This is a genomic window from Seinonella peptonophila (assembly GCF_900129355.1).
GTDB lineage: Bacteria > Bacillota > Bacilli > Thermoactinomycetales > Thermoactinomycetaceae > Seinonella > Seinonella peptonophila.
Window position 1 is genome coordinate 1 of record NZ_FQVL01000010.1, and the last position, 57,671, is coordinate 57,671.

Below are 57,671 nucleotides of genomic sequence, written 5' to 3' on the forward strand. Positions count from 1 at the left end.
TGCTTTGTGCATTTCTTTTCACCTCACTTTCCTTGATTTTCAATATACTTGCTTATTACGTCAATTGGGGCACCGCCTGTAGTTAGAAGACAAAAGCTTCTAGATCAAAAGTATTCCTTCCACAATTGCTTTCTGACGTGAGGAAATTCTTTTTTGATAAATGGTAACGCAAGCGGAACACTGAATGATTGTTACTATCTAATTTCATATGTATTACAGCCTTTCAATCAATTGAGACTGATTATATCATATAAAAATAGAAAATGGAAATATTATGAAAACAAATACCTCTAGACTATCGCCTAGCTGAAATTCATCACCCACTTAGCAAGCTGCTTGAAGTGGGAGTACTCTTTCAGAAAGACTGATAGATTACCATGGAATACCTCCTCATTTTGTTAAGATATCCCTCTTCAATAGAGTACCCTTTTTTAGTTGTTATTCAAAACAGTAAAAATTGCCTATCCTTAAAAAGGATGATCTTCGATAATATGATTGTAAAGCCAGGTCAAAGAAATGGCACCATTGTAGACATAATGGGATTTATAAAAGTTTGCAAATAAGTGATTATGTGATCAGTTGAATGAGTATATACAAAATAGACTGAATGCAAAGGAAGTGCTATAATCAATATTGATAATCATTATCAATATTGAAAGGGTAAGACATCCATGCATATTACATACTTACAGAATCATTTTAGACTCTACACAGCTCAAACATTTGATCAGAGTGATACAACAATTCAATTAAAAAAACATCCAAAGACCACGCTCATTCAAAATTTGGTGATCCAGGAATACTTATCGAATTATTTAGATGAATTGCAAAAAAACGTATATCGTACCAAAGATCGAACCACAGTCGGTTCACTCTTTACAAAAACATTTTCTCGATTACCTCTTGCTGCTTTTGTATCGATGAGTGCCTTTGATAAGAAAATGGTCTTTTCTTTAGCAAAATGCTATCTTATATCCCAATATGAAGGTGAAAATTGGGTGCCATTGTTTCGTTTAGAAGATGTAGAATGGGAACCCAGGCCCATAACTGGTACTGATTCCTGGCGGGATGATGCAATCAACAAAGTATTTAGTGAGTTGATTGATCCTATTTTAACAAAAGTTGCACAACTGACAAATGCACCAAGAAGGATGCTATGGGATAATTTTGCCGTTGTTTTAAAAGACTCTTACCAAAATAAATTACCGAACCCTATGAATAAACAAGCTTTCGAGGATTTTCGGTATATTTTTGAGGAAGTAATTCCGCATATATCAGGTATAAAGATAAAACCAAAGCGGACAAGTTGCTGTTTAGCTCATAATATAAGAAGAACGAATGCTACTATTAGAGAAAAATTAGAGGAGGCGAAAAAGGATACAGCCGTTAAAATTTTTTGTAGAGACTGCCCATTAACACGTAAAAAAGAAGAGAAAATAAAGGAAAGTCCAATTTAGAAAAATTTAAGCTTTATTTAATTTGCTGGTTAGAAGCAAGGATTAAAATGGGATAACTACTTGAAGCGTATGAAAGGGAGATTAGAAATGATTTCGCTTACAACAAGACGTTGGTTAATCTCATTACATTTGCTTTTTTCGGCAATATTGTTTGGCGTTACAATTGCTTACCTGGTCTTTAGTATAAATGCGCTCACTTCAAGAGACCAAGGAGAGCTTCTTTCTGACTATCAAAGTATGCATCTGCTTTCAGTTACAAGCGGTCGTTTCTCGATCATCGGTACATTGGTGACAGGTATCGTCCTGTCTGTCCTTACACATTGGGGTTTATTTCGATATTACTGGATTATTTTAAAGGAAATATTAAGTCTCTTCTCGCTTGTTATTGTTTTTGGCTTTATCCCACAATGGTCGTTGGATGCTATTATATTTGCTAAATCTGGAGGGATTCATAGTGCTACTTTGGTGATTCATCAGCAACAATTGTTAGTCAGCATTATTCTTCAGATCATCTCATTAACTACAATGATCCTCTTATCTGTTTTTAAGCCTCGGAAAAAAGCAAAAAAAAAAAATGAATCATAATTTATTCCATAAGAATTTAATTCAAAGATTATACTAGGGATGTTTTATTTTAGTGAATTTTTTTATTAATATATAGTTATTAACTATATTCGGAGGGTTGGGAATTGGAATCTAAACCATCAGTGCAAAAACTCCCTAGTATTCAACCAAAGGTACTTATGCAAGATTTGCAAAATAAATATGGTCACAAGCAAATGATTAAATTAAACTCAAATGAAAACCCCTATGGCTATTCATTAAATGTGATCGAGTCCATAAAGAATATCGATCATTTACATTTTTATCCTGAAGTGAATGATCCATTGCTATTTCAAAAGTTAGCAAATCTATTAGGAGTTCAAGTTCAACAAATTATTTTTGGAAATGGTTCAGATGAGCTTATCCAGATGGTGTGTCGAGCATTTTTACAACCTGGAGATGAATCAATTCTAGCAAAAGAAACCTTTCCTGGTTTTCTGACTGAAATCCAGATCGAAGGTGCTTTACCAATTCAAGTTCCCTTAAAAAATGGCGTTCACGATCTGAATCAAATGAAGCAGATGATTTCCCATAAAACTAAAATTATTTGGCTTTGCAATCCTAATAATCCTACTGGGACTATTTTTACTCATCAATCATTAGTAGACTTCTTAAATCAATTGCCAAAAAATATCTTAGTTGTGATCGATGAAGCTTATGCTGAATACGTACTAGATACAAATTACCCCAAATCATTAGCACTACTTTCAAACTATCCGCAGCTAATAGTGATTCGAACGTTCTCAAAAATTTATGGTTTAGCAGGGATACGTCTAGGATATGGAATTGCCCATCCAAAATTAATTCATGAATTACATAAAGTGCGTCCTCCATGTAATATTAATCGAATAGCCCAACAAGCTGCTATTGCTGCCCTTGCAGATCAGAAATTTGTTGATTATTGCAGAAACACAAACGAACAACAACGTAGGAGACTTTATGATCACTTAAATAAATGGAACTTACCCTATTATGTATCACATGGTAACTTTATTATGTTTGATATGAAATATCCTAGTAAAAAGGTGTATCAATTTTTATTAGAACATGGGATTATTGTACGTTATTTTCCAAATTACCCAACTCATATTCGGATGACAATTGGGACACCGAAACAAAACCAAGTTTTTATAAATATATTTTCACGGTTTTTAGAGTCCCATTAAGAGCATACTTTTTGCATACTTCAGTCACCTCTGCAATACTTTGAATTGAACACATCTTGATCTTTATATTTGCTTGAAATCATACTTTCATAAAAGTTTTTAAAGCCCCTTTCAAGGGGTTTTTTTATAAGATTTTTTAATTACTTAATAAACATTTAATCAATGGTTTAGTTTGGGATTAGTATTGCTCGATATGATGAAGCTGTATCATTCATCTACAGCTGAGTAGGAGGAGAGCAAATGAAAAAAAAGAAATGGATATCGTTTGGTTTAGTAGTGGGACTTGGTCTAGCTGCTATCTTGTTTAATGGATTTCAAGCTATAGGGTCTAGCAATTCGGGATATGAACAATATCAAGCTGCATGGAAGAAAACGCAAGCGGCCAAGAGCTACACAGGTAATTTACATGTTACGTTAAGTGATAATGGCAAAAAATCGGTAGATATTGTTTCTGAGATTCAGAATGATCAGACGAAAAATCTCTCATCTCGTCAGATGCAATTAACTCTTGGAGATAAGAAACATCTAATCCATTTCTACTCACAGCAAGATCATCAGTATGTACAAGACGCTAACGGTAAGATTTATGAGCTTAATCATCAGAAAAAATGGGGTCAATCAGATCATAAGTGGGCGAATGAGTCAGAAGGAAGTACCATTCGTGAAACCATTGTTGATACGTTATTTGGAAACATCAAGCAACAAGTACAAATCGAAGAACTGCAAAATGGTTCCAAGAAGGTTTCTTTAAGTTTAAATAACAAGCAAATCCCTGCTGTTATTCAAGCAATTGGTTCTTTTGCCATTAAAAAGGCAGGAGGTCATCAGGAGGTATTTGCTAAACATTCTATAAGCTCCGTAATACCAGGACTTGATGAAGAGATTAAAAAACAAAAGCCACAATTAACGCAAGATGTGAAGATACAGTCATTTCAGTTACAGTCAACAATCAATCGAAGCGAACTGATTGAAAGACAGCACGCTACTATAGTTGTAACAGGTAAAGATGTAATGAGTAAACAGCATCAACTTACGATAAATATTGAATTGAATCGTTCAAAAATAAATCAAACCACTCCAAAACAAGTTCCACTAAACGGAAAGAAAGTAGAAAAAATATCTTGGGGACGTTCGTAATCAAAATAAATAAGCCAGATAGTTTTCTAGACTATCTGGCTTAATAAAGGAGATGAGCTGGTGGGCGAGATTGTGTTAGATGTACAAAATGTAACGAAACAACATAAAAATCACCGAGGAATCTTTCATATTAACCTTACGCTGCATAAGGGGGATGTTTTTGGATTGATGGGTCCAAATGGGGCAGGAAAATCTACTTTATTTAAAATTTTGGTGGGTCTTATTAAGGCTGATCAAGGAAAGATTCGGTTTTTTGGACATTCCCTTGATACAGCATTTGAACAAGCAATGAAAAAAGTGGGTTGTCTCATTGAAAAAAGTGTTGCATATGAGCATTTAAGTGCGCTACAAAATTTGCAATTGGCAGCCCGATTTTATGCAGATATTCATCCTAAAGACATAGAGGAAGCCTTAAAAACAGTTGGCTTATACGAGGTGAGAAAAGAAAAAGTGAGTGATTTTTCGGCTGGAATGAAACAGCGAATAGCGCTTGCAAATGCACTAATATCCAATCCAGTATTCGTTATTTTAGACGAACCTATCACCAATCTTGATCTTGATGGGATGATAGAGGTACGAAATATTATCCATCATCTATCAACAGAAAAGGGAATCACTTTTTTAATTTCAAGTCATTCAGCAAATGAAATGGAGAAAATCTGTAATCGAGTTGGTGTGCTTTTCAAGGGAGAATTGCTGAAAATAGGAGATATTGATGAGTTGACAGAAAGGCAATCATTAGAAGAGTTTTATTTAAATTGTGTCCAAACGAATGGAGTGAAGGATCATGAATAGGTGGCAAGCAAGTCTAACAAATGAGCTGCAAATCTTGCTGTATCGACGAAAAATTATGCTTTTATTCTTATTAATCAGCTTGCTACCTGTCGTTTTCACGCTTATAAGTAATGCGATTGGCTCTATAATAGACCTCCACACCATTACCCTAAGTTTTGTCATGCCTTTCTTATTGCCATGCTATATTTTTATGATTGCTACGGAACTGTTTGTAAGTGAAATCGAAACAGGAACAATAAAATTGGCACTCACAAGACCCATTGCTCGTTGGAAAATATATACGTCAAAAATCATTGTTGCAAGTATTGTTATTTTTGCGCTGTTGCTTACAATCTGGTTCATGTCATTCTTGATGAATCTATTTGGGTATAATACCTGGAGTGCGAAGGGCTTGATTGAGGAATTGGTCATCTATGTCGTTACGTTTTTTCCTATGTTTGTTCTATTTATGCTATCTGTTTGGATTGGGCAAATGGTTCACTCTATTACAGGAAGTATGGTGATTTCATTATTGCTCTATGCATTGTTTAAAGTTGTACCGATTTTCATTCCTTTATTAGGAAATTTTTTATTTACGAATTATATGGATTGGTATACATTGTGGGTAAATAACCCTTTACCTTGGAGCCAATTATTCTCGATTGCTTCTATGTTTTTAGCGAGTGGAGCTATATTTGGAGTTGTGGGCTTGTTTTTATTTGAACAAAAAGAAATCAATTAGGTGATAGAATTGTCCATTCGTTTACGTTTGATTCTTTCTTATTTAGCAATGCTTGTGATTCCAATCATCTTATTTATCATCTCCATGTCTCTAATGGTGGGAATTTTTATGGGTGGTTATCAAGAGTTTCGTAAACAGATGGATTGGCCAAATAAAAATGCTCATCGAGTTCCAATAAATATGGAATGGAAAAATGAAACCATCATCGAAGTAAAAACACTTGCCACTTATATGCCGCAAAAATTTAATGATAAGCATTTTCTTAATCAATTGGAACAACGATTACAGGTACAGCATTTGGGGATTATGATTTTAAAAGATCAACGGATTCAGCATATTTCATCCTCATTAAAGAACGCAAAATTAATAAAAGCTTTAAAAAACCAAGGAAATATAATGAGTGGCATCATAAAGCTGCAAAAGCTAAACTATTCCTATCAACAAATTGTTACTGGTAATCTGCATTTATTCATTGTGAAAGATCAAAATGTTTTTAGTCGTTTTGTAGATAACTTTTTTTGGTATATTCCTCTTTCTTTATTGATGGCTTTAGCTTTAACAAATGGATTACTCACTTATTTTGTTTCGCGAAGCATAATTCGACCCCTTGACACTTTGAAAAAAGCTACTGAAGAGATTATAAAAGGAAACTTAGATTTTAAAATTAAACCATTACGTAATGATGAACTTGGGAAGTTAAGCCAAGCATTTGAGGAGATGCGTAAAAGATTAAAAGAACTAATCGAAATACAACAACATTATGAAGAAAATCGAAAGGAGTTAGTGTCGAATATCTCTCATGACTTGATGACTCCACTTACTGCAATTAAAGGATATGTAGAAGGAATTCGAGATGGTGTAGCAGATTCTCCTGAGAAATTAGAGAAATATCTCGCAATTATTGAGCAAAAAGCGAATGATATGAACGAACTGATTGATGAGCTTTTCCTCTTTTCAAAGCTTGATTTAAAACGAGTTCCTTTTAACTTAGAAAAGCTATCATTGAATCTTTACTTAAAAAGATGTGTAGAAGAGTTACAGTATGATTATCATGGTCGATCACTTGAGATTGTTTTTCAGCCATTTGATGAATCGGTTTTTGTAAACGTTGATCGGGAAAAATTAAAAAGAGTTATGATGAATATTGTAGGGAATAGCTTGAAATATATGGATAAAGAAATGGCCACCATAGAGATTTTCACACAGCTGACAGAAGACTGGATCACCATATGTATACGAGATAATGGACCTGGTATCTCGTCTGAAGCTTTGCCACATATATTTGATCGATTTTACCGAGCTGATTCATCACGTTCTGCTACTCAAGGTGGAAGCGGACTTGGTCTAGCCATTGCAAAACAGTTAGTTGAGGGGCATGGGGGAGAGATATGGGCAGAGAGTGGATTGAAAAATGGTACACAGATCTGCTTGAAGCTACCACGAATTCAAGAAGTGTAGGTGAATCATGAAGAAAATTCTAATTGTTGAAGATGAGCCTAGCATCGCCGAATTACAAAAGGATTATTTAGAGTTGAGTGGTTTTGATGTTGATTTAATCGATTCGGGTAAAAAAGGGCTTGATCAAGCGCTGCACGAAACTTATGACTTATTAATACTAGATGTGATGTTACCTGAGATAAACGGATTTGAAATATGTAAACGAGTGCGTGAAGAGAAAGATATTCCCATATTGATGGTATCTGCCAAAAAAGAAGATATCGATAAAATAAGAGGTTTAGGATTAGGAGCGGATGATTACATTAGTAAACCGTTTAGCCCAAGTGAATTGGTCGCTAGGGTAAAAGCTCATTTAACTCGATATGAACGATTGAGTGCCAAATCTACTCAAACGAATAAGCAAATTCAAATACGAGGTATTCAAATTGATCAGGCATCACGTAGAGTTTATGTAAATAAACACGAAGTTGTTATGACGATGAAGGAATTTGATTTATTACTATTTTTTGCCAGGAACCCCAATCAAGTATTTAGTAGGGACCATTTATTTGAACGAATTTGGGGGTTTGATTCGATGGGAGATCCGGTAACTGTGACCGTTCATATACGTAAATTGCGTGAAAAAATAGAGCAAGATCCTTCGAATCCACAGTATATTGAGACGGTCTGGGGCGCTGGATATCGATTCACAGTATAAGCGATTTTTTATCGCTATTTGAAGAAGTACACTTTTGCTCGATTCTACTAGTTAGATGTTAGCCGTAATCAATAAACAGTCTAGGGATCTGTTTATTGGTTTTTAGAATCTGATGTACTCACTCATGAATCGAATTGAAAGGGAAAATAATCATCAAATAATTTTCAAATATACCTTTACAGGAATATTCCCGATGTGGTATATTTGAATTAAGCAAGAGACAAAAACACCAAGAGTGGAGCGATGTAAAATGAATCAAAAACAAGTAAAGACTGTTGTAAAGAAAGAGGGACTGTCTCTCATTGTAGAGAGAGAGTTTGACGCACCTCGTGAGCTTGTCTGGGAAGCGTGGACAAGTCCAGAGCATGTTGCCAAATGGTGGGGTTATGGAGGTGTCCCATTATATAAGTGTGAAATTGATTTGCGCGAAGGCGGTTCGTATCGGTATGTACAAAAAGGGGAAGATGGTTCGGAATTTCCGACGATTGGCAAATACCTTGAAGTTGTCAAACCTGAGCGCTTACGGTATTCAATGATTTTGGATATTGCTCCATTTAATGAACATGAATCAATTGTAATGGATTCTTTTGAACAGCTATCAAATGGAAAGACTAGGTTAACAATGAGAACAAATTATCCAACTATTGAAGTGTTAGAAGCTTCAGTTGCATCCGGTGCTGAGCAAGGTGCAATTGCTTCAATGGAACGTCTCTCTGAATATATTTCGAATATGTAAACCAAACAATTAATAAAAAAAGAGCTACTAACACAGGAGGAGTTTGATCAAATGAATCCAGAAGTTACTTCTTTTATTGAAAAATTGGATCAGCCGTGGAAAGTAGAAATTTGTAACCAGCTTCGAGAAATGGTTCATACATCAATTCCTGAAGTAGAGGAAAGAATTCAGTATAAAAAACCTCATTTTCTTAAAAACGGGCAATATGCAGCAGTGATCTCGCCTTCTAAAGATGCAATTGCGTTTATGATTATGAATGCCACCAATCTTACGGTTCCCAAAGAATTTTCAGGTCCTCCTGAACGAAAATGGTTAAAGATACGTAAAGGTGATACACCTGACTATCATATGCTTGCTACGCTTTTGGTTCAGGCGTCCAGCTCATTATAGACTTTTTGATCGGAAGGGGGGGAAGAAATGAATACAACAACATTTCGTGCTCTTGCCGAACCTAACCGATTACAGATTGTTGAACTACTCAGACGTGGTCCATTAACGGTTGGTGAAATTGCCGATCGCCTTCAGATCCGTCAGCCACAGGCATCCAAACATTTAAAGGTTTTAAGCGAGGCAGGAATTGTAACCGTTCGACCTGATGCGAACCGACGGATTTATCAACTACGGGCAGAGACACTTCAGGAAGTCGATGAATGGTTAGAACCATTTCGTGAGTTATGGGAAGAACGATTTGATCGACTTGAAGATTATTTGAAAGTGTTGCAAAAGGCAAGGCAAGGAGAATCAAGCTTTCATACGAAGGATAAGTGAATGGATTACAAATATTTCGTTGTTCTGCTTTTACAATAAAGATGTAGCACATTGTGAATGTTGTTTTGTATGCTCTTTACGATAAAACTAGATTTATTCAATGTAATTATGCTTGAACTACTACCACCAACAGAGGTGGTAGATTCCTGCGAACACCAGACCAACGTCCAGTTATCTTAGCAGGCTCTACCCGCCGTCCCAGCGGTGAAAACAAAGTATGCTCTGCTATGCTCCCTACTTTCGCTTGGTTTTCGCAACTTCGGTGAGCTGGGTGGTTGAAGATTTTACGTTACTGACCCTTTCCAGCAACAACCCCATATCTTCAGTTTTCAAATAGCTACAACTATTCTGACAAAAAAAGTGGTTCTAAGCATCCCCGCAAAAGGGATACCGAACCACGTCCCATTCACCTCACCGCTTGGAGAAGCGGGAGTACTCTTGGACGAATTTGGATAGATCGAACAAGAAGATCGGTTGAATCATCGATCTTCTTGTTTTTTTAGATTCGACTGCTATACGTAGGGTATAATAAATTTAGAAGAGATTCGCTTTACCTATTTAAGATTGATTGAAATTGTTACTAAAAGAATCCATACCATCGCAACTGTCGAGATGAAAAATAAGGTCTGTTTTGTAGCCACCCAATACATAGCGTTTTTCTGATTACACAGGTTGGAGGGGTTTGTATGATTAGCAAAAGAGAACTCAAAAATAGGGTTGATCGCGTTGTAGACTTGTATCAAAATTTCGACCATTTATTAAACAAGTTACCAATTGAGCTTCCAAATGGCGCTAAGGGAAAAATTAAGGAAATAATATTTAACAATAAAGAAATTAATAAAGTGATTAATGGACTGAAGGAGAGAAGACCTCCGCGTTTTATTATGATTGGCAGAACCGGTGTAGGAAAAAGTAGCTTAATTAACGCCATTTTTGGGCAATATGTCGCCATAACGAGCCCTGTGAAAATAGGTACAACGCAGCACATGAGCTATAGCTATGAATCGGATGGTGAGGTTTTATTTGAGGTCATTGATACAAGGGGCATAGCAGAATCATTCACAGAAGAAAAAATAAGAACAGCCGAGGAAGATTTAAAAACAGCTATTAAAGAATTTGAACCGGATGCAGTATTATTTCTTTCGAACGCTACAGAAAGATCAAAAATGGATCAAGATCTATCATTTATTAAAAATACTTGTAAAGATATGGGCGATCATATTCCATTGGTTACAATACTCACTCATGTTGACGATTTATATCCGTCGAGAATAAAAGAAGCAAAAGAGTATTCAAACGAAAAGATTAAAAACATTGGTGATTCAAAAAAACAAATGATAAATCTTCTAAATGATTTTGAAATAAATGGCTCGGTTGTAATACCTGTCTCATCGTATATTGAATGGGATCAAGAGAATCCACAAGATTTAGAGAGAAGTGAGCGCGAAAAATTAAACATCCAATTTGATGGGAGATACAATATCGATGAACTATTAGACTTTCTAGAGAATAATATTGATTTTAATGCAGCTATTCATCTGATGATGATAACAAGAATAGAAAAGGCAATAGGAAAAATATCAGCACTCATTATAAAATCTTTTGCTTCTGTAAGTGCAGTTGTTGCGGTGACTCCTGTGCCATTTAGCGATATCTTTATTTTATTGCCGATTCAATTCTTCTTAATAACCATTATCTCTTACCTAAGTGGTGCTGATACAGATAAAGATAGTGTGAAGGATTTTCTGATTGGCATTGGCGGGGCTGGTATCTTAGGTTATGCTTTAAGATTTGTTGCACAACAAGGGGCAAAAATGATTAATATTGTTCCGGGGGTGGGAAGTACCATAAGTGCTGGGATTGCTTACTCAGGAACATATGCAATCGGAAAAGCCGCCGAAGCCTTTTATATAGACAAGAAGAGTTTTCCAGAGTTGAAGAATCTTATGAAAAGAGCCAAGAAGGAAGGAGAAGAAATCTATCATAAAAAAGAGTAGAGTGGGATCGATTCATCAAAATGAAGAGATGGAAAAAATAGGATTTTACCAAGGATCATTTAACGATCCTTGGGGTTCTTTTTTTAATAAGAATCAGTCGAATGTCCTTTTTGTTCTGCTTCCTGAACGGCTTGCTCTTTTTTATCCAGTTTGTGTTGGTATCTGTAGCTTTTTAACCCTTCTGCCACCTGACGACCATAATCAGGGTCGCATTTTGTAAATAGCTCAATCATCCGTTCTTGAATCTGTGGGCGGCAAACTGCAAGATCTGTAACTAGATTATGAATTAAATCTGTTCGTTCCACGTCATCAAAAGAGCGATAGGTATCACCAGCTTGCTCAAAATCATTTGTTCTTTCAATACTTTCTCGGACTAATTTTCCTGCTATGTGTGGGGTGTAGTCTGGGTATTGCTTTGGTGCTTCTTTTAGTCCATTCATAGATGAAGGTTCATAATTAACATGTGGATTTTGTCCTGGTGCTTGGTCAACATAAAAAGCCATTTGCCCATCTCGTTGATTAGTCGATACATGTTTTTTCGGTGCATTGATTGGTAATTGTAGATAATTTGCACCTACACGATAGCGCTGTGTGTCGGAGTAGGAGAAAGTTCTACCCTGTAACATTTTATCATCTGAAAAGTCTAATCCATCAACCAATACGCCTGTGCCAAAAGCGGCTTGTTCTACTTCTGCAAAGTAATTTTCCGGATTTTTATTGAGTACCATTCGACCGATTGGTAACCAAGGAAATTGATCTTTTGGCCATATTTTCGTGTCGTCTAAAGGGTCAAAATCAAGCTCAGGATGCTCATCATCGCTCATAATCTGAACCAGTAGTTCCCACTCAGGATATTCACCTTTTTTAATCGCCTCATATAAATCTTGTGTAGCATGGTTAAAATTTTTTGTTTGAATGGCTGCTGCTTCTTGTGAAGTTAGATTTTTAATTCCTTGTTTGGGTTCCCAGTGGTATTTGACCAATACAGCTTTTCCCTCTTTATTCAGCCATTTGTATGTATTGACACCAGAACCTTGCATTTGTCGGTAGTTGGCAGGAATACCCCAAGGAGAATAAACAAAGGTAACCATATGAATGGTTTCTGGTGAATTACTACAAAAATCAAAGAATCTTTCGGGGTGTTGGATATTGGTAACTGGATCAGGTTTGAAAGCATGAATCATATCGGGAAACTTGATTGCATCACGAATAAAAAAGATTTTTAGGTTGTTGCCTACTAAATCCCAGTTTCCATCTTCAGTGTAAAATTTGACTGCAAAACCACGTGGATCTCTCAATGTCTCTGGCGAGTGTCCACCATGAATAACAGAAGAAAAGCGTACAAATACAGGTGTTTGCTTCCCTGCTTCTTGAAAGAGCTTTGCCCTTGTATATTTATCGATTGGCTCATTGCCCGCTTTTCCATATGCTTCAAAGTATCCATGTGCCCCTGCTCCTCGTGCATGAACAACACGTTCTGGGATACGCTCCCGATCGAAGTGTGAAATTTTCTCGATAAAATGGTAATTCTCTAAGGTCGCCGGACCGCGGTTCCCGACTGTACGTAAATTCTGATTATATGTAACAGGATGTCCTTGTCTTGTCGTAAGAGTTTGCTGATCCTCACCCTCTGCTAATCGATGGTCTAATGCATCTCCCGCACCTGTTGATGCGTTACCATTTTCCAGTGCCTTATCGTTGTCCATAATAGCCTCCTTGAAAAAGCTTGTAATATCTCCATTTTTTGATAAAGTGGTTTTTTTTATACGAAACTGATGAAAACCCAATTGAAAAAAAGAAGGAGAAGAGGAATAAATAGATGCTCTATGGAGGGTGGATTGTGAATATAGTGTGTTTTCGGAAATCCGGTTAAAAGAATTTGTTAATATAGGAAAGTGGAGATCAATATCATAATTTGAAGAGGTGATATTAATGAATGATTTTAACATGATACTCAGAACTGATGAGGAGCTTCAGAAGAACATTGTGGGTAAATTAGAACCACACAATGCGCAGATTACACTTGTGGAGTATGATCATCAATGGCCAGAGCTATTTAATTTTGAGGCAAAGCGAATTCATTCCATACTTGGTCAAAAGGCGGTACGTATTGAACATGTTGGCTCTACTTCTGTGCCTGGATTATGTGCGAAGCCAATCATAGATATAGTGCTTGTTGTGAAAGATTCTACTGATGAGCAGTCTTATATACCCGCATTGGAAAAGGAAGGTTATACCCTTAGAGTTAGAGAACCTGAATGGTTTGAGCATCGTTTGTTGAAGGGATCTAATATTGACATAAATCTTCATGTATTTAGTGATGGTGTATCTGAGGTCGACCGAATGGTAAAGTTTCGCGATTGGTTGCGTACACATCAGGCAGATCGTGATCAATACGCTCGTGTTAAACGTAAGCTAGCAAAACGAGTTTGGAGGCATGTACAACATTATGCGGATGCTAAAACATCTGCGATCCAGGAGATTATGGAACGGGCGAATGGAGTCAAGTAACCTAGCATGTAAGATTCGTAGATCTTCTTTAAGAAGATACCTTTTATATATAAAATTGTTATTTACAATACCGTGTTACTATTAAAATGATGGTTCGTCAAGCAGGTGCAGCTAGATGAAATCATCATTTCTAGAGTTCCCGATGCTGGAATCAATGATGGAGAAGCAATTTTTTATCTAGAAGATGTCGTATTAGTTAGATGTAATATAATAGATGAGAGAAGAAGGTTATTAAATCATTATCCTCAGAAAATCAAATTAATTCGCTGAAAAATGGAATCATCCGTTTTGATAGATTAGCAGATGCTTATTCATTCCCCTTCTCCTATGTGGACAATTCACAGGAGAAGGGGGAATTTGATGTTGACTGATATATTGTTACATGAAATCAAGCTAGTCAAAAACCAAGGTTTTTCCAGTTTCAATCAATGTTTTTGTATTTGATAAGATCATAGGCCATCCTTTTTGACTTCCTGCATAAGAAGGATCGTCTTCTTTCAACTGATCATGAATAAGTAACAGCTTTGTAGATTGACCAACTTGCTCTAACTCATATGTGATACGAGATTCATATTTCTCGGTATCAGGATTATAGGCTTTACCAGTAAAGTGGGTGAAGCTTAATTTCTTGTTTGGCTCATAAGCCAACACGGTTCCATAGACATGTGTAGTACGTTCGCCTTCTGCGCCTGGTCCTACATAAACAAGCGGTTCGCCAACCTTGAATGATGACTCAATGATACTTCCATAATAAAGCTGTTTTGTAAACTCAGGATCGATTAAAGCTTTCCATACTTGTTCCAAAGTACCATCAATATAAAATTCGAATTGTAAATTTTTCATAGTTAGTCTCCTTTACTTATTTGGTATCTGTAATATAGCATTCTATTACTGACAATCGCTGTCAGTGATTTATAATATTATGTGAGGAAATAGAAAAAATATGCTGGAAGTATAATGGGAGAGGGATTATCCTATGTCCAAAGCAGATACGATGCTGTCTATTTTATGGTTGCTCCGATCAAGAAAACGAATGACAGCACAACAGTTAGCTGAAGAACTAGAGATTCATATACGAACTGTGTATCGATATATCAATTCATTATGCGCCAGTGGAGCGCCGATTATTGCAGATTCTGGACCAAACGGGGGCTATCAGATTTTGGATCATTTTATCGATAGTCCATTATTGTTTAATATGGAGGAACAGAAAGCGCTCGTTCACGCTTCGATTTTTGCAAAAGAGGCAGGATACCCATTTACAGATGCACTAGAACAAGCAATCGGAAAGCTCAAGCGCTATACAAATGAAAGGCAACGTGATCAGATTGAACTTCATGGAAAAGGCTTGTCTGTTATATATCCATCAAGTACAGATCGACTAAAAGAATTTCTTCAAATCTTAGAACAAGCAGTCGCACAAGGTCGTTCGTTGGAGATGGCATATGATCGCGGTAGGAACAACGTACCTATCATTCGTGTTTTTGATCCGTATGGAATTATCCATTGGAAAGGTCACTGGTATACAGTGGGTATGTGCCACTACCGAAAGGCGTTACGAAGTTTTCGAGTAGATCGGATGAAACAGTTGAAATGGACCGAGCAATGTTTTGAACGACCAAGCTCGTTTTCGGCAAGAGATTTTTTATTGAAGAATTTACTTCCTGATTCTCTCCAATCAGATCAGCTAGTAACAGTGCGAATTCAAGGGCAAGAACGGCTTTTAAATGAACTATGTCAACATTGGTTATTTGGTCATGCATTGATAGAGCGAGATGATCAAGAAGCAATATTTAGGTTAGGGCTTCCTTCTTTAGAATCATATGTACCTTATTTTCTGCTTCCTTATGGAAGAGCGCTCAAGATTCTTGAACCAGACTTACTGATCGAAAAAATGGTTGAGGTTAGCACGGGGATTGCGACCCATTACAAATCGATGAAAGATGAAAAGAATTTAATTCATAAAGAGTCGATCCAGCATTGAAAATGAGCACCTGTTAAGAGAAGAATGATTTCCCTTTCTTAACAGGTGCCTTTTTTCGTGTTTTTTTGGTTGATATTGGAAAGTAATCGATTGCTCTCTATTAAAATAATAAGTTTGTATTTGCTTACATGGACAAATCACATAGCAGTTCCTTACTCTAATGAACATTCATTGGAAGGAAGGTTGAAATGATCCATACTGCTTCTGGTAATCGTTTAATTAGTTATTTTTCTTCTGTTAGTCGTTTCATGACTCGCATTAAATGTTGACTTACTTCCGGACTGCGTCGGCCCATCCCACACGAGCAAGCAAGATCTACTTTGTGGTCTCGTATTGACTCTATCGTATTACGAATCTCCTTCAGATCATCAAAGCTGCATTTTTCATGGACAATCCCAGCAATAAACCTCGTTTCGGAAGGCAAATGAATCTCTTTTAAAGGCTGATAAAAATTTTCTTCTTTTTTTGGTGGAATTTCTCCTTCAGCAAGTGGAAAATGAACATACCTTAGAGAATGAGTTTGAGGCCAGTTTTGGATAAGTTGATTTGTAAAACTAGCAAGAATTTCTAAAGTTGGTGGATGAATGAGAGATTTATTATTTAAGTCGCCATAACATAAATGAATACCAATAGAGGCAGGGTATTCAAAACGTTTTACTAATCCAATCACACTATTTAAAGCATGATCAATCATCTCAGGTGATTGATAGAGTAGACCAAGTTCAGCTGGACATTCCAGTTGGATGACCACATCATCATCTGCTTGTTTTAGGATTTCGTTCATTTCATATGCTAGACGTTCATTGAAAGAATCGTAATAGCGAAAAATTTGATTTGGTTCAAGCATATGTAGAGCAATTGCCATTCCGGTTGGCGTTCCCACTTGAAATTGAAGTTTGGGGAATTGGTGTTGTTCGCGAAGTTGTTGAAACAGAGGGTAGCTGGTACGAAAGTAATCATGATAGTGAAAATTTAAATGTTGAACCATTTCCTGAGGTGAAACTTTTGGTTTTACTTTATAGAGGGAATCATAATCAATTGGAAAACCATTTTCACCATATTGCCCATCTTTCACAATTTCCCAACGTTCTTGGTCGGCAATACAGGAGTCAATGGCTGCCATGGCCCAGCCTTGTCGGCTTCCTAGAGGATATTGCTCACTTTTTTCACCAACCTCACCATCTGGTAAGCTAAATAATGTATTTCCTAGAATATTTATAGCTTGACGCATCGCTTCTTCTTCGTTTTCAAATGGTAAACTTCCAACTAATAGAGCCTTTCGTTCCAACATCATGATCCTCCTCCAATTTCTCTGTCTAAATACATCAATTTAGTACTAAGAAGTAGATTTGCTATTAATATTAGCATGAATAAATACTGACAGTAAATTTAAACGTTCATTCTTTTCGAATGGGCTTGGGCATTCGAGTGAGTATATTTCCAAGCTGAATATCAATTACTTAATGAGCTATATATTTACTTTTACAATAATTCGCATGAGTGCTATGATAATGATAAAAGCTTCATTTTACCTATTGAGGTTTATAATGACAAAAGGAGGAGGAAGATGAAATATCTTATGCGTCTTGTAGTCTTTCTACTCGTCTTTCTCACAATCATCCCTGCTATGTCTAAAGCTGAGGAGAAAATAGATTTAGTTTTAAAGTTTTCACCCAAAGAATCTACCTTGATTGCGAGTACAGTAGCAGTTGCAGGAAACCCACTTGAAGAGACGAAGCAATTAGTTCCAAAACCATATGGTGGAAAGAAAACATTAGAGTATTGGATTAATGGAAATCCAGGTCAGCCGATTCAAGCAGATCAAAATACAACTGAGTTTCGGTTGCCTCCCCCTAAAATGGAGGATATTCCTGAAAAGTCCAATCCACCAATGATTGTGAAGTTAAAACTAACTGCTGAAAATGCACCACCTATTGAAAAAGAAGTTGAAGTCATGGATGAACCAAAGACAAAATTGACTGTAAATACTGAAATAGTAGGCCAAGACCTAAAATTAAAATACAAGCCAGAAGATCATTTTGCACGCTTGATTGAATCATCAAGCACCTTGTTCGTCCTGACTGATCCAAAAACTGCACAAGGTGCTGGTAAACAAACAGTTGAAGCATCGGGCGATCATTCCGAATTTAAACAAGCCACTCTCAAACTACCTGATTCATTGGATTCTCTAAAGTTGACTGGATATTTTACAGGAAGTCGCGATTGTATTCAAATAAGAGGAGATTTGTGTGATTATCAAAAGGATAAAGTGGTGCTCATTTGGGCAACTGCTGTTTTAGATGTAAAGAAACCAGCCCCAGCCCCTATTCCTAAACCTACACCGACTCCAACTCCATCGCCTACTCCAAAACAAGTATCGATTGATGTGAAACCAAATATAAAATCCGATGGCGGACTTACCGTAGATGCATCCATTAAAGATCATAAAGTAGCGAAAGGAAAATGGAAAGTTACCCTTAATGGAAAGACAGATGAGTTTGATGAAGATATCAACATTTCTCATCCATATGAGAAAGAGAAGCTAAAAGTAGGCAAACAGCCCTTGATTGTTGAATTTACTGGAGAAGCAGATGGAGCAGCAGTAGTAGGGAAACAGGAAATGGAAGTAAATATTCCATCCCCATCTCCAGAGCAAGCACAGATTGAAATTCAACCAAACTTTACTGATGAAGCTAAGTTGATCATAGATGCGAACTTAAAGGATTATAAAGAAGCAAAGGGTAAGTGGAAAGTTACCCTTGATGGAAAGACAGATGAGTTTGATGAAGATCGTAACATTTCTCATCCATATGAAAAAGGAAAATTAAAAGTAGGAAAGCTGCCCTTGATTGTTGAATTTTCTGGAGAAGCAGATGGAAAAGCAGTGACTGCTAAACAGGAGATGGAAATAGAGGTCAAACCCTCAAATGTAACAATTGAGCTTCAACATCAATGGGTGCAACAAAAACTGAAGCTAACAGCAAGTTTAAAAGATGTAAAATCAGCAGATGGGGAATGGATAGCAACGATCGGAGAGAAGACGGAGACAAAGAAAAACAAAGAAGCATCCTTTAGTCAAGAGATTGATACTCAACAGCTAAAACAACCACAAGAAATTGCCATTCATTATCAAGGAAAGACTTTGAATGATACTGTCGAAGGCAAGTATGAAGGAAGATTATTTCTATTAGAAGTTAGCCATTTGATCAATAAAAATGGAGATTTGGAAGTAAATGCAAAGCTACCTAGTGAGCTGATTTCTAAACTGAACGAGCCTACGGGGAACATGGGATGGAAGCTTACTCTTAATCAATTGGTTAAACAAGTAAAGGATGATCAAGGAACACTGCATGTAACGATCCCAAAAAGTGAGTTTTCTTTACAAGAGAAGATGACTTTGACCATACAATATAACAACAAACTAGATGGAAAAGAGATGATCGGAGTCGGTCAACAAATCATTCCACCTTCTAATAATCCTAAAGAAGATGCGATAAAAACTACCAATCCAAACAGAAATGAAAATCCAAAACCTGGGGCTCCGATCATAGGCGGACCGTTACCAAAAACGGCAACTTCATATCCTGTAGGTATGGTTTATGGGTTACTCTTGTTGATTGTATCCATGTATATATTTAGGTTTCACAAACAAGCATCTGGCAAAGATGATAATCCGTGATGAAAATTGAGGTTTAAATGAATCAATCAGTGTGTTTCAGAGAGATGAAGCACACTGATTTTAAACTTGAGGGAAACCGATAAGATTTCCAATCAAGAATGGTAGATACCATAATAGAATTGCCCAAATCCAGGAGATTGGTCTAGAAAAGCCGAGAACCTTTTGATAACCCCATGCAGATAGTATCCAATTCCAGATAGTAAAGATGGTGATTGAACCCAACACGTAAGCTAGATGTGAAGGCGATACATGAAATAGTGATTGAAACGAATAGGAAACCAACTGTTCCCCACGCTCAAAAAAATGGGTAAGGGCCTTTAATACACTAGCAAGGACAGGGATTGCTTGAAGATAGATACTCAATGATAAGACTTGTTTGTATGATACTGCCTTTTTTGAGATTTTAGAAATGCCATATAGGATACTTGTCATGACTAATAAAGAAACTAAATACGATATGAGGTCAACCATTAATGAACCTATTGGCATATAGGTATACGAAATTGACACAGGGGTAGAGTTACCTGGAATCCACTCCGTTGTTTTGATACGTGTACCAAAGAATATTGCAAGGGAATGAAGAACACAAATGATGAACAAAGGCATCCAGAGCGTTGGTTGTTCATATAGCCTAGAAAGTTCAGTTTGTGGTCTCCAAATCATTCCGAGTAATGAAGGCTTTTTCATTGTTATCCTCTCTCCTATGTATGATAAAAGCTACCCTTCTATTTTTGTATGAAATATAAAAGAAAATCAAGAACCTAGGCATCTTTTCATGTTTTCAAGGAATTGATTCCATTTTAATACGTAGCAATAGTATACTTTAATCTTTATTTGCTTAGAGCATAGGTGATAAGATTGAATAAACAAATGATTATTGTAGCTGGGTTGTACGGTTCTGGTAAAAGTACCTTTCGAGAGTTATTGCATCCTACAGGTATTATTTTAGATGCTGATGAAATCAGTAAAAAATTAAATTCTAAATATACAATGAGGTTGCTAAGGATTTTTTTGGCTAGGCGTGAAATGAATCGAACTTTGAAAAACACATTGAACAGAAATTTAGATTTTCTAATTGAGTATACATTGGTTTTCCAAAAACCATTACGAAAAATGAAACTAGCAAAGAAGAAAGGGTATCAAATTTCCCTGCATTTCATAAGTCTTAACAGTCCAAGTCATCATATTCAAAATGTTGCTAAAAGGGTTCGATATGGTGGTCATTCCATTCCAAAACTATTTATTCGCTTTGGCTATCCACTATGTTATTTTCATTTTTTAAAAGCATTAAAATATGCTAATACAGTTACAGTTTGGGGAAATTCAGGGGAATTCAAAAAAATAATGGAAATTAGAGATAACAAAATTATATATATAAATGAACCGTTGCCAAGTAAGTTGAAAAACTTAAAATCTAAAATTCAAAAATCGATAGAAAAAGAACGTTCATTTTTAAACATGCCAAATATTAAGAAAAAAATAAAGACCAATCAAATCGTTCGATCGTAAAAGGTGATGATATGGATGCAGGCAAGTTAGTTCCAAAATTTAATATCCATCTAATGAAGAGGATTACATCAACTGCTTTGGTGTCAATTGCCGGTACAATAGCGATTAGTGAATGTATAATTTGGAAAGCGTTAACCCCAAAAAGAAAACCTCTTATAAAAGATATAGACTTACCATTTTACGAAAATATTACAATTGAAAATACTGATGGTGATCGTCGAAATCAGAAGTTTAAACTCCAAGGCTGGCTCGTAAGACCCCAAAAAGAATCCAAAGGATTAGTGATATTTACTCATGGTTATTCAGGTAATCGAATTAGTAATCCTACAGTAAGAGGATTACTAAAAGAGTTTCATTTAAGAGGCTATACTTGCCTACTATATGATTCGAGGAGATGTGGGGAATCAGAAGGGAAAAAGATTACAGGAGGTGTATTTGAGCCAAATGATTTATTGGCGGTTACAAGGGATGCTCTTTATAAATATGGTTTTAAGGGACATCCAATCTTCTATTATGGATACTCGTTTGGAGGAGCTACTTCAATTGTAACGGCTTTAAAAGCCAAACAGGAATTTGGTCAAGATTTTCAAATATGTGGCGTGATCGCTGATTCAAGTTTTTCAGATATGAAAACATATATTCAGGATTATGTTCCCCACTTAGCAGCGCAAAAAATATCAGGGGGACATTTCATTGCTAAAGGGTTGTTACCAGTCATTATGGGCATGGCGAAATTAAAAAAAATAGATCCGGAATCTCCTCTTAAAGCGGTTCAATCATTGGACTTTCCTCCTCTTTTCTTAGTTCATTCGAAGCATGATTATGCGATACCCGCTTCGGAGAGTGTGAAATTATGGCAAAACTATCATGGTAAAGGACCTGTCATGCTTTGGCTGACCGATGCACAAGGACATGTGAAATCCTATCTTCAATCTCCAGAAGTGTATATTTCGAATGTGTTTCATTTTACAAATATAGGATCGAAACGGCTGCGATCATCTTTATTTCAAGCTTCATCTAAAGGAAAAGAGGAGTTAATTTTTGAGAAGATCATTTATAAAGATAATCAATCCAGGGAAATAGAATAAATCTATTTTAGGAATAAATAAAAATAAAGTAGACAAAACCTATTCCACAAATGATTGTAACTATATAGATAAAACTTAATAAGAAAAGCGTTTTTATACGATTTTGTTCGTATGTAGCGTTATGTTTACTTTTTTGTGATTTACCCAAAAAAATGGTCAAATATAAAGTAAGTGCTAATAATAAACCAAGAATGATAATAGCGATTGTAAACATATCTAATCCTCCTTTGAAGATTGGATGTATGGAGTAGTATATCCCTCAACCTGGATATAGATTATATCAATCTTTATCAGTATAAGGGAAGCGTTTAAGATCATAACAAATCCTACAAACAAGATATTTATTTAAAGAGTAGATCGATTTTTGCTTTAAATCATGTAGATCTTTCAATCTTGTTTGATTAGAAAATAAAGAGGGAAAGCTTTTCGTGATCAAATCAAATTGTATGATAGGAGGATAAAATGAAGAACGATGACAATTTACATATCGGAAATGAATTTAATTTTGGAGATAATGATGGAATCATTGCGATTCCTCAAGATGATTCTCGAGTCTATATAACAAAAATATATGGTGGACAATCCATTCAGAATATAGTGAATGAAAAGAGCTCGCAACATTCGCATTTTCGAGCTCATCATTATCTATTTGAAGCAGCAATCCAGTTCGTGTTGCCTCAGGAAATGATAGCACCTATTATGAGTCGATTGAATCAATTATTACTTCTTTGTGATCAGATGTATGTTTTAAGCCGTACAAAATATAGATTGAATATTGACTCAGTTGTTCAAATGATTAAAAGAGAAAATCAATCTATTACTCGTGAAGAGTTTGATCATGCAGTAGAAAATTGGGTCCAACTGATTAAACAGATGATCAAAAACGATCATAATTGTATACAAATTCAAAACAGAATTAACGACTTACGCAATCGTTTTGTCCAATCTGATCAGAATATACAAATGAAAGAACTATTTTTAGCTCTTTGTATACAAACGTTAGATGAATCATTTGAAGCTGTGCAAAGAGAGATCAGAAGACACACTTTTTTTGACCCAATATTTTCTAAAAATCTATTGCATTCGTTAGCAACGAAAGTAGAGAAGAGAAGCCAAGAGTTTCAGTTAAGATACTCGGAACTAGAAGAGATTCAGAAGAAACTGAATCAGAATCATTCAGGAAAGTACATTCTATTGACTGGTAGAAGAGAAACAGGAAAGACTTTTTTAATCAATAAGCTGATTCATTCATCATATTGGGATGAACAGCGTACAGTTGCACCTTGGCTGCCACAAGTTGTTTTTCAAAGTGGAGTTGGAAATGTAAAGATGTTTATTCAATCATTGCTCGAGCAATTGAATATGTTAATCATCGATCAAATAAAATGGGTGCCTGATGATGAAATGTTTGCAGAAGATGTTGATGTGATGGTAAGGTATGAAGCGGAGTTGAGGGCGGCTCTTCAAGAAGTAGTCAATGAAAGAGGAAAAATCATAGTCGTGATAGATGGACTTGATGAAGTCTCTCCATATAAAGAGGATTTCCGTTTTTTACCTACTAATTTGCCGGAAGGTGTCACTTTTCTAGTATCAGCTTGTAAAAATAGTGCAGCTGAACAATGGTTATTAAGGCATCATGAGTATTGTGTTGAGCATCTTTCGCCTGTTTCTCATCTCCACAGAGATCAAGTTGCGCAACTGTTGGAGATCTCATTTACAGATCGAGTTGGTCAGGCATTTGTTGACAAAGTAATGCAAAAGACCGCCGGTATTGCACTGCTGGTATTTCCGATTGCGAGAGATCTACAAAGACTAGAAAAAAAATATTCTAAAGTAGAGGTATACGATAAAAAAGGCTTCTTTGAACGATTGGCAGAGAAGTGGAGAATAAAGGGAGCTCCTAAGGAAGTCATTCCGATTCTAAGCAGAGTTCACCAATTGCTTGCAATTTTTCAACCAATAGCTCTGCTTGATTTCGATATGATCAAGCTATTTTTACGGGTATGTGGAGATCAGTTACCCGATGTGAAGCGATATTTAGATCAGCTTCATGAGCAGCTAGAAGGAGATGTTTTACGCGAGGGGGTAAAACTGTATGTGGAAGCATACGCTGATTTTGTAAGACAGAAGTTTTATGGTTTAGATATGGAAGAATGTTTTCAATATGTGATTCGATGGTTATTAGAAATGCTTAAACCAAAATATCTGAATCGTCGTTTTGGTAAGGAAAAAATGCTAGGTATCTTAACAAACTTCCTAGAATTTTGGATGGATAAAAATCGGTTAAAGAAGGAATGGTATGCTGAAGAAATTGGTGATGAGCTAATAAAGCAATTGGGTCATCAGAATGCGGATCTTCTTTTTCAAATTGCCAAATATAATAATACTCGGGGAATAGATGGTTATCGTTCTGGGTTTCGTTTCAAATGTATTGTTCATTCAGCGTTGCTTAGGCATACAAATGCAATGCGGCTGTTAGGAGTAATTCTTATAGCAAATCGAAAGATAGAGGAAGGACGAATTTGGCTGTCTCGAGCTGCTAATGCAGGCGATATTTCATCAATGATTTTTTTAGGGAGTCATTATATTGATCATCCACCAGTAGATCAAAGAAAAGGAAAAGAGTGGTTAGAACGAGCGATTCAGAAAGGTTCATCGAAAGGAATGGTTGAACTGGGAACTCGCTTGTTAAAAGGTAATGGTTTGCCAAAAGATCTAAGGAATGGGCTTTGTTGGATTGAACAAGCAGCAAATTTAGGTTCGATTGAAGCAATGATGATGTTGATTTTGAATGGGGACGAATTGAGAGAAATAGGATTTTATATTGATCAAGAATACTGGTTTAAAAAGGGATGCGATGCAGGAAATATTCAAGCAATTTATCTGTACGCTAAGTATTTGCTTGAGCAGAAGAGGGATATCGAAGAGGGCGAGCGTTTGTTAATGCAAGCCGCTGATTCCGGTTACCAAAATGCGATGTTGGATCTCGCAAAACGTTATCTTACAGGTGACTTGCTCAAACGCAATCCTGAAAAAGGGAAAAAATATATCTATCGAGCTGCAAAAAAGGGTTATCCTCAGGCTATTTTAGAATTAGCTATCTGCTTGCTTGACGGACAAGGTTTGCCACAACAGAAAGAAGAGGGTCAGAACTGGTTAAATCTTGCAGTTGAGGAACTCAAGTATCAACCAGCAATTGTTGAGCTGGGTATCCGTCTTTTGGATGGTCGAGGATATTCACAGGACTTACGTAGAGGGCGCAAACTGCTTAAACAATCATTTGAAGATCCGAAGGCAAAATTTGAAATAGGATCTCGGATGTTAGATGGAAGAGGGTTTCAGAGAAATGTAAAATTAGGACGGCGCTATCTGAAGAAGACGCATGGTAGGAATAGGCGTTATCCACGTGCTTTGTGTGAAGTGGGTGTGCGTTATCTAGATGGTGATGGTTTAGATGTAAATCAATCGATGGGGAGATACTGGTTAGATAAAGGAATCACAAGCGGTCACCAAAGATCTATGTTAGAAATGGGTGTACGTCTTCTGGAAGGTGAAGGGCTACCGCAAAATATTGAAAATGGAAGAAAACTGATACTAAGGGCAGCAAAATTGGGGAATCTTACTGCAATGCTTGAGTTAGGTATTCGGTTATTGGATGGTAATGGCTTTGAACAAGATATAGTAAATGGAGAGAAATGGATTCATAAGACAGCTTTACGTGGCTTTGATGCAGGCAAACTTGAATTAGGTGTTCGTTTGTTAGATGGAAATGGATTAATGGAGAATATTGAAGAAGGTAGAAAATGGCTGATTGAAACAGCCGAGAAAGGTGACCTCCATGCCATGCTAGAATGTGGAGAACGATATTTAGAAGGGAATAAGTTTCCACTAGATATGAAAGAAGGCAGGAAATGGTTGGAACGAGCAAATAGAATCTGCCACGACTTAAATTCATTAGTTTAAAAATTGTTATATCGGGAAAATTTTCATTTATACCACTATTAGGGAGATGGGGAAATGGAAGAAAAAAAGTATGATAATAAAAACGTTTTTCATTTTGCAAAGGAAAACAAAGGTATCATCAGTATTGGTCAAGATGAATCTGTACATTTTATAACGATGAATAAAATGTCTAATACAGAGAATGAGTTGTTACTAGAAAAGATAAGCGAATTAATTCAATGGGCACAGCAAACAAATGAGCTGTCAGAAGAGCAAAAGGAGGATATTATTGACTTAGGTGAGACAGTTTCGGATCAAATAGAAGCAGGAAAACCAAAATCTGGGGTTATCAAACAATTAAATGCACGTTTAGGAGATGTTCGCCATTTACTTGCAGGAGGTCAATTGGGTGCAGGATTAGTCAGTATGGTCATGGATTTATTACAATCTTTTTTAAAAGGTTGATAAACCTCAGATTTCAGAAGGGAAAAAAGTTACGGGAGGTGTATTTGAGTCAAATGATTTATTAGCGGTTACAGGAGATGCCCTCTATAAATATTGTTTTAAGGGACATCCAATTTTCTATTATGGATACTCGTTGGGAGGAGCCACTTCAAAGTAACAGCTTTAAAAGCCAAACAGGAATTTGGTTAAGATTTTCAAATAGGTGGAGTGATTGCTGATTCAAGTTTTTCATATATGAAGACATAGAGTTGATCTTGAGGGCTAAAGGATACCCATTTCATTTAGTCTTTTAGTGATTCTGGTTGTTATTAAATGTATATAGCATTCAGAAATACGCTTATCGATATTTGCTTATTCAGGAATTGGTTCAAATATAATACCCTTTGGTGTTCTTATCTTCATATATCCATTGAGGTATGCACCCTCATATACTCCCCATCTCTGATCGCCCGGAGTTTACCACAAATCATTCTTCGATTGATGATTTTAAATTCCTTACGAGCCATAAAGGCTTCAAATTAACTAGAAGATTCTCTTTCAAATTCATTCTCTTGTAAACTGACCAACAATTTCAACTTCCACTGGAGTCCGAGAACAAAGAATAATTTGCCTCTTTGGAGTTATCACAGGTTTGAGTTATCGAATTGAATAAAATTTGTTTTTGTTTCAAGTTAGGAAATTTTGTTGTCAGTGATCAAAAACAGCCCAAGTCAAAATTTCATGTTTAGCTTTTCTCACTTTGGGGGATTGTTATATGACTGGATTATGTCATACCCCGACAATTTCTCTTATAGCCTATCTTTGGAGGTGATATTTGTCGGGGATCCGAGAGGTGCCACTACTACCTATTTTCGAATGGTTGTCAAGACACCGGAAGGTGAATCATGGATCTGACCAAGATGGTCACTGTCGAGTCATGCTCCGAGTCCAACTGCCCCAACCACACGGGGGGCTGTCTGTCCTGCGGTTGCAACTGCCCGCCCAGGGGCAACTCGTGTGCCTGCTGCGGCGCCAGTGACTAAGTAGCTTTCTGCAACATTCAAGATGCTGTAGAAAAGACAAGTGTGTGAAAAACGGGTTCACCACGAGTGGTCGTAAGACCCTGTGAATAAATGAATTGCGGAAACACCCGCGAGGGAATCCCGTGCCCTCAGTGATCGCGAAAACTGCCGCGATCAACTCGATTCTACTATCTTAATATTTAGAATAAAAAATTATTATAAATATATCGAAGTATTCCCTTGATTGTGTATCGGCTGATATCCGCTAGATGGATGGTGATGGTTTAGATGCAAATCAACCATTGGATATAAAACTTATGGTTTAGTCCCATTGGAGAATTTAGTTACCATTCTTCTAATGAGACTTATTTTTTTATTAAAATGGTAAAATGAAATGAAAGAGCTTATGTATGATTTTCCTCTTCCTGTGTTTAATTCACTCACTTTAATTATCCTTAAATATCAATTTGCACTAGTTGATATGTAGAAGAATTTATATGCGTTTTATTCGGAATATAAATACTAATTAGAATAATTGGCGTATGTGGTTAGGTGATTTATACTGAGTATGTGATACTAGTATTGGAGGTGAAAAATGTTGCCTGCCAACATTTCTACATTTATGAAACGACGGATTAACCGACTTGCTTACGGTCATATTCGTAAAAACGGTTTCACGCCATTTCCTAAAAATATATTTACAGAATGGAAGACAACAATTGATTGTGGTATTGATGAGTTGAAAAGTATGCATTCTATTCTACGGTATTTTAGTTGGCTGATTATTCCGTTTTATGCAATGAAGTTAAAATGGAATCTTGCTATCTTCGTACTCTTAGCTATCTTCTCTTTTGCAGTAATGGATACGATTTCGTCAGCAGTGTTGGTTTTGATTTCGTCCTATATCGGGACATTGCTGTTGATTAGTATTGCTATCAAAGGTTACCAACTAGTTTTACGTTCCATGACCAATGGTTATCGTTTATATAAAAGCCAGCTATTACAAATGCTTAATACTTTAATTGATTTGGTCAATCAGGAACCGAATTTGCGCTCATATTATATTAGTGAGGGGAAGGAAGATCCTGAATGGTTCCATATTAACCTGTATACAACTACAGAATATGGTGTAAATGGAATTGATGCAAATTATTTAGAATCAAAGTTTAACAAGAGAATAAACCAGTTTACTAACCACCGAGAATTTATCTATTTTCAAATTAAGGTTACAGGGGAGAATTTGCAGAAAGCTGGTTCATGGGGAGAGGATACCGCTTCTTCTATAGATATTCCAATCAGTGAGTTATCTGAAAAAGAGCGAACCAAGCAAATCGAAAAAGCATTGAAGGAATTGGATGAAATGGTTGGGCTACAACCAGTCAAAGATTATATTTATGAATTAAAAGATTGGGTTGCTTTACAAAATGAGCGTAGTAAAATTGGACAGCCGATTTCCAAACAGAGTATGCACTTGATCTTCACAGGTAACCCAGGGACAGGAAAAACAACAATTGCACGTATTGTGGCAAAGACGCTTCATTCCTTGGGAGTAGTATCCAAAGGGCATTTGGTAGAAGTGACGCGTGAAGATTTGGTTGCTGAGTATATTGGTCAAACGGCACCAAAGACGAAAAAAGTGATTGAGAGGGCAGTGGGTGGCATTCTATTTATTGATGAAGCATATGCTTTGTCCAGAGGAGCCGAGTTTGATTTTGGACGAGAAGCAATTGATACATTAGTAAAAGGAATGGAAGAATATCGTTCAGATTTGGTTGTGATCTTAGCAGGATATACAAAAGAGATGAATGAGTTTTTGAAAATGAATAGTGGTTTAAAATCCCGTTTTCCAAACCAAATTGAATTTCCAGACTATACGCCGGATGAATTGTTTCAACTTGCCTTACAGCAATTAAAACAAGAACAGTTGAAGTTGCACGGTGAGGCAGAAAAAGCGTTGTATGACGTACTTCGAAGCAAACAGATTGCAGGTCGAAATGATGATGGAAATGGACGTTTAGTGCGCAATATCATACAGCAAGCCGTAAGAAAGCAATCCAAACGATTAAAGCAACTTGAACATTATTCAGAAGATGAACTCACTATGCTTCGTGCGGAAGATTTTAATCCTACAGTTGTCGATACTAAGCCGTTTCAGCTAGAAGAAGCATTTTCTACGATCGTGGGAAATGAAGAAGTGAAACAGCACATTCGTTCACTTGTTGCTCAGATACGTATTCAAAAAATGCGTGAAGAGCAAGGTTTAAGTAAAGGATGGAGTCAATCGTTACATATGGTTTTTAAAGGGAACCCAGGTACAGGCAAAACCACCTTTGCACGCGTTTTGGCAAAAGTAATGAAAGAAGTTGGCATCTTAAAGTCAGGTCAATTGATAGAGACAGATCGTAGTGGGCTAGTTGCAGGCTATATTGGCCAGACAGCAGTAAAGGTAAACGAAATAATAAAGGAAGCGTTGGGTGGCATTCTATTTATTGATGAAGCTTATTCTTTGATTCCAAAAGGAGAAGGTGATTTTGGTCGAGAGGCGATCGATACGTTGGTAAAAGGAATGGAAGATCACAGAGAAAATCTAATTGTTGTTTTGGCTGGTTATGATCAAGATATGGATCAATTTTTTGCTGTAAATCCAGGACTTCAATCCCGATTTCCACACGTGTTCCATTTCCAAAATTACAGTGCAGAGGAATTGTTTCAGATTCTAGTCATTCAGACAGAAGCAGAAAATTATCGCTTACATAACGATTGTCGAGCTGCTTTATGGCCAATCCTTGAAAAAGAAGCTGCTAACCCCAGTTCAAGTAATGGTCGCTTTGTTCGCAATCTATTTGAACAAGCGGTTCGTAATAAAGCTTTGCGATTACAAGAACTAAGTAGATTGGAGAAAGATGATTTAATCTTACTAAAACCGGAAGATTTTATATCCTAAATGAACTGTAGATAAATGAAGCAAGTAGTAGCGTTAGGGGATATTTAACAAAATAACATTTATGGTTTCGCTAAGGTTATGAAAAAACTCAGGGTCTTCAAGATCCCTGGGTTTCTTTTATTTAACTATAGCATTATATGAGTAAATAGTAGATTTGAGAGACTTTTTGTAATATTGGAGAGGGATGGAGTATTATTAGATTAGTAATATGAAACCAAGACTTTTTAGAATGAATGGAGGTAAGATATGTCTGAACCTCAAAAGCAGATAAAAAAAGAACTTGGACCTGTGATTGGTTTATCAATAGGTATTGGATTTGGGGTGAGTTTTGGAGCTGCAATCGGTCTTCTCATGGAGAATTTATTGCAAGGTTTATTAATAGGTATTGGATTTGGATTAGCCTTTGGCTTATCAATGGGAGCTGCATATACTATGAGGAAATCAAAGAAAAAGTAGTGAGATATCAATATGTTGGTCATTCATTAGAGTTTAACTATAATAAGTCGATTGAACTTATATGTTCTATTCTAACTGATTGCTCCTTTAGATATCGATCTGTATTGATCAATAAGCCTAAAGAACCTTTTATTATGTAATTGAGTGAGTATCTACCTTGATGACGTGTACATATAGTCTCCATACTGTTGTAAGAGTCGCCAATCTAAAAAGTACATGTAAAAAGAAGTTCTACATGTACTTTTAAAATCTTTCCTTCTTATTAAAAATAACGTACTCAACTGTTTTTTTTATTCTACTTGAGTGAGTATCTCTTTCATGTTAACGGATTCTATCGCTTCTATGGGGGAATCATATGTTTTCCAATTTTCCGTGCTCATTAGAACGCTCTTTGGTTGTGAACGAAGACCACTTACGACCAGCTCAATTCCACGATCTTGAAATTGATCCCGTATTTTTGTCATCACAGTAACCCCAGTAGTATCTAGATATGGCACATGATCCATCATCAAAATCACTTTTTGGTGTTCAGGGTGAGCCTGTATCGAATTCATCAATTGCTTGACAGATCCAAAATAGACAGGTCCCTCTAAGGAATAGATCCCGATATCTGAAGGCGTTTTGTCCAATTCAATAGACCGAATGTGACATTTGCCCATCCGAATCATAAAGATCAGCATAGATAATATGATCCCAGCTAACACACCAATGGTTAAATCAGCGAGTACAGTTAATAAAAAGGTAACACAGAGTACAAGTGAATCACTGGTTTTCATTTGTAATAATTGTTGGAATTTTTTTCGTTCACTCATTTTCCATGCGACAACCATGAGAATGGGGGCCATACTGGCGAGGGGTACATGAACAGCAAAGGGTGCGAAAAAGAGCAGAGTACAAAGTACAAATAAGCTATGGATCATGGATGACAAAGGGGAGATTGCGCCGCTTCGAATATTGGTTGCTGTTCGCGCAATCGCACCAGTTGCTGGAATTCCTCCAAAAAAAGGCGTTACAACGTTGGCAATTCCTTGCCCGATCAGCTCGCGATTACTGTGATGCTTATCTCCACTCATCTCATCAGCGACATGAGCGGACAATAGTGATTCTATACCACCCAAAAAAGCGATTAACATAGCGGGAACCAACAAATTGATTACGTTATCTATTGAAATGGGAAGCCATGTAAAAGAGGGGAGAGAACTGGGGAAACCACCGAATAGTGAGCCAATTGTGCTGACCTTTCCGGGATAAAAAAGATAAGCAACTGATGCTGATAAGACAAGACCGATAATGGGTGCGGGTAGCTTTGGCCAAAAATGTTGAAGAAGCAAAATTACAGTCAGACAGATACAAGCTGTTAGAAGACTCCATATATCAAATGTATGGGCATGATTGATCATGATTAATAATTTTGTTACAAAAGACTGCCCTTGTTTCTGAATATCGAGACCAAGAAAAGCACTAATTTGTCCAAAGAAGATAATCACTGCAATTCCTGCTGTAAAACCAATTGTAACGGGTCTAGGAATAAATTGTATCCATGTTCCTAAACGAAACAACCCCATCATAATGAGAATCACACCTGCAAGACAACCTGCTATCAAAAGTTGCTGATATCCATATTGCATAACAATCCCAAATAGCATAGGGACAAAAGCGCCTGTAGGTCCTACTACTTGAAATCGTGATCCACCAAAAAGTGCGGCTAGAAAACCAGCAACAATGGTCGTATAGATGCCATATTCTGGTTTTACACCTGAGGCAATTGCAAATGCCATGGCCAAGGGGATTGCTACAATCCCAACAATTACTCCTGCGAGCAGATCACGCTGTAAAGAGGACCATGAATATTTACGAAAACGCTGATTTGTAAACATTTTTTCTCTCATCGCCATCCTTTTCTCAAAAATATTTGACATTAAGGAACATATTGATTCTACTTTTTTTACCAAATGGGGCATTCGGCCCATGCTTTCCGCAATAATCATTTTACTATACTAGTATTTATTTCTCAAATATTTCCGACAAAAAACAAAACAATAAGCAATACGCATAACTAGTTGAATTTTGTTTTGTATCAAAGGGATATTTAGTTATATTTTGTTAAATCAACTAAAAAAACGTGGTTTTTCATAGGCAATTACTATAAAATGACTCATGGGCTTTTCGAGCAAAAATAGGTAGATATGTATCAATTTCATCAATCATTCTTCCAAGTAGAAATAATCTAATAAAAGGTGGTATCATGAGTCGATCTAAATGGTTATTTTACAAAGGGCTTTTTGGTTTAATGGGTCTAGCTTTGATTATTTTTGTTTCGGCTTTAGGGCTAAAGGTATATAATTATTTTACAGGAGATAATATTGATGTTGTGAAAGAAACCAAGCAATTCATCAATCCCCAAAGTCCTGCTTCTTACAAAAATGAACCCAAGCAACAAGATGAACACTCTTCACAAATTGAATCACCAGAACAAAAGTCAATTTCCCCCTCGAAAGAGCTGAAAGAAAATTCTGTAGTGAAAAAGCCAGCATCATCGCGTTTAAACACACCTCAACAAAATACAAATGAAAAAGAAAAAAATATCGAACAAAAACAAACGAATCAGGTAGATAAATCATCAGATCAAGAGAAAGTTTCAACTATTTCCCAAAAATTCCCTGGTCGTGAATACTTTAAATTGAATGCTAAAAATGAATATGTGACTCAATTAGGGCAATTATTGGTTAACGCTGGTTATGGAAAATATTATCAAGAGGGTCCTAATTCTACATTTACACAAGCCGATCAAAAAAATTGTCAATCTTTTCAAGTTGCCCAAGGTTGGGTTGGTAAAGACGCAGATGGATACCCAGGACCTGAAACATGGAATCGATTGGTTAAGATTTGGAATCAAAAACATTAGGTTTATCGTTTCATCCTAATGTTTTATATAAAAAATAATCGATATATTACGAATATACAGTTTATACAAGTGTTTACCTTAAAATATGTTTTCCTGTGACTGATCCATTATCTTATTATTTCGTGGAAAAAAACCTGTAGTATTGGATAGCATTGCGGATTGATTAATGCATCGAATTACAGAACCAAACACTTTATCTGGACAGACTACTATACGTTTCTATCAGGAAGGAGAATATAGAAGGGGTTTTCAACTAGGTCACTTTCTAGGTAATGGATTTGAACTACTACCACCTACAGAGGTGGTAGATTCCTGCGAACACCAGACCAACGTCCAGTTATCTTAGCAGGCTCTACCCGCCGTCCCAGCGGTGAAAACAAAGTATGCTCTGCTATGCTCCCTACTTTCGCTTGGTTTTCGCAACTTCGGTGAGCTGGGTGGTTGAAGATTTTACGTTACTGACCCTTTCCAGCAACAACCCCATATCTTCAGTTTTCAAAGAGCTACAACTATTCTAACAAAGAAAGTGGTTCTAAGCATCCCCGCAAAAGGGATACCGAACCACGTCCCATTCACCTCACCGCTTGTAGAAGCGGGAGTACTCTTGGACGAATTTGGATAGACGCTATTTAGAAAATCAAACTCGTATACAAGGTGCATTAAGTGGAGTAATTGAACCTCCTCATTATCATATTATTCGTGGAAATAATGGAAAGGTGAGGTGATTTATACAATCTGAACATAATGAGTGTATTTTCTTGAACGTTGACTCGGCTTTCTTATCAGTAGATTATGGTAAGATGATGGTCTACTTTTAAAAGTAAATTCCATTGTGCTGATCTTAGCTAGTTCTTAGCTTTTATACTTTCAATGGGTCAATAGAAGGGAGTATGTACGCAGATGAGATCACAATTAAAATACTGGAACAGTGTAGCAAATGAAAAGGAATTTACGACAGATTTCCAGAATGAGCTATTCTCCAAGTATGTAAATAAAGATGGGTATATATTGGATTATGGCTGTGGGTATGGGAGAACATTACTTGATTTAAATGAACGAAAATTTACGAATTTATATGGAGTAGATTTTTCAGAAGCGATGATAAAGCGGGCAAAATCGCATGGTATGCCTATTCAATTTGATACAGTTGAGAGTGGAAAAATCCCATTTTCAGATAACTTTTTTGATGCAGTTTTACTACTGGCTGTTCTCACATGTGTATATCAGGATCAAGAACAGAATGATATTTTAAATGAAATAAAACGTGTATTAAAACCTGAAGGAATTCTCTATATTAATGATTTTCTACTTAATGATGATCAACGAAACAAAAAAAGATATGAACAATATAGTGATAAATATTCGACTTACGGTGTTTTTGAATTATCAGATGGAGCAATTTTGCGCCATCATAGTGAGAATCGAGTGGGAAAATTGACAAGAGACTTTGAAGAGTTAAAGTATGAAAAGATAAGGTTTTTTACAATGAATGGTAACCGTTCTAATGGATTTGTATATGTGGGTAGGAATAAAAAAGAAGATAGGATCTGATTTGGTTCATATCCCATAGTAGATGGGAGTTCCCAAGAATCCCTCACCACAAGCGCCAGCTAGGTGGCGGGAGTGTTCAATTCATCCATCCAGTATGCTTCACGAATATTGATTTGTTGTCGTAACTTTCTTAGCAATTCTAATGTTATGCTTCCTTTCTCATATAAAGATTGACATTCATCCCGTTCTGCTTGGAATGCTTTATCCTGTAATTTTCGTTCCAAACGAAATTTTTTAGTGGAAGCAGATTGTGGGATGGAATCATTTAGTTTTGTTAGAGTTTTGTTGAACTCTCCAATAATTAGAAAGACAATACTCTTATTCTCTGGTGTTACTTCATCTTTCAATGCTTGAATTGCAACCTTTGCCAATTTCTTTTTTAATTCGTTTGTTTTTGTTTGATTATTGAAGAAACGCTTTTGCTTTTTGAAGCGAAAAAATAGAAGGAGCTTGTAAAAAATTCTTTTTAAAATTGTGCCTAGATAAAGGGTTTGAAATCTAAATCGGTTGGTGACAGCCATTTCCAATCGTCGAATGGAAAGTTGAATGAGATAAGCAGTTTCACGATCGATTTTTTTACTTTTAAATAAAGAAGTAATAAAGTGCGACTGGGCTTCTAATGCTTTCAATCGCAGATCATTCTTTTTTTGTTTTATTTCATTTGACTCTCTAGCAGGAATCCCATATTTTAACTCATTCATCTCATGACTATAGGTTGTAATTAATCTTAGGGAAGCTAGATGATTTTCTTCGTTTGTTAATTCTTGTAAAGTCCGAATGGCAGCTTCCTTCATCCTAATTAAGGCTCTTTTCTCCATCTTTTCAATTTCTTTTTTCTCTATATAGTCTTCCGATTTTGCCATAATAGGTAATAGCAAAGTAGCCAAGATTAATGTAAATAATATAACACCAGCAGCAATAAAGATAATAAGTTCTCTTCCTGGAAACGGCATACCATTTGCTAAACTTAACGGAATTGAAAATGCTCCAGCCAAAGTAATGGCTCCTCTAATGCCAGAGATTGTTAAAATGCCAACTGATTTCAATGTGGGGGTGGCAATTCGCTTTATCTTTAATTTCCATCCAATCCACCATACCGTTGAGATCCAGACAAAACGTAGAAATATAAGTGCAATCGTAATCATAAGAATATATCGAACTACAACATAGTTATTAAAATGAGGATTGGAAAAAATCTCATTCATCACATGGGGGATCTGTAATCCTAGCAAAACAAAAACGAGTCCATTTAAAATATATAAAACAACCGTCCAAGTACTTTTTGAAACAATTTGTAATCCAATTTTAGGTGTTCTTTCTCGATCTTTTTCAATTGCATGAACAATTCCAGCGGATACGACAGCTAAAATACCAGAACAGTGCATTTGCTCTATGGCAATATAGATGAAAAAAGGAGTAAGAATCTGAATGAGCATATGTATTGTGACGTCTTCCATCCCTAATCGTCGGATGAAGACTCGCAATCGAATAATCAAGATAGCAAGAATAATTCCCCCTAGGAAACCACCTAATGCAATTACGATAAAACTAACACTTGCATGCCATAATGAAAAAGCTCCAGTTACTGCTGCTGAAACAGCAAACTTAAATGCTACAAGCCCTGATGCATCATTCATCAATCCTTCCCCTTCAAGTAAATGCATCAACTTTTGAGGGATGTTCACTCGGCTTGAAATAGCGCTTACAGCTACAATGTCTGTTGGGGATAAGATTGCAGCGAGTGCAAAAGCTGCTGGTAACGAAATCAATGGTACGATCAGATGAATCAAATGTCCGATTACAAGTACAGTAAGAAATACCAAACCTAAAGCAAGCGATAAGATAGGGATTCGTAAATTCCATAACTCCCGTCTAGAAACATTTCGACCATCATGAAATAACAAAGGTGCAATAAATAAAACCAAAAACAACTCAGTCTCCAGTGAAACATGGATGTTTAGAGGCAGTAAAGCGATCACTACACCTAATATAATTTGAATAATAGGAACGGGAACAAATGGAAGCCAGTGATTCAAGATGCTTGAAACCCCAATTATTGACAATAGCAATAATATTATTAAGAATAACTCCATCAGAAAGGCACCCTTTTAAACCATATCATTTAGCTTTTTCTTACCTATTATGCAAAATTTCGTTCTCTACAGCTTACCAACAAGAATTCCATTGAAATGAGTCTTATGAACATCTAGCAGTTTCCTGTAGATAGGTTATAAATTGATTAATAGGATACCTATCAAGATCGTACTAATACCTAATATTTGATTCCAAATGATCCTTTCTTTCCAAACTATTATTCCCCAAATCATAGTAACTATGGCAAATAATGAAGTGATCGTAACGACAACAGAAGTATTTGCAGTAGTGATTCCTAAGTTATAACTAATGAGAGCAATCACATCGAAAATGCCAACTAAAGAGATCCAGCCTATATCAGCTAGTTGAGGTCTTTTAGGTTTTTGTTTGAAAACCCGTAGAATGAGTGGTAGTGCAATAATAGATTGAGCTCGACCAATCCAGACTGTACTAAAAGCGCCCATTTGACTTGTTGGGAATTTTAGCCCAAAGAATGCTACTCCTAGTAAAATGGATGCTAAAATGGCCCACATGATTCCTTTTCGTGAACTTTTTGACGAAGGTTCTTCTGTTAATTTAAGAGAAGCGATGATAACTCCAATAATTGTCAGAATAATCCCGATAAGTGTAATGATAGACGGAGTTTCGCCAAATATAATAGCTAAGATTACCGTAATGGCAGCAAAACTTGAAGCGATGGGAGCAACAATGGATACTTTGCCTATGGCAAGCCCTTGATAGAGACAAAGGATTCCCAGAAGATCAATTCCCATAAATATCATAGCTAGCATGACCATATATCCATGATTCATAATAGAATGCCACTCATCACTACTAAAGAGGTAAATGCTTAGTACAGCTAGACCAACCGCTTGCATATAAATCAAAGTGGTATAACTCCCAATTCTTCGACTAGATAAACCAGCTAGAAAATCGGCTGTTCCAAAAGCAAAAGCAGAGAGTAATCCATATAATAAACCACTGATGACCATCGTTTTCACATCCTGTTTCATTCAATTTCATATAGTACGAATTCAAAATAAATGGCTAAATTTTTTAGGAGAGTTTTTTCTTTGCTGAGATTCCCAATTTTTTAAGTAACTGAATCGCCAATTCTTTTTCTTGTTGATTTAAACCGTCCATGGCTTCATTTAAAGCAGCAAACTGCTGAGGTAAGATCTCTTTCATCAACTTGAGACCGGCAGGGGTAAGATTTGCAAGGATCATTCGCCGATCCTTATGATCTGGTTTACGGGTGATATAGCCCTTTTTCTCCAGTTTATCTATTACATATGTGATACTGGCATTTGCTAATAGGATTTTTTTACCAATTGCCTGAAGCGAAAAAGCTCCCTTACTATAAAGCAGTTCCAACACAGAAAATTCGGATAGACTCAAACCATGCCGTTTTGCATCTAGTTGAGAGTGTTCCATTACACTTTTATATGCACGTGATAAAACAATAAATAGCTTGAGTGTAGTGTCATCATTCAACGATAGTCCTCCTTCCTTCAAATATTTCAATCCTGTAATATTTGAATTTGAAATTAATGATATGAGAGATCATTTAAAATGTCAATATGAAATGATTTGCTTAATTGCCCATCTAATAGAATAATATTGTTTTAATTTATAATTAGATAAGTCGGAAGAGAGTGAAACATATATAATTGAATATAGGCAATACCAAAAAACTAAAGGAGGATTATATGGAGAAAGAACAGCGAAAACAAGGGTTACAACGTGGACTAAAACAGCGTCATGTAACTTTAATGTCATTGGGTGCCGCTATTGGTGTAGGTTTATTTTTAGGTTCTGCTTCTGCAATTAAGCTGGCTGGTCCATCGATTATGATTAGCTACTTATTAGGAGGATTCGCCTTATTTTTTATTATGCGAGCCCTTGGCGAAATGGCGATTGAAAATCCAGTGGCGGGTTCTTTTAGTCGCTATGCTCATCAGCATCTTGGCTCATGGGCGGGATATATTACCGGATGGAATTATTGGTTTATGTGGGTTGTAACTTGTATGGGGGAAGTGACAGCGGTTGGTACTTATATGGACTTTTGGATTCCAGGTGTACCGAGTTGGATTTGGGCATTGATTTCTTTACTTGTTATTACGGCCATTAATTTTATTGCTGTACGGGCTTATGGTGAGTTGGAATTTTGGTTTGCGCTAATTAAAGTTGTCACGATCCTTCTGATGATTATTGTAGGTTTTGGTATTATTATTTTTGGGTTAGGAAATGGTGGTATAGCCACGGGGATAAGTAATCTATGGAATCATGGTGGTTTTTTTGCAAATGGTTATAAAGGAATTCTTATGTCTTTACAGATGGTGATGTTTGCCTATTTGGGAATAGAGATGATTGGTCTTACAGCAGGAGAAGTAGAGCAACCGGAGAAAACATTATCTCGAGCCATTGATAATGTTTTCTGGCGTATTCTTATCTTTTATGTAGGTGCATTGTTTGTCATTATGTCTATTTATCCTTGGACTGAGATTGGAACCAAAGGAAGTCCTTTTGTCACAACTTTTGCTCATGTTGGTATTCCAGCAGCTGCTGGTATTATTAACTTTGTAGTACTGACAGCAGCTCTATCCTCTTGTAATAGTGGTATCTTTAGTACGGGTCGAATGTTATTTAACTTAGCTTCACAAGGGGATGCCCCAAGTAATTGGAAACAGATCAATCAATCGGGAGTACCAGGAAAAGCTATTTTAATCTCGGGTCTTGCTTTGTTAGCAGGGGTAGGACTTAACTATTGGATGCCGAAAGAGGCTTTTAAAATTATTACGAGTGTTGCCACATTTGGTGCTATTTGGACGTGGGCGATTATTCTGCTTTCTCAACTACGCTATCGCAAGGGCCTCACAAAGGATCAACAGGAAAAATTAAAATATAAGATGCCTTGGTATCCATATAGTAATTATTTCACGCTACTTTTTTTATTAATGGTAGTAGGGGTGATGATGTATTTTCCAGATACACGAATTTCTGTGATCGTTGGACCCATTTTTTATGGTATACTTACGATTATTTATTATGGACGGGGTTTACACAAAAGAGATCAGGAAAGGTATCCATCAAAATCTCATTCTGCTTAACAATGATGATAAATGTAGTTGCTATTTACAGATTGATCGAGATTTCCAGAAGAAGATAAGCAGTTAATAGCAACAAGGGCAAAATATCAATAAAATCCTTCTCATTTATATCGTTCTTCTGTTGTTCTTTCATTTATTGTAAGTGATTGATTGGTTACTATTTTGCTACGTAGAAATATATCTAATAATTTCCCGCACATTAATTTTGCTAATGGATTATCTTTAAGTAAAGATGCCAGTAAGGGAAGAGAAGGATTTTTTTCAGGAAATTGAATCCCTGATAGACATGGCTGAATAGAGGCGGGTATGTATTTATCCTCACGATATATTCCTTTTCCATTGTGTACAATAAACATGATTCGAGGATGCTTTGAATTATTAATCCCAAAAATACAGTCATTTTTTTTAAGTTCGTCATTTAACATTTTTGTAATTTTTTTGTTATTGCTCTTTATAAAATCAGAAGTTACTGCAATTCCACCATCTTGGGCTCTTTGTTTTGACCGCTCAATATTTAAATCAAGATCATCTAAATAGACTATGTAAAGGTTTGTAATAAAGCCGTTGTTTCGAGCAACTTCTAAAGAGTTTATGGGAATGGAACAACTTTCAAATAAAAATGATTTTCTCATTCGTATATACTCATTGCGTTTATTTGTGATCATATTTAGAGAATCTGCCCTTCTCTGTGCCTCTTGAAATGAAAGATTTCGATCTAATTCCCTTTGCTCTTTTTGAAATTGTTGAATCAATTTATCGGGAATAAATATTTCTCCAAACCGATCTCCGAAAATATTTTCAATCATTTCAATTATTGTTGTTTTACCTGAATTGGATGGCCCGATAAATACTGAAAGCACAGGAGAAGTATTTTCCAAGTTGGTTTCTTTATCCTTGATCACTATTCATCCCTCTTTTCAAATGAGATCGAAATAAACATATCCATCTTTTAGAGGAGGAAGATACATAGGTGGAAATTTGTTTCGATAATGAAATTTGTGCTTGTCGATTCAATTCAATCTTCATTTAAATCCTCCTTCCAAGTGCATTGTCTCTGTTCTTACATATGCTAAGATAATGTTAGGTTGTGGTAATCCTTGCTTGGTAGAAGGAGAGTAGGAACAAGCAAGTTCATGACTTATGTCTTGAAGCAACCGGTTTGTTGTTTACTTTAAGGAGACCGGAGTGAAGTGTACCATTTGTGGAAAAGATCCGTGTGAAGGTACTGATGCGTGTATCGTACGTGACGTGTATCAGGATGCGGCGAAAGCCGATCTAGACGATTTAGACGATCTAGACGATTGATAAAAGGAGCGAGCATTGGTCCATTTGCAGCGATGATGCTGTAGGATCAATGCTTGCTCCTTTAGATGAATTAATCTTTTTCATAAAGATTATATACAGTAGCTCCATCACCATCCATTACATAGCCGTTTTGTTGATCTTGAACACAGATAGCATAAGCATAATTGGAAACTTCTTTGTTGAAGTCAACTAGGTCTTTTAATTTATCTTCAAATAAGACTATTTTTTGATCTGATACATCTTTTGTCGCCTCAGGTGTATGATTGGTATAAAGACGTGGAGATGAGTGATCTCCTAAAAAAGAGACTTCATAAATGTGTGAAGTAGATATAAATTCTTTTGGATTCTCTTGGGGACTTTCTGAGATGTTAATACGGCTTTGATCCTTTAGCATCATTTCACCTGAGCTTAGTAGCGCAAAGTCTTGGTCGGTTAGATTTTTACAATCAACCTCAGCAACTCGATCTGACAATTGCTCAGGCGGTGAAGAATTTTTTTGTACTGAAGAAACAGATGAAGACTTATCTAATTGTTCGGATTGCAGGGAATTTGTGATTCCATACACACCGAATCCACCTAAAGCTAAACTTGCTAGAGCCGCTAAAGTGGTCATATTACTCCTTTTTCTATTGGCCATGAAGTGTGCCAGTTTCCCTCTTTTTGCTAATTTGCTATTCAATATTTTTCCACCCCTTTCTATTATATAATAGTATAAATATAGATATATTGCTTAAATATTTGCAGAACAATGGAATGATAATATATAAAATATGAATCTCTTTTATACTCCAACTGAGTACTTGCTATTTGAAGCTAGAACGAATATTAACAAATGTTTATCCGCACAGTAAATTTGAGTTTCTGTTGTAGAAGGATGACAATCGTAATCTTATTTCTATCCAAATTCGTCCAAGAGTACTCCCGCTTCTACAAGCGGTGAGGTGAATGGGACGTGGTTCGGTATCCCTTTTGCGGGGATGCTTAGAACCACTTTTTTTGTTAGAATAGTTGTAGCTCTTTGAAAACTGAAGATATGGGGTTGTTGCTGAAAAGGGTCAGTAACGTAAAATCTTCAACCACCCAGCTCACCGAAGTTGCGAAAACCAAGCGAAAGTAGGGAGCATAGCAGAGCATACTTTGTTTTCACCGCTGGGACGGCGGGTAGAGCCTGCTAAGATAACTGGACGTTGGTCTGGTGTTCGCAGGAATCTACCACCTCTGTTGGTGGTAGTAGTTCAAATAGTAGAGTATGTATCTTTTACAGAAGTAGAATCTTTTCACTTTTAATTTTCCAATAACATTTTTTCTAGATAAATTAAGTTGGATATCTATTGATATTATAACAAAATAGTACCACTGAACAGAAAGAGTCAAATGAAACCGGTCGGATCATACATGAGTGCCCGTAAAAAGAGGAGGGGATTTTGAAATTTCTCTTTTTGAATTTAGAAATGAGTAATATATGGAGACAATTCGCTACCCATATTATTTGTCAGTACAATGATTAATAAAATTTTTTTAGAATATACCTTTACAGGAATATTCCTAGTATGGTATATTAAATGTACAGTCATCAAAGAGCTAAGAGAAATGTTCAAATCATAAGTTCTTTCAGTTGTTTTAACTAGTGACTCAGCAATATTAAGACAAAAAAATATGGTAGAGTGTAGGATCAAAAAATTTTCACTTGAATATTCCTTTAGTGGAATATTCATTGCTAGAAGGTCTATAAGTTCATTAATTTTTTCATTAAAAATATAGGGGATGATGTGAAGTGAAGAAGAAATTCAGTTTAATTTTACGAATCGTGTTAGGAATCATTTTCGTTCTTTGTGGTATTATGGGGATTTTAAATGTTTTTTTTGAGTTTGCACCTGCTGCCCAATATACTAACCCAATTGCAAATCAATTTATAACAGGTATGACAAATACGAAATATCTCCCAATACTTATCAATTTCATCAATCTAGTCGTTGGGATATCGTTATTAGTTAATCGATTTGTTCCTTTGGCATTAATTCTCTCTACTCCATTTTCTGTAAATATTGTCCTTTTTCATCTCTTTCTCGATATCCAAACAATTCCTCCTGCTCTGGTAATCGCTGTGATAAATACTTATCTGCTTTTTGTTTACATTGATCAATATAAATCATTATTAAGAGCAAAAAGTTCATGATTATTTTTTAAAGTGATGATAGATGATGATGAACTAGAATAAGACTCAACAATTGAACATAGCAGTTATGCAGATCTAAGCAAGAGACGAACCTCATTTTTATCATTTCATATGAGGTTCGTTTTTGTTTAACGGATAGTAGGAATAGCAACAAGAGCTATCATTTGATCGACGATCATAGTAGAGGTAAGGGTTGATGAGCTCAAGAAACTCAATTACAGATCGCGATTTCTAGTAAAAATAACTAGATATTATTAAATAATAGTATAAAAACATTTGACAAATAGTAAATTTATTAGATATTATGAAAAAAATTAAGAAGTAAATTTGGTAATGTGTATTTGAAAACTGAATAAAAAGACAGGCTGAATCAGACTCAGACAGGGGAAAGAAAAATTGAGAACAATCAACCTAACTAAATTTGTGGATGCCTCAGAATTTAACCGCTTTCATTTTCAAATTTTGCTTTGGTGTTTTGTGATTATAACGTTTGATGGTTTTGACTTAGTAATCTATGGATCTGTATTGCCTAGGTTGATGGAGGTATGGCATTTAACTCCCATTCAATCTGGAGTTATTGGCAGTTATGCATTAGTTGGTATGATGTTAGGAGCCCTAATCTGTGGTCCAATTGCAGATAGGCTTGGTCGAAGAAATGTTGCTCTATTAGCAACGGTTATTTTTAGCCTCGCCTCAGCAGCTACGAGTTTTGTGGATGATCCTACGGAATTTGGTATCTTACGTTTTTTAACTGGTGTTGGTCTAGGTGGAAGTCTACCAAATGTAATTGCTTTGATGACAGAGTATTCACCTAGAAAAATACGAAATACTGTTGTTGCCATTATGTCAACCGGCTATGCAGTTGGTGGCGTATTGGCGGCTGGTCTAAGTATTAGATTATTACCTACGCATGGATGGGAATCACTTTTTTTAATTGGTGCCTTTCCGCTGTTGATTGTCCCTTTTATGTATAAGTTCATGCCTGAATCGCTTAGCTATCACTTGAAAAAGGAGAATCGCCAACAAGTAGAGGGAACTTTGACTAAACTGAACCCTACTTTTTCCGCTCAAGCTGATGATAAGTATGTCCTAGATGATAAGAAAAATGATGGAAAGAGCAAAACAACTTTTTCTGTGATACGTCTATTTCAGCATGGACAAGCTTTTGGGACATTTATGATTTGGATTGTTATTTTTATGAGTCTTTTAATGATCTATGGGTTAAATACTTGGTTACCCAAGCTTATGTTAGCTGCCGGATATCCATTTGGTTCCAGTCTCTTATTTTTGCTATTTCTTAACTTTGGTGCGATTATTGGTGCAGTTTTAGGTGGATGGATTGCGGATCGTTGGAAAGTTCAATGGTTGCTCGTGTTCTATTATTTAATCGCCGCATTAACGCTATCTTTGCTTGGATTAAAGACGAATATGTTTCTTTTATATGTTCTGGTTGTTTTGGCAGGCGCTACCACTATCGGCTCGCAAATGATCTCAAATATATTTACAGTTCAATACTATGCGCCTGAAATTCGTGCTACAGGGATTGGTTGGGCATTAGGCATTGGTCGACTTGGGGGTATTGTGGGGCCATCTTTTGGCGGCTACTTATTATCACTCAAGCTTTCTTTTTACTTAAATTTTATCTTTTTTGCCATACCAGGTTTAATTGCTGCAATCGCACTTCTTTTAATTAGATATGAAAATCGCTAATAATGGAGGAATGAGAAGTGTTACATCCGCTATCTGCTACCTATCTGGCTGATCCTTATGCTACACATGAAAAGTTGCGTACCGAACAACCCGTCTTTTTTGATACAGAATTAAACATGTGGTTGATTACTCGTCGACAAGAGATAGAAACAGTTTTTAAAGATAGCAAAACATTTAGCAATGCATTGACAACCGCTCCCATCTTTCAACTATGTCCACACGCTGGACAAATTCTAAGTCAATTATCGGGGGGGTCTATGGTTTCACTTGATCCACCAGATCATACAAGAGTTCGAAAGGCGATCGCTTCGGTATTTCCGATGACTTTAGCCCAAGCAGAAGAATATGAACCAATTATTCGCACTGCTGTAGACAAGTTAACTAAGAATTTAGCCACGAAAAGCAATGTTGATTTAGTACCTGAATTTACTTGGGAATTACCTATCATCGTAATATTAGCGTTGTTAAATGTACCAAAAGAAGATGTAAAACAGATAAAGAAATGGGCAGATGGAAGATTGGCAATCACATGGGGGAATGCACCTGAGGAAGATCAAGTCAAAGCTGCATATGGAATGGTTTATTTCTGGGAATATTGTCTTCAATTAGTGGGAAAACGTGTAAAAGAGCCAGGAACTGATCTAGTGAGTAAGTTGCTTAACTATCGGCAGGGTAGAGATGAAATCGTCACCATCCATGAAATCGCTAGTATGATCTTTAGCCTTTTGATTGCTGGTCATGAAACAACGTCTAATCTTATTTCTAATGGTGTGTATCGATTATTACAAAAGAACGCGTGGAATCAATTGGTTAATGACCCAGAAAAAATCTCAAAGGCGATTGAGGAAATCTTACGTTTTGATTCGCCGGTTGTTTGCTGGCAAAGATATACCGCCAAAGAAGCAACAATCGGTGATGTAACGATTCCTAAGGGTGAACGAGTGCTGCTATTGTTAGGATCTGCCAATCGTGATGAGACAAAGTTTGAGAATCCTAATGAATTTGATCTAGAAAGAGAGAATGCGCATGAGCACCTTTCCTTTGGTAAAGGTCGACATTTCTGCATCGGTGCCTCATTAGCACGTTTAGAAGCAAAAATTGCATTGAAAGCTCTATTAACAACATTTCCGAAAATGAGATTAGCAGATTCATTTCAACCAACTTATGTTCCAAACGTAGCTTTTCGCATGCTACAGTCTCTACCTGTTATCCTAGCAGATGAATAAAGATAAAGTTATATTAGTACTTCAAGATGTGATTAAAACTGTGAATAGACCATTAGTTCAGACAATATTTTCGAGCTGATCAGGTCTTTTTTTTTATTTTTTCAACCAATTACATTTAAGTAAGTAATGAATTCTATAGTCACAGCATTTTGGATCATTCGCGTATTTATTTTAAGTTCGTATATTTTAAGGATTGTAGTAAATATGAAAAGGGTATTATCTAAATTGGAAAGCCATTTGTTGAAGGGAGGAATTTATGTGAATAAAGTCATCGTCCTGATCGATGAAAATTTAATTGGAGACAAAAGTGAAGAGCTCGTTACAGAGTGTCGTATTTAAGATTTTGATGAAAAAATTATATAGAACATATGTATCTCGCAACTCATCATATATGCAACGATCCCGGAATAAATAAAAGTGAATCGAGGTATGGGGGTAATTAACACAGCTTTTTAGAATAGTTTAGGATAAATTCATATTATAGCGCAATCACCCCGACTCTCTTTGTATGAGGCGGGGTGATTTTCTGCAAATAATCATAAAATCATACATTCACAATCCTAGTAACTTCCTTCAATAAAGCCAGGTTCACTGGTATAGCTATTGTTAGAAGAGCCAGGGTTTACAACAGTAAAGTTGTTACTGTTGGTAGAGTTGGTTTCAATTGTATAGGTTCTTCCATTATTACTACTAACCTTATAATTAGTTCCATTGTAATCATAACTGATATAGCTAGAATGATTGTTCATGTTTACATAGAAGCTCGACTGATATTTGTTTGAAGATGGTTTCGTAGATGGTAAGGGTTTGGAGTTACCCTTTTTTGATGGTTGTGAAAGCGCAACAGTTTTCGTCTTTTGTTGATGTTTTGGGAGCTGAGTTGTTTTTATTTTTGTGCTAGTTTTTGCTAAATTCGGTTTCTTCTTTTGTTTGTATTTTTTTGTTACAGTTTTCGTTGAGATCAATTTAGCGGATGCGAAAGCTTCATTAATCGCTACTCTTTTCTTATATGTAGAGATGGAAGGCTTTTTTACAAGACTTGACTGTGATTGAATCAACTTAGTCGATTTCAACCCAACTGTTTTTTCCTTTGTATCTGGAGTAAACCAGATAAATGTGCCAAGAACACTGACTAAAACAATTACAGCTACACCATAAAAATACGGCAACTTGAATCTTTTTGGATCTTGAATGGGTAAAAAATTTGGGGGATGATTCCTCCTAGTTAAATTTTGATGGGTCTTTTGGTTCATAGGCAAAACCTCTCTTTTTTAGAAAAATTACTTACCAGAGTCTGATCATAACATATATTTCTTATTTCAAACTTATCAATATCAAAATAGTTAACATTTTGGAAAAACCGTCGACTTATAGAAACTGGGGAGTACTCTTGGATCATTAGTTGAACTACTACCACCTACAGAGGTGGTAGATTCCAGCGAACACCAGACCAACGTCCAGTTATCTTAGCAGGCTCTACCCGCCGTCCCAGCGGTGAAAACAAAGTATGCTCTGCTATGCTCCCAACTTTCGCTTGGTTTTCGCAACTTCGGTGAGCTGGGTGGTTGAAGATTTTACGTTACTGACCCTTTTCAGCAACAACCCCATATCTTCAGTTTTCAAAGAGCTACAACTATTCTAACAAAAAAAGTGGTTCTAAGCATCCCCGCAAAAGGGATACCGAACCACGTCCCATTCACCTCACCGCTTATAGAAGCGGGAGTACTCTTGGACGAATTTGGATAGAAGAGCGAATATTCAAACCAAACTATAGGACAAATGTTTATTTAGAAAACAATTGCAAAAGAAATCGCTTTCAATTATAATCAACCTTATAAACGATTGTCCTATTTGCAAACAAATGTTTAATAGAAAGTGGTGAAACTGATTGAATAAAGAGAGTCAAATTTTGCATTATATCCGCTTAAATCCGTATATTTCACAACAAGAACTAGCGGAGAAAGTAGGGTTGTCCCGTTCAGCCACTGCCAACTATATTTCAAATTTAATGAAACGAGGTGAAATTAAGGGACGAGCCTATGTACTGAGAGAGAGCTCAACAGTTGCTTGTATCGGTACAATGAACTTTGATTTAAAGGCGTATGCACAAGAAGAGCTTCATTTAGGAACAGCCAATCCTGTTCATTTTACGCAAGCAACAGGTGGAGTGGGCCGTAATGTTGCCGAAAATCTGGCACGTCTTGGTTTACAGTCAGTGTTGATTTCATGCGTTGGAAACGATAAAGAAGGTTTATGGCTTTTGGAAGAGACCCGAAAAAGTGGTGTAGATATCAGTCAAGTTAAAATTTTGCCAGATGAACGAACAGGTACTTATACTGCATTGTTAAATTTAGAAGGGGATTTATTTATCTCATTAGCCAATCTTGATATCTGTGAAGAGATTGGGATTAAGATGATTGATGAACGATGGTCACATGTAGCTGCAGCTGATGCAGTCTGTTTAGATACCAATTTATCGGCAGCGTCATTGGCATATGTTATTCAACGCTGTCACAAAGAGCATTTGCTCCTCTATGTTGATCCAGTTTCCTTATCAGATGCAAAAAAATTACCTGCAGATCTTACCGGAATCGATACGATTTTCCCTAATCGTTTTGAAGCAACACTTCTGTCGGATGGTATTGAGATTCAAGGGAAAGATGGTTGTCAACAAGCAGCTAAACAAATCAAAAGGCGCGGAGTAAATAATGTAGTGATTACCTTGGGTGAGGAAGGAGTCTATTATTCGGTTCAAGATGAAGAAGGTTTCCTATCTGTGGCTCAGGTGGAAGAGGTTGTAGATACTACTGGGACAGGAGATGGCTTTACTGCAGGATATCTTTATGGTGTCCTTCATGGAACAAGTGTGAAGAAAGCATGTCAACTAGGATTGTCTGTTTCATCATTAACATTACAGTCTAATCATTCAGTGTACCCTCACTTAAATGCAGAACAGATAGAATCGATGGTTGATGGAGGGGATGAAGTTTGAATCCTTATCTTTCATTTTCAGAAGAGGTTCAACAGGCTTTTCAACAAAGGCTTCCCGTAGTTGCGTTAGAAACAACCATTATTTCCTTTGGATTTCCTTATCCATACAATTTACAAACGGCATTGGAAATGGAAGCGATAATTAGACAGCATGGGGCTGTACCAGCGACAATTGGACTGATCGAGGGCAAGGTTAAGATAGGTCTAGATAAAGAAGAAATTGAGCTATTTGCGACCAAGGAACAGATTATCAAAGTGAGCCGTCGTGATTTTGCTTATGCTTTGTCACAGAAAAAGCTGGGAGCGACAACAATCTCTGGGACGATGATCGCTGCCCATCTAGCGGGTATTCGTGTCTTTGCTACTGGTGGACTAGGGGGAGTTCACCGAGGATCTCATTTACATGGTGATGTATCAAATGATTTAGAGGAAATCTCTAGAAATCAGGTTGCTGTGATTAGCTCTGGGGCGAAGGCGATCCTAGATTTACCGCTAACTTTAGAGTATCTAGAGACAACTGGTGTTCCTGTAGTCGGCTATCAATCAAATGATTTTGCCTCTTTTTATTCGCGTACAAGTGGATTACCTTCTAATTTCCGTCTGGATTCGCCCGCAGAAGTGGCGAAACTTATGCATACACAGTGGGACTTAGGTTTTTCAAGTGGTTTATTAGTTGCCAATCCAGTACCTAAGTCAGAGGAGATTCCTTTCCAAGAGATTGACCATTTGATTCAACAAGCAGTTGCTGAGGCAGAGTCGCAAAAGATAACTGGAAAAGAAGTAACACCTTTTCTACTCAAACGAATTAATCAGCTATCAGATGGAAAAAGTCTGTTAACCAATCTAGCTTTGGTGCGTGAAAATGCCAAAGTAGGAGCGCAGATCGCTGTTGCCTATCATCAGTTGAATCGTGATTAGATCACGATTCAAGCCCAATTAAATTGCAACCGCTATCATATGTTTCACATTCGGATAGAAAAAGGAGTGGGAAGATGAGTATTCTTTGGGGTATTGCAGGAATCATCGTATTACTTGGTATCGCTATTCTTCTTTCTTCAAATCGAAAAGCGATTAATCCTCGCACAGTACTCTCGGCACTTTTACTTCAGCTACTCTTTGCATTTATTGTTTTAAAATGGGATTGGGGCAAGCATACGTTGAAATTCATTGCAAGCGGAGTACAAAAAGTACTTGATTCAGCTAATGCAGGAAGTCAATTTTTGTTTGGAGGAATTCTAGAGGTAAAAGGGATTGGATTTATTTTTGCTTTTCAAGTTCTTCCAGTGATTATTTTCTTTGCTTCACTTGTGTCCATTCTTTATTATTTTGGAGTTATGCAATGGATCATATCTATGGTTGGCGGATTTATTTCAAAAGTTTTGAGGACGAGTAAAACTGAGTCAATGTCAGTAGCTGGGAGTATTTTTCTTGGACAAAATGAAGCTCCGCTCTTGGTCAGACCCTATATTGCCGGGATGACCCAATCAGAACTGTTTGCCATTATGACGGGAGGATTAGCTTGTGTTGCAGGTTCAAATCTTGCTGCATATGCTGCCTTTGGCGTTCCATTAACCTATTTATTGGCAGCTAGTGTAATGGGGGCACCCGCTGGGTTACTCATGGCAAAATTAATTATGCCAGAAACGGAAAAAAGAGAGGCAAATAATCAAATTGAACTGACGACAGAACATGAGTCTAAAAATGTGCTCGATGCTGCTGCCCACGGTGCAATGGAAGGATTACGTTTGGCTTTAGGAGTGGGAGCGATGTTAATCGCATTTATCTCACTCATCTCCTTGATTAATTTAGTTTTACATGGGGTTGGAAGCGTTTTTTCCTATACTCAGTTATCGTTGGAAGGGATATTAGGTATTCTATTTGCCCCAGTTGCTTTTATAATGGGAATACCATGGGAAGAGGCAGTACAAGTAGGTACTTTTTTAGGGCAGAAGTTTGTTGTAAATGAAATGGTTGCATACTCATCTTTTGGTCCACATATTGCTGCTTTATCTGATAAAACAGTTGCAATCATTAGCTTTGCACTTTGTGGTTTTGCTAACTTTGGTTCCATTGCCATTTGGATTGGAATGATTGAAGGATTGGCACCAAAAAGAAGATCCGATGTAGCCCGTTTTGGTGTCAAAGCAGTCCTTGCTGCTACATTAGCTAATTTGCTCAATGGGATTGTCGCTGGAATCTTTATCTTGTGAGTGTTGACACGCCACACTATTGAATGAGTAACCCCAATGAACCCCAATGATTTTATCATTGGGGTCTAAATACGATGTCTGGCTTAATATCTATCCAAATTCGTCCAAGAGTACTCCCGCTTCTCCAAGCGGTGAGGTGAATGGGACGTGGTTCGTTATCCCTTTTGCGGGGATGCTTAGAACCACTTTTTTTGTTAGAATAGTTGTAGCTCTTTGAAAACTGGAGATATGGGGTTGTTGCTGGAAAGGATCAGTAACGTAAAATCTTCAACCACCCAGCTCACCGAAGTTGCGAAAACCAAGTGAAAGTAGGGAGCATAGCAGAGCATACTTTGTTTTCACCGCTGGGACGGCGGGTAGAGCCTGCTAAGATAACTGGACGTTGGTCTGGTGTTCGCAGGAATCTACCACCTCTGTAGGTGGTACTAGTTCAATGTTTTCAAACTAAATTAAAAATATGAAGCTCTTTCTAAGACTGCTATCTGCCGCCGCCTCCCAGAAGTCCACCAGCTAAATACTCTTCATGTGATTGATTGTCAGGCTTATTTTTAGCACTCTGATTCGTATCAAGAATATTAACTTTGGTGTTAGTAAAAGCTGTTAAACTTAAGAGAATGAGGGTTAGCATAAAAGTAGAGAAAAGGATCATTTTTCTCATATCGGTTCCTCCTAGAAATAATGATATATTATCTATAATATATCATTTATTCAAAATAATTTGTATTCAAAAAAAGAAAAGTGCTCTCAATTGTGAGAGTGCTTTCCAATATTGGATCTTCGCCACGATAGAATTATTGTTGATATTCTGATATTTCTTTATGGGACCAACCATATTCATTTTGAGTGCGTTTTGGTTGTCATTTACGACTACCACACCTGCTTTACCTTCAGTTATGCTTAGATGCTTGTTTTTGTTAGACTGCAATCTTTATATGTTTTAGTTGTACTTGTTTTTTTTTAGGTAGATAGACTTTACCTATATCAAAAGCATTAATCACATCATCCAAAACCTCCCACATGATCTATGTGGATGAGTCCCGATTACATAGTCCAATTTTATGATTTTCTGTTTTTTAAGATAGTCAACAACAAGTCGTCTGTTTGCATTATTTCCTGCATCAATCATCATTGTTGATTGCGTGTGGTTCATGATTCGTGTGCTACAAAAAATTGGTGTTAGGTGATTGTTAGGGTAAAGATGTTAGAAGACAAGTCTTGCACTTGCCTTCTCCTGCCTTACGATCATTTTATCTGAATGGTCAATCATTGGTCGGACTTAGCAGTCGCTGTCTTGTGAGCGTCCCCACGTAGCGGAACTACGTGACCACGGCGGTAAGCCAGCCACATAAAAACAATTGCGGTCAGCACGCAGAAAACCACCGAGTAGAGACTCGCTTCGGGACCGAAGGATCCGCCGGTTAATAATATGTTCCCGTGCAGCGTTGCGTCGAGCAGGCCTTGTGGGGTGTTGTTGCCAGACACCTCGGTGCTGAAAATGACGCCCCCGGCGATGTTCCAGCCAATGTGTAGACCAATCGGAAGCCACAGCCTGCGGGTGGCGACGTATGCAGCAGTCAGCAGGCCACCAGCTTCGAGAGCGATCGCCAGAGCACCCCAAAGCGAGGCGTTTGGGTTAGCTAGGTGCATCAGCCCGAACAGCATGCTGGTGATTACCAGCGCGATCCAAGTGCCCGTCCACTCCTCGAATATCCGGAACAAGATCCCACGGAACATGACCTCTTCAGTAACGGCGGCGGCGGTCAGCACGCCAAATAACCCCAAAGCCCCTATCGGAGAGCCCAGTCCGGATACGGTGTAATAGTCGAGGAATACAAGGTTCAAGATGACCGCACCGAAGAGAACCAAGCCGATCATTGCTCCTATCCCAACGGCAGCCCCAGCTCCTTTCTTCGCCATCTCCAGTGGCGCTTGGCGCTCAGTCCGTTGTACCACCCAAATGTACCCGAGAACCACCGCCGCCGATGTGGCAAGACCGATGAGTAGCGTTAGGATCGCATTGCCCTCCACTGCTCCGTTTCCGATGCTCCCGAGTGCCGTGATTACCACAACGACTACAAGTTGCAAGATTAGTTGCAGTATTCTTCTACCAGTGAATTTGCTTCTTGATTTATTTGGTGTAACGTTCATCTCCGCTATCGTAATCTTCCCCTTTTTATTTGAATTATCAAAATTTAATATTATTATAGAACTCCCTTTAATATTGAATTAATTTTACCATGTCTTTGATGAACATGAAAGAGTCATTACTTCATGGGGTAGCCGCCAAGCTCTGGAACAGGATGCTCGACTTGTGGCCCGACCTTGCCCTTTGAGGGCGAGGTGAAGAAGTTTTGTGAGCAGTTTGGTCTGGCTCCAAGGAATGAAGTTTGAAAAATAGGCCACAATCAACTGGTAGATGAAGCACATCAGAAGAATACTCTTCTGATGTGCTTCAATAAATACATAAGGGCCGCCGTGCATATATGTCCATCAGATTAATAACGAAATAATTCACCAAAGCAAAAAAACATGTATTCTTTCTTTAGACATAGGAAAAGGATGGATGACGTTCTTTGATACTCGGATTGCAATGAAGGAGATTACTAATATAAGTAAGTGTCCAATTCCCAGATGATAACTCAATCCCAAAAATAGCCCGTTACATTCGTGGCAAGTACTAGTTCGAAGGCAAGCAAGCAGAATTAGTAGACCGTGCCACCAATATATTAAAGGACACGCCACATGCTAAGAAATTAGCCTTGTTATATATTGGATTCCATGTGGTCCAAGCACTTACAAATAAACCTGTTGCGATCTTTGAAAAATTTCATGCTTTGAAACCGAGGAAGAGATTCCGTACCTCGATGTTGAACAGTATATTCCAGGTTTCATTTACGAGGGTTTTTTCTTTTTAAACTTGAAGAGTATAGGAAATGAAAATTTCAAAACGATCTTCAGTTTCTTCTTGCATATTGAAAGCAACTTGAGTTGTATTAAACTGCAAACAAATTGCAAATATAGTGTATTTCCTTGGAGTATTTCAGATCAACTGAGATTGTTTAATCCCTTGAAATTACAGAATTTTGCCGAGTGTCAATGATTGTATTACCTGATCTTAAAGGATATCTCCTATTTGCCCGTAACTGTAATGATGGGATCTCAGGCTCGATCCTGATATGAAGTATTTTCCTCCTACCCTTGGAAGCTTTGCCCATCTTGTTTTTTCAATTTCCGTTAAAAATAAATTGATTTTTGGGGGATCTTTTATGGATATTGTGTTTCAGACAGATGGGAAGATATTTAACCATCGAGTCGCCGGGATCTTTATTAATCATCAACATGTTTTGTTGCAAAAAGGAATGAACGATTCTTTTTGGGCACTCCCAGGAGGGCGTATTCAACTACATGAAGATTCAGTCTGTGCATTGAAGAGGGAATTTTACGAAGAGTTGGGGGTCTCGGTTCAAGTAGGTCATTTACTTTGGATTGTAGAAAACTTTTTTGAGTTGAGGGAGCAAAGCTATCATGAGCTAGGTTTGTATTATCATGTGATTGGAATGGAACCAGATCGATTCACAATCGGCGATTTTTATGAGAATGAAGGAAAAAGTATTTTATTTCGTTGGATACCAATCGAAGAGTTGAAACAATGCGAGTTGATGCCATCTTTTTTAAAAGAACAGCTAGGTAAATTACCGGGTTCTACCGAACATATTGTGGTGAGGGATTGATATGAAATTAAAAAGTAATATAAGGACAGAAAAAACGTGAAGCTCTTTCATTTCAGCGAACAGGCTGATATTCAAGTTTTTTATCCAAGAATCGTGCAACATCCTAGAGAAAAGCCAAGAGTATGGGCAATCGATGAGGATCATATGTATCATTATTATTTTCCTAGAGACTGTCCACGAATTGTCTTCTGGAACTCGCCATTTACGTCTAAATCAGATCAAATTCAATTTTTTGCGCAAACAAAAGCCAAGAAAGTAATCGCAGTTGAGAATAATTGGTATCAACACATAATGAGAGCAGTACTATATCGATATCAATTTCCCAGCGAAGATTTTCATTGTATCGATCAGAATGCAGGTTACTTTGTTGCTGAAAAAGCGATTGTTCCACTTGCAGTTGAACCGATTGATGATTTAGTAAATCGGGTGATATCCGCTCAAATTGAGCTGAGAATTACACCATCTCTATGGGAGATGCATGATGAGTTAATAAATTCAACTGTTTGTTTCTCCATGATTCGGATGCGTAATGTAATGAGGAGAGGGTGAACCAATGGATAAAAGAGTTTTTGGAACAAAAGTTGATGGAGTCTGTTATAAAAATCAGACAGGGATTTATGCTATTGTATTGCATCTAGTGAATTAACAAATCGCAGTTTTGAGAACACCTGGTGGATATTTTTTACCAGGTGTTCAAGAACAAGAGACTGATGAAGAATGTCGCACAGTAAGAATATTTACAGAACGTCCTCCCGAAAGGAAGAGCATTAGAATATCAAATCGATCTATCCCACTTACGCATTGCAACGTAATATACATGAGTATCTGGGATTCCTCTTTTAATGTTGTTCTATCTCAACTACTTGAGTGTGAGCCAGAATATCATGGATAGTTTGTTTTTGCTTCGTTTTAAGTACAAGAATGAGATTTCCTATAATCATTACATAAACAAGACTAAGCACGAGATCAAGAAACCAGTTAGGAAGTATGGTAGGTAGTTGAAATCTCCAGATGACAAAATGAGATATTTCCCAAGGAAGAAATTTGAAAAAGGTTCGGACAAATACCTGATAAGCACCTAGTTTTCGATGATTAATATCAACTATTTGAATATGAACCCTTTTTTTTCCTAATGTTCCATTCAGTTTATAATCACAAATAAAAAAATAAATAGAGACTGGTAACGTTATACAAGCGAAACCAACAAGTTGAGCAAAAATTGCAGAATGGGAAAAGAAAGAGGTAAGGGGAAAATCTAAAAGTAAATTTATAAAATACAGTAAGATACAGTAGGGCAAAATAATTAAAAAATCGAGTATATAAGCGAATATTCGTTTTTTCAGTGTTGCTAATGACTGAATCTGTTTAATCAGCATTCATTCTCCTTTTTCTGAGTCACATTTGGGGCATATTTTTAGCTTAACTCACTGTTGGTCTAAAAAGATTTCCTTATTTAAATCATAAATGAGCCTTCTATCCAAATTCGTCCAAGAGTACTCCCGCTTCTACAAGCGGTGAGGTGAATGGGACGTGGTTCGGTATCCCTTT

At 36.8% G+C, this 57,671-nt stretch carries 49 protein-coding genes and 1 pseudogene; 33 read left to right on the forward strand and 17 right to left on the reverse strand.

The window, feature by feature from the left end; genetic code table 11:
• Positions 1–23: 23 nt before the first annotated feature.
• Positions 24–158: pseudogene (locus tag BUB71_RS18880) on the reverse strand (transposase); the annotation flags it as partial.
• A 513-nt stretch (positions 159–671) separates the two neighbouring features.
• Here BUB71_RS18880 and BUB71_RS14020 point away from each other — a divergent pair.
• The 12 genes from BUB71_RS14020 to BUB71_RS14075 all read left to right on the forward strand — a co-directional run bounded on the left by BUB71_RS14020 (position 672) and on the right by BUB71_RS14075 (position 11,535).
• Positions 672–1,457, forward strand: a complete 786-nt coding sequence (locus BUB71_RS14020) for a hypothetical protein (protein WP_073155819.1) — start codon at positions 672–674, stop codon at positions 1,455–1,457.
• An 87-nt stretch (positions 1,458–1,544) separates the two neighbouring features.
• Positions 1,545–2,042, forward strand: coding sequence for a hypothetical protein (locus BUB71_RS14025; protein ID WP_073155823.1), 498 nt, complete (start codon positions 1,545–1,547; stop codon positions 2,040–2,042).
• 104 nt (positions 2,043–2,146) lie between these two features.
• Complete coding sequence (hisC, locus tag BUB71_RS14030; RefSeq protein WP_073155827.1) at positions 2,147–3,226, forward strand: histidinol-phosphate transaminase; 1,080 nt, start codon at positions 2,147–2,149, stop codon at positions 3,224–3,226.
• Between the two features lie 240 nt (positions 3,227–3,466).
• Positions 3,467–4,363 carry a hypothetical protein gene (locus BUB71_RS14035; protein ID WP_073155831.1) on the forward strand — a complete coding sequence of 299 codons (897 nt, stop codon included), beginning with the start codon at positions 3,467–3,469 and terminating at the stop codon, positions 4,361–4,363.
• Positions 4,364–4,423: 60 nt separating this feature from the next.
• Positions 4,424–5,158, forward strand: coding sequence for an ABC transporter ATP-binding protein (locus tag BUB71_RS14040; RefSeq protein WP_073155835.1), 735 nt, complete (start codon positions 4,424–4,426; stop codon positions 5,156–5,158).
• Positions 5,151–5,879, forward strand: a complete 729-nt coding sequence (locus BUB71_RS14045; RefSeq protein ID WP_073155838.1) for an ABC transporter permease — start codon at positions 5,151–5,153, stop codon at positions 5,877–5,879. Before BUB71_RS14040 ends, BUB71_RS14045 begins: the two co-directional genes overlap by 8 nt.
• A 9-nt stretch (positions 5,880–5,888) precedes the next feature.
• Positions 5,889–7,337 carry a sensor histidine kinase gene (locus BUB71_RS14050; protein ID WP_073155841.1) on the forward strand — a complete coding sequence of 483 codons (1,449 nt, stop codon included), beginning with the start codon at positions 5,889–5,891 and terminating at the stop codon, positions 7,335–7,337.
• Positions 7,338–7,344: 7 nt separating this feature from the next.
• Positions 7,345–8,034 (forward strand): response regulator transcription factor, encoded by a 690-nt coding sequence (locus BUB71_RS14055; protein ID WP_073155844.1) that lies wholly within the window; start codon positions 7,345–7,347, stop codon positions 8,032–8,034.
• Positions 8,035–8,284: 250 nt separating this feature from the next.
• The gene (locus BUB71_RS14060; protein ID WP_073155849.1) at positions 8,285–8,770 is read left to right on the forward strand and encodes an SRPBCC domain-containing protein; all 486 of its coding nucleotides are present in this window, start codon (positions 8,285–8,287) and stop codon (positions 8,768–8,770) included.
• Positions 8,771–8,821: 51 nt separating this feature from the next.
• Positions 8,822–9,160, forward strand: a complete 339-nt coding sequence (locus BUB71_RS14065; protein ID WP_073155854.1) for a DUF1801 domain-containing protein — start codon at positions 8,822–8,824, stop codon at positions 9,158–9,160.
• 27 nt (positions 9,161–9,187) lie between these two features.
• A complete protein-coding gene (locus BUB71_RS14070) occupies positions 9,188–9,538 on the forward strand; it encodes an ArsR/SmtB family transcription factor (protein WP_073155857.1) in 351 nt (116 codons plus the stop codon).
• 686 nt (positions 9,539–10,224) lie between these two features.
• Complete coding sequence (locus tag BUB71_RS14075) at positions 10,225–11,535, forward strand: GTPase family protein (RefSeq protein ID WP_073155860.1); 1,311 nt, start codon at positions 10,225–10,227, stop codon at positions 11,533–11,535.
• An 83-nt stretch (positions 11,536–11,618) separates the two neighbouring features.
• Here BUB71_RS14075 and BUB71_RS14080 read toward each other — a convergent pair whose 3' ends face one another.
• On the reverse strand, positions 11,619–13,241 hold the full coding sequence (locus BUB71_RS14080) for a catalase (protein WP_073155863.1): 1,623 nt from the start codon (positions 13,239–13,241) through the stop codon (positions 11,619–11,621).
• Between the two features lie 226 nt (positions 13,242–13,467).
• Here BUB71_RS14080 and BUB71_RS14085 point away from each other — a divergent pair, with 226 nt between their 5' ends.
• Entirely contained in the window at positions 13,468–14,046 is a 579-nt protein-coding gene (locus tag BUB71_RS14085) for a GrpB family protein (protein ID WP_175552374.1), read from the forward strand.
• Positions 14,047–14,439: 393 nt separating this feature from the next.
• Here BUB71_RS14085 and BUB71_RS14090 read toward each other — a convergent pair whose 3' ends face one another.
• Entirely contained in the window at positions 14,440–14,889 is a 450-nt protein-coding gene (locus BUB71_RS14090) for an SRPBCC family protein (protein WP_073155867.1), read from the reverse strand.
• A 133-nt stretch (positions 14,890–15,022) separates the two neighbouring features.
• On the opposite strand from BUB71_RS14090, the gene BUB71_RS14095 reads away from it, so the two are divergent.
• Positions 15,023–16,030: a helix-turn-helix transcriptional regulator gene (locus tag BUB71_RS14095; protein WP_073155870.1), complete on the forward strand. Its 1,008-nt coding sequence runs from the start codon at positions 15,023–15,025 to the stop codon at positions 16,028–16,030.
• A gap of 223 nt (positions 16,031–16,253) precedes the next feature.
• On the opposite strand, the gene BUB71_RS14100 is transcribed toward BUB71_RS14095, so the two are convergent.
• Entirely contained in the window at positions 16,254–17,324 is a 1,071-nt protein-coding gene (locus BUB71_RS14100; RefSeq protein ID WP_139279117.1) for a uroporphyrinogen decarboxylase/cobalamine-independent methonine synthase family protein, read from the reverse strand.
• A 273-nt stretch (positions 17,325–17,597) separates the two neighbouring features.
• Between BUB71_RS14100 and BUB71_RS14105 the strand changes: the two genes are divergently transcribed.
• Positions 17,598–19,709 (forward strand): hypothetical protein, encoded by a 2,112-nt coding sequence (locus tag BUB71_RS14105; protein ID WP_073155878.1) that lies wholly within the window; start codon positions 17,598–17,600, stop codon positions 19,707–19,709.
• 60 nt (positions 19,710–19,769) lie between these two features.
• On the opposite strand, the gene yknW is transcribed toward BUB71_RS14105, so the two are convergent.
• Entirely contained in the window at positions 19,770–20,396 is a 627-nt protein-coding gene (gene yknW, locus BUB71_RS14110) for a YknW family membrane protein (protein ID WP_073155881.1), read from the reverse strand.
• Positions 20,397–20,567: 171 nt separating this feature from the next.
• Here yknW and BUB71_RS14115 point away from each other — a divergent pair, with 171 nt between their 5' ends.
• The 4 genes from BUB71_RS14115 (at position 20,568) to BUB71_RS14135 (ending at position 26,713) form a co-directional block, all read left to right on the forward strand.
• A complete protein-coding gene (locus tag BUB71_RS14115; protein ID WP_073155885.1) occupies positions 20,568–21,218 on the forward strand; it encodes an AAA family ATPase in 651 nt (216 codons plus the stop codon).
• An 11-nt stretch (positions 21,219–21,229) separates the two neighbouring features.
• Positions 21,230–22,306 carry an alpha/beta hydrolase gene (locus BUB71_RS14120; protein ID WP_073155888.1) on the forward strand — a complete coding sequence of 359 codons (1,077 nt, stop codon included), beginning with the start codon at positions 21,230–21,232 and terminating at the stop codon, positions 22,304–22,306.
• A gap of 462 nt (positions 22,307–22,768) precedes the next feature.
• Complete coding sequence (locus tag BUB71_RS14130) at positions 22,769–26,269, forward strand: tetratricopeptide repeat protein (RefSeq protein ID WP_073155894.1); 3,501 nt, start codon at positions 22,769–22,771, stop codon at positions 26,267–26,269.
• Between the two features lie 54 nt (positions 26,270–26,323).
• Positions 26,324–26,713, forward strand: coding sequence for a hypothetical protein (locus tag BUB71_RS14135; RefSeq protein ID WP_073155898.1), 390 nt, complete (start codon positions 26,324–26,326; stop codon positions 26,711–26,713).
• A gap of 914 nt (positions 26,714–27,627) precedes the next feature.
• On the opposite strand, the gene BUB71_RS20220 is transcribed toward BUB71_RS14135, so the two are convergent.
• Positions 27,628–27,756 carry a hypothetical protein gene (locus BUB71_RS20220; RefSeq protein WP_281248209.1) on the reverse strand — a complete coding sequence of 43 codons (129 nt, stop codon included), beginning with the start codon at positions 27,754–27,756 and terminating at the stop codon, positions 27,628–27,630.
• 553 nt (positions 27,757–28,309) lie between these two features.
• Here BUB71_RS20220 and BUB71_RS14140 point away from each other — a divergent pair.
• Both BUB71_RS14140 and BUB71_RS14145 read left to right on the forward strand, forming a co-directional pair.
• A complete protein-coding gene (locus tag BUB71_RS14140) occupies positions 28,310–30,658 on the forward strand; it encodes an AAA family ATPase (RefSeq protein ID WP_139279118.1) in 2,349 nt (782 codons plus the stop codon).
• A 246-nt stretch (positions 30,659–30,904) separates the two neighbouring features.
• Positions 30,905–31,114: a hypothetical protein gene (locus tag BUB71_RS14145; protein WP_073155901.1), complete on the forward strand. Its 210-nt coding sequence runs from the start codon at positions 30,905–30,907 to the stop codon at positions 31,112–31,114.
• Between the two features lie 290 nt (positions 31,115–31,404).
• Here BUB71_RS14145 and BUB71_RS14150 read toward each other — a convergent pair whose 3' ends face one another.
• Positions 31,405–33,003, reverse strand: coding sequence for a SulP family inorganic anion transporter (locus tag BUB71_RS14150; RefSeq protein WP_073155904.1), 1,599 nt, complete (start codon positions 33,001–33,003; stop codon positions 31,405–31,407).
• A 413-nt stretch (positions 33,004–33,416) separates the two neighbouring features.
• Between BUB71_RS14150 and BUB71_RS14155 the strand changes: the two genes are divergently transcribed.
• Positions 33,417–34,019 (forward strand): peptidoglycan-binding protein, encoded by a 603-nt coding sequence (locus BUB71_RS14155; protein WP_139279119.1) that lies wholly within the window; start codon positions 33,417–33,419, stop codon positions 34,017–34,019.
• A 900-nt stretch (positions 34,020–34,919) separates the two neighbouring features.
• Positions 34,920–35,570 carry a class I SAM-dependent methyltransferase gene (locus BUB71_RS14160; protein WP_073155910.1) on the forward strand — a complete coding sequence of 217 codons (651 nt, stop codon included), beginning with the start codon at positions 34,920–34,922 and terminating at the stop codon, positions 35,568–35,570.
• A 59-nt stretch (positions 35,571–35,629) separates the two neighbouring features.
• Here BUB71_RS14160 and BUB71_RS14165 read toward each other — a convergent pair whose 3' ends face one another.
• The 3 genes from BUB71_RS14165 to BUB71_RS14175 form a co-directional block, all read right to left on the reverse strand.
• The gene (locus tag BUB71_RS14165; protein WP_073155913.1) at positions 35,630–37,663 is read right to left on the reverse strand and encodes a Na+/H+ antiporter; all 2,034 of its coding nucleotides are present in this window, start codon (positions 37,661–37,663) and stop codon (positions 35,630–35,632) included.
• A gap of 135 nt (positions 37,664–37,798) precedes the next feature.
• Positions 37,799–38,656 (reverse strand): EamA family transporter, encoded by an 858-nt coding sequence (locus BUB71_RS14170; protein WP_073155916.1) that lies wholly within the window; start codon positions 38,654–38,656, stop codon positions 37,799–37,801.
• A gap of 64 nt (positions 38,657–38,720) precedes the next feature.
• Positions 38,721–39,158 carry a MarR family winged helix-turn-helix transcriptional regulator gene (locus BUB71_RS14175; protein WP_245815644.1) on the reverse strand — a complete coding sequence of 146 codons (438 nt, stop codon included), beginning with the start codon at positions 39,156–39,158 and terminating at the stop codon, positions 38,721–38,723.
• Between the two features lie 215 nt (positions 39,159–39,373).
• On the opposite strand from BUB71_RS14175, the gene BUB71_RS14180 reads away from it, so the two are divergent.
• Complete coding sequence (locus tag BUB71_RS14180) at positions 39,374–40,774, forward strand: amino acid permease (RefSeq protein ID WP_073155924.1); 1,401 nt, start codon at positions 39,374–39,376, stop codon at positions 40,772–40,774.
• 101 nt (positions 40,775–40,875) lie between these two features.
• Here the strand turns inward: BUB71_RS14180 and BUB71_RS14185 are convergent, their stop codons facing one another.
• The 3 genes from BUB71_RS14185 to BUB71_RS14190 form a co-directional block, all read right to left on the reverse strand.
• Positions 40,876–41,676, reverse strand: a complete 801-nt coding sequence (locus BUB71_RS14185; protein WP_073155927.1) for a hypothetical protein — start codon at positions 41,674–41,676, stop codon at positions 40,876–40,878.
• Positions 41,663–41,800, reverse strand: a complete 138-nt coding sequence (locus tag BUB71_RS19650) for a hypothetical protein (RefSeq protein ID WP_175552375.1) — start codon at positions 41,798–41,800, stop codon at positions 41,663–41,665. Before BUB71_RS19650 ends, BUB71_RS14185 begins: the two co-directional genes overlap by 14 nt.
• A 349-nt stretch (positions 41,801–42,149) precedes the next feature.
• A complete protein-coding gene (locus tag BUB71_RS14190) occupies positions 42,150–42,758 on the reverse strand; it encodes a hypothetical protein (protein ID WP_139279120.1) in 609 nt (202 codons plus the stop codon).
• 1,095 nt (positions 42,759–43,853) lie between these two features.
• Between BUB71_RS14190 and BUB71_RS14195 the strand changes: the two genes are divergently transcribed.
• From BUB71_RS14195 to BUB71_RS20225, 4 genes are all read left to right on the forward strand, one after another.
• The gene (locus BUB71_RS14195; RefSeq protein ID WP_073155935.1) at positions 43,854–44,255 is read left to right on the forward strand and encodes a DoxX family membrane protein; all 402 of its coding nucleotides are present in this window, start codon (positions 43,854–43,856) and stop codon (positions 44,253–44,255) included.
• Between the two features lie 396 nt (positions 44,256–44,651).
• On the forward strand, positions 44,652–45,965 hold the full coding sequence (locus tag BUB71_RS14200; RefSeq protein WP_073155938.1) for an MFS transporter: 1,314 nt from the start codon (positions 44,652–44,654) through the stop codon (positions 45,963–45,965).
• A gap of 17 nt (positions 45,966–45,982) precedes the next feature.
• Entirely contained in the window at positions 45,983–47,191 is a 1,209-nt protein-coding gene (locus BUB71_RS14205) for a cytochrome P450 (protein ID WP_073155941.1), read from the forward strand.
• A 204-nt stretch (positions 47,192–47,395) separates the two neighbouring features.
• Entirely contained in the window at positions 47,396–47,530 is a 135-nt protein-coding gene (locus BUB71_RS20225) for a hypothetical protein (protein WP_281248210.1), read from the forward strand.
• A 221-nt stretch (positions 47,531–47,751) separates the two neighbouring features.
• On the opposite strand, the gene BUB71_RS14210 is transcribed toward BUB71_RS20225, so the two are convergent.
• Positions 47,752–48,444 carry a hypothetical protein gene (locus BUB71_RS14210; protein WP_073155944.1) on the reverse strand — a complete coding sequence of 231 codons (693 nt, stop codon included), beginning with the start codon at positions 48,442–48,444 and terminating at the stop codon, positions 47,752–47,754.
• Positions 48,445–49,079: 635 nt separating this feature from the next.
• Here BUB71_RS14210 and BUB71_RS14215 point away from each other — a divergent pair.
• The 3 genes from BUB71_RS14215 to BUB71_RS14225 all read left to right on the forward strand — a co-directional run bounded on the left by BUB71_RS14215 (position 49,080) and on the right by BUB71_RS14225 (position 52,392).
• A complete protein-coding gene (locus tag BUB71_RS14215) occupies positions 49,080–50,183 on the forward strand; it encodes a carbohydrate kinase (RefSeq protein ID WP_073155948.1) in 1,104 nt (367 codons plus the stop codon).
• Positions 50,180–51,100, forward strand: a complete 921-nt coding sequence (locus BUB71_RS14220; protein WP_073155952.1) for a pseudouridine-5'-phosphate glycosidase — start codon at positions 50,180–50,182, stop codon at positions 51,098–51,100. The genes BUB71_RS14215 and BUB71_RS14220 overlap by 4 nt, the downstream gene beginning before the upstream one ends.
• Before the next feature lie 74 nt (positions 51,101–51,174).
• The gene (locus tag BUB71_RS14225; protein WP_073155956.1) at positions 51,175–52,392 is read left to right on the forward strand and encodes a NupC/NupG family nucleoside CNT transporter; all 1,218 of its coding nucleotides are present in this window, start codon (positions 51,175–51,177) and stop codon (positions 52,390–52,392) included.
• Between the two features lie 478 nt (positions 52,393–52,870).
• Here the strand turns inward: BUB71_RS14225 and BUB71_RS14230 are convergent, their stop codons facing one another.
• Together BUB71_RS14230 and BUB71_RS14235 are read right to left on the reverse strand one after the other, a co-directional pair.
• Positions 52,871–53,050, reverse strand: coding sequence for a hypothetical protein (locus tag BUB71_RS14230; protein ID WP_073155961.1), 180 nt, complete (start codon positions 53,048–53,050; stop codon positions 52,871–52,873).
• 605 nt (positions 53,051–53,655) lie between these two features.
• A complete protein-coding gene (locus BUB71_RS14235) occupies positions 53,656–54,267 on the reverse strand; it encodes a CPBP family intramembrane glutamic endopeptidase (RefSeq protein ID WP_217653557.1) in 612 nt (203 codons plus the stop codon).
• 1,391 nt (positions 54,268–55,658) lie between these two features.
• On the opposite strand from BUB71_RS14235, the gene BUB71_RS14240 reads away from it, so the two are divergent.
• A complete protein-coding gene (locus BUB71_RS14240) occupies positions 55,659–56,123 on the forward strand; it encodes an NUDIX hydrolase (protein ID WP_073155964.1) in 465 nt (154 codons plus the stop codon).
• 36 nt (positions 56,124–56,159) lie between these two features.
• Positions 56,160–56,672, forward strand: coding sequence for a DUF6886 family protein (locus tag BUB71_RS14245; protein WP_073155967.1), 513 nt, complete (start codon positions 56,160–56,162; stop codon positions 56,670–56,672).
• 290 nt (positions 56,673–56,962) lie between these two features.
• On the opposite strand, the gene BUB71_RS14250 is transcribed toward BUB71_RS14245, so the two are convergent.
• Positions 56,963–57,499, reverse strand: coding sequence for an RDD family protein (locus tag BUB71_RS14250; protein ID WP_073155972.1), 537 nt, complete (start codon positions 57,497–57,499; stop codon positions 56,963–56,965).
• Positions 57,500–57,671: the final 172 nt, after the last annotated feature.

Excerpts from the sequence above, each read along its gene's own strand:
- BUB71_RS14020 (WP_073155819.1), top strand. The coding sequence starts at position 672 with ATGCATATTACATACTTACAGAATCATTTTAGACTCTACACAGCTCAA.
- BUB71_RS14025 (WP_073155823.1), top strand. The coding sequence starts at position 1,545 with ATGATTTCGCTTACAACAAGACGTTGGTTAATCTCATTACATTTGCTT.
- BUB71_RS14035 (WP_073155831.1), top strand. The coding sequence starts at position 3,467 with ATGAAAAAAAAGAAATGGATATCGTTTGGTTTAGTAGTGGGACTTGGT.
- BUB71_RS14045 (WP_073155838.1), top strand. The coding sequence starts at position 5,151 with ATGAATAGGTGGCAAGCAAGTCTAACAAATGAGCTGCAAATCTTGCTG.
- BUB71_RS14055 (WP_073155844.1), top strand. The coding sequence starts at position 7,345 with ATGAAGAAAATTCTAATTGTTGAAGATGAGCCTAGCATCGCCGAATTA.
- BUB71_RS14060 (WP_073155849.1), top strand. The coding sequence starts at position 8,285 with ATGAATCAAAAACAAGTAAAGACTGTTGTAAAGAAAGAGGGACTGTCT.
- BUB71_RS14065 (WP_073155854.1), top strand. The coding sequence starts at position 8,822 with ATGAATCCAGAAGTTACTTCTTTTATTGAAAAATTGGATCAGCCGTGG.
- BUB71_RS14070 (WP_073155857.1), top strand. The coding sequence starts at position 9,188 with ATGAATACAACAACATTTCGTGCTCTTGCCGAACCTAACCGATTACAG.
- BUB71_RS14075 (WP_073155860.1), top strand. The coding sequence starts at position 10,225 with ATGATTAGCAAAAGAGAACTCAAAAATAGGGTTGATCGCGTTGTAGAC.
- BUB71_RS14080 (WP_073155863.1), bottom strand. The coding sequence starts at position 13,241 with ATGGACAACGATAAGGCACTGGAAAATGGTAACGCATCAACAGGTGCG.
- BUB71_RS14085 (WP_175552374.1), top strand. The coding sequence starts at position 13,468 with ATGAATGATTTTAACATGATACTCAGAACTGATGAGGAGCTTCAGAAG.
- BUB71_RS14090 (WP_073155867.1), bottom strand. The coding sequence starts at position 14,889 with ATGAAAAATTTACAATTCGAATTTTATATTGATGGTACTTTGGAACAA.
- BUB71_RS14095 (WP_073155870.1), top strand. The coding sequence starts at position 15,023 with ATGTCCAAAGCAGATACGATGCTGTCTATTTTATGGTTGCTCCGATCA.
- BUB71_RS14100 (WP_139279117.1), bottom strand. The coding sequence starts at position 17,324 with ATGATGTTGGAACGAAAGGCTCTATTAGTTGGAAGTTTACCATTTGAA.
- BUB71_RS14105 (WP_073155878.1), top strand. The coding sequence starts at position 17,598 with ATGAAATATCTTATGCGTCTTGTAGTCTTTCTACTCGTCTTTCTCACA.
- yknW (WP_073155881.1), bottom strand. The coding sequence starts at position 20,396 with ATGAAAAAGCCTTCATTACTCGGAATGATTTGGAGACCACAAACTGAA.
- BUB71_RS14120 (WP_073155888.1), top strand. The coding sequence starts at position 21,230 with ATGGATGCAGGCAAGTTAGTTCCAAAATTTAATATCCATCTAATGAAG.
- BUB71_RS14130 (WP_073155894.1), top strand. The coding sequence starts at position 22,769 with ATGAAGAACGATGACAATTTACATATCGGAAATGAATTTAATTTTGGA.
- BUB71_RS14135 (WP_073155898.1), top strand. The coding sequence starts at position 26,324 with ATGGAAGAAAAAAAGTATGATAATAAAAACGTTTTTCATTTTGCAAAG.
- BUB71_RS14140 (WP_139279118.1), top strand. The coding sequence starts at position 28,310 with ATGTTGCCTGCCAACATTTCTACATTTATGAAACGACGGATTAACCGA.
- BUB71_RS14145 (WP_073155901.1), top strand. The coding sequence starts at position 30,905 with ATGTCTGAACCTCAAAAGCAGATAAAAAAAGAACTTGGACCTGTGATT.
- BUB71_RS14150 (WP_073155904.1), bottom strand. The coding sequence starts at position 33,003 with ATGAGAGAAAAAATGTTTACAAATCAGCGTTTTCGTAAATATTCATGG.
- BUB71_RS14160 (WP_073155910.1), top strand. The coding sequence starts at position 34,920 with ATGAGATCACAATTAAAATACTGGAACAGTGTAGCAAATGAAAAGGAA.
- BUB71_RS14165 (WP_073155913.1), bottom strand. The coding sequence starts at position 37,663 with ATGGAGTTATTCTTAATAATATTATTGCTATTGTCAATAATTGGGGTT.
- BUB71_RS14170 (WP_073155916.1), bottom strand. The coding sequence starts at position 38,656 with ATGGTCATCAGTGGTTTATTATATGGATTACTCTCTGCTTTTGCTTTT.
- BUB71_RS14180 (WP_073155924.1), top strand. The coding sequence starts at position 39,374 with ATGGAGAAAGAACAGCGAAAACAAGGGTTACAACGTGGACTAAAACAG.
- BUB71_RS19650 (WP_175552375.1), bottom strand. The coding sequence starts at position 41,800 with ATGAAGATTGAATTGAATCGACAAGCACAAATTTCATTATCGAAACAA.
- BUB71_RS20225 (WP_281248210.1), top strand. The coding sequence starts at position 47,396 with ATGAAAAGGGTATTATCTAAATTGGAAAGCCATTTGTTGAAGGGAGGA.
- BUB71_RS14210 (WP_073155944.1), bottom strand. The coding sequence starts at position 48,444 with ATGAACCAAAAGACCCATCAAAATTTAACTAGGAGGAATCATCCCCCA.
- BUB71_RS14225 (WP_073155956.1), top strand. The coding sequence starts at position 51,175 with ATGAGTATTCTTTGGGGTATTGCAGGAATCATCGTATTACTTGGTATC.
- BUB71_RS14230 (WP_073155961.1), bottom strand. The coding sequence starts at position 53,050 with ATGAGAAAAATGATCCTTTTCTCTACTTTTATGCTAACCCTCATTCTC.
- BUB71_RS14235 (WP_217653557.1), bottom strand. The coding sequence starts at position 54,267 with ATGATCGGCTTGGTTCTCTTCGGTGCGGTCATCTTGAACCTTGTATTC.
- BUB71_RS14240 (WP_073155964.1), top strand. The coding sequence starts at position 55,659 with ATGGATATTGTGTTTCAGACAGATGGGAAGATATTTAACCATCGAGTC.
- BUB71_RS14250 (WP_073155972.1), bottom strand. The coding sequence starts at position 57,499 with ATGCTGATTAAACAGATTCAGTCATTAGCAACACTGAAAAAACGAATA.